The organism is Variovorax sp. AC103 (assembly GCF_979254005.1).
This window is the reverse complement of record NZ_CEEDFC010000004.1, coordinates 109203-165323: the sequence shown is the minus strand read 5'-3', so window position 1 is coordinate 165323 and position 56121 is coordinate 109203. Positions and strand designations below refer to the sequence as shown.

Below are 56121 nucleotides of genomic sequence, written 5' to 3'. Positions count from 1 at the left end.
CCGAAGCGCGGGTGCATCAGCTGGTTGGCCAGGTCGCCCGAGCTGCTGAACAGCAGCAGGCCTTCGGTGTTCAGGTCGAGCCGGCCGACCGACTGCCACTTGCCTTGCTGCAGGCGCGGCAGCTTGCGGAACACGGTCGGGCGGTTCTGCGGATCGTCGTGCGTCACCACTTCGCCCACAGGCTTGTGGTACGCGATGACGCGCGGCGGCGGGGGCGCGATGCGGAAGCGGATGGGCTTGCCGTTGATCTTGACCTGGTCGCCGAACTGGATGCGCTGGCCGATGTGCGCCGGCTCGTTGTTGACGGAAATGCGGCCCTGGAGAATCAGTTGCTCCATTTCGAGCCGCGAACCGAGGCCTGCCTGCGCCAGCACCTTGTGCAGCTTGGGCGAGTCGGCCTCGGGGAGCAGCACGCGCTTGAGCGGCGGCACTTCCGGGCTTTCCTCGTCGGCGTCGAACTGGCCGGAAATGACGTCGGCGAAGCGGATCGGCTCGGGCGGCAGCGCATGGCGCTGCTCGCGCTCCGCGGCGCGGCGGGCACGGTCGAGATCGTCCTCTTCCTCGTCGGGCTCTTCCTCGTCGTCTTCGTCCTCGTCGCTGCCGTCATTGCGGACGACCTGCGCTGGCTGGGTCGCTTGACCGGCCTGCTGCGCAGGCGCAGGCGCCGGCTTCCCGGCCTCTTCCGGCGCTGCATCGACGGGCGCCTCGACCCGGGCGGCAACGGCCACCACCGGATCGACACCCGCGGGGGCCTCTTCGACTACCACGGCGCCCTCTACGGCCACCGCTGGCGCATCGGACGCAGCCGCCGCGCCGTCCGCCACCTTCTTCTTGCGAGGCGCGCGCGGCTTCTTCGGCGCTTCAGCGTCCACGGGCGCAGCTTCAGGCGTCGCAGCTTGCGGCGCTACCGCTTCAACCGCCTCACCTGCGGCCTTCTTGGGCGCGGTCGCACGTTTCTTCTTTTTGACTTCGGGTTCGGCAGGCAGCATGGCCGCGTCGTCGGTGTCGGGTGTGCTCATGAGGTTTTTCCGGGGGAAGGAGCGGAGGGGCCGGCCTCGTCCGCAGACGAGGCATCGGGTTCTGGGGCCAGTGGCGCGGCTTGAGCGAACGCGGGTTCCGGCTCGGCCGTGGATTCGGCTTCGGGTTCTGTTTCTGGGACGGACAAGGCTTCGGGCGCCTCGGCGGATGCGGCATCCTCGGCCACCTGCGCCTGGGCGGCTTCGACCGCCTCGGCAATTCCAGCAATGTCCGCAATTTCCGCGTTTTCCGCGACTTCGACCACTTCCGGCGCCGCATCCATCGGCAAGCCCTGCTGGTCGCCCGAGGCCCGCTCGAGCGCGTCGACCAGGGCCGCCTGCTGGGCCGGCGTTTCGATCAACGGCAACTGGTCGAGCGAGGCCAAGCCCAGGTCGTCGAGAAACTGGCGCGTGGTGGCGTACAGGCCCGGCCGGCCCACGGTTTCACGGTGGCCGATGACCTCGACCCAGCCGCGGTCCTCGAGTTGCTTGAGGATCAGCGAATTGATCGTCACGCCGCGGATGTCTTCCATGTCGCCGCGTGTGGCGGGCTGGCGGTAGGCAATGATGGCCAGCGTCTCGAGGGCGGCGCGCGTGTAGCGCGGCGGCTTCTCGGGATGCAGGCGGTCGAGATGGTCGCGCATTTCGGGCCGGCTCTGAAAGCGCCAGCCGCTGCCCACGCTCACAAGCTCCAGGCCGCGCTGCGCCCAGTCTTCCTGCAGTTCAAGCAACAGCACCTTGATGGTGTCCACGCCCAGTGCGTCGTCGAACAGCACGCGCATGTCGCGCACCGGCAACGGCTGGCTCGAACAGATCAAGGCGGTTTCGAGAATGCGCTTGGCATCCGCCGTATTCATGGTTCGCGTTATCCGGGAAAAGGCGCCTCGGGGACGCTTGTTCAGAAGGATGAAAGGAGTTGGCGCTGCAGGCACACGGCAAATGCAGCGCAAGGCCGGCCTCGGGTGGCCGGCGAGGCCCTCGGGCCGTCAGGCGCGATTGTAATCCAGGCCCCAGGACTGCAAAGCCTGCGCCAGGTCCGGCGGCGGCGCCGACCGGAACTCGAGCGGCGCGTGAGTGACGGGGTGCACGAAGGCCAGCCTGAACGCATGCAGTGCCTGGCGGGTCAGTCCGGCGCCTGGCGCACCGCCGTAGAGCGCGTCGCCGACCAAAGGATGGCCGATCGACGCCATGTGCACACGGATCTGGTGGGTGCGGCCAGTTTCAAGGGTGCAGCGCACAGCGCAGGCTTCGGTGTTGCTATCGAGCCGCTCGATCAGCGTGCGCGCCGTCTTGCCCGAGTTCCGCTCGAGATCGACCACGGCCATGCGCAGCCGGTTGCGCGGATCGCGGCCGATGGGCGCGTCGACCTGCCGGGCCGCGGCGCCCGCCCACGGCTTGTGCCCGATCGCCAGGTACTGTCGCTTGACGTCGCGTGCGGCGATCAGCGCCACCATCGCGTCCATGGCGGCACGGGTACGCGCCACCACCATCAGTCCGCTGGTGTCGCGGTCGAGCCGGTGCACGATGCCGGCGCGCGGCAGGAGCACGGCCTTGGGGTCGAGCGCCAGCAACCCGTTGAGCAGCGTGCCGCTCCAATGGCCGGGCGCCGGGTGCACGACGAGGCCGGCGGGCTTGTCGATGATGCGCAGGTGCTCGTCCTCGTGCACGGTGACGATGTCCATCGCCTCGGGCCTGAACGCCTGGCTCTGGGGCGTCGGGCGCAGCTCGATGCGGCCGGCCTGCCCCGCTTTCACCGCCGCCGAGACTTTCCTGAGCGTGAGCCCCTGCACTTCCACAGCGCCGCCTTCGATCAGCTGCTGCAGGTAACTTCGGGAAAATTCAGGCACCAGCGCGGCGAGCGCGCGGTCGAGCCGCTGGCCGTGCTGGGCGGCGTCGATGACAAAAGGCCGCAGCTCGCTGGGCTCGATGGGGTCGGCGCCCTCGTCGAGTTCGGCCGCCTCCGCTGACTCGGGGGTATTGCTCAAAGGGTCGGCCGATATAATTGAGGGTAACTGTTTCACGAAAGCCGTATGTGATGTTTCGCGCCAAATTATCGGTCCCCACCTGGATCGCGCTCAGCGCGGCGGCTCTGCTGGCAGCTGGCTGCTCGTCGACCTCCGTCGACAAGACCGCCAACTGGAGCCCCAACCGCATCTATTCCGAAGCCAAGGAGGAAGCCGGCTCGGGTGCCTACGACAAGGCCGTGCCGCTCTACGAGAAGCTGGAAGGCCGCGCCGCCGGCACGCCGCTCGCGCAACAGGCCCAGCTCGAAAAGGCCTACGCCCAGTACAAGTCGGGTGAAAAGGCTGCCGCCATTTCGACCATCGACCGCTTCATGAAGTTGCACCCGGCGAGCCCGGCGCTCGACTACGCGCTGTACCTCAAGGGCGTGATCAACTTCAACGACGACCTGGGCATGTTCGCATTCCTGACGCGCCAGGATCTGTCCGAGCGCGACCAGAAGGCCGCCAAGGAATCGTTCGAGTCCTTCAAGGACCTCGCCACGCGCTTCCCCGATTCGCGCTATGCGCCCGACGCGCGCCAGCGCATGAACTACATCGTGAACTCGCTCGCGCAGTACGAGGTTCACGTGGCACGCTACTACTACTCGCGCGGCGCCTACCTGGCGGCCATCAACCGCGCGCAGATCGCGCTGGCCGACTACCGCGAAGTTCCGGCGCTCGAAGAAGCCCTGTTCATCATGGTCAAGTCGTACGACGCCCTCGGCATGAAGGACCTGCGCGACGACGCACAGCGCGTGCTGACCACCAACTACCCGCAAAGCACCTACCTTGCGAACGGGTTCAAGGGCAAGGACGACCCTTGGTGGAAGGTCTGGTAACAGCAAAGCGCGTACTGCGGCGCGCTCAGCTCACTTCTTGAGCGCGTCGATCGCGGCGTTGAAATCTGATTCGTTGTCCAGCCGCCGCATTGGCGGCAGCGCCGCCAGCAACCGGCGGCCGTAGCCCATTGCGACCAGGCGCGTGTCGCATATCGCCAGCACGCCGCTGTCGCTTTCACGCCGAATCAACCGCCCTGCCCCCTGCTTGAGCGCAACCGCCGCTTCGGGCAACGAATAGTCGGCGAACGAACTGCGGCCCTGCGCCTCGAGACGCTGCGACCGCGCCTCGACCAGCGGATCGTTCGGCGGCGGGAACGGCAGCTTGTCAATCACCACCAGCTGCAGCGCATCGCCCGGCGCATCGAAACCCTCCCAGAAAGAAGCCGACGCCACCAGCACGCAGCCTGCGCGCCCGGCACTCGCGCCTTCGCGGAAGCGATCCATCAGCACACGCTTGGGCAACTCGCCCTGCACCAGCACCTCGGGCCGCAGTGCGGCATCGAGCAGCTCGAACTGCTGCTTCATGGCGTCGCCGATGGTGCGCAAGGCGCGCAGCGTGGTGGTCAGCACCAGCGTGCGCCCGCCGAGTTCGGCGGCGCCGTGCGCGGCCAGTTGCGCGACCCGCTGGCTGTGCGAGGGGTCGTTGGGTTTCGGAAAGGCGCGTGGCACGTAGAGCGCAGCCTGCGAGGCGTAGTCGAAGGGGCTGTGCACGCGCAGCACCTGCGCGTCCTGCAGGCCGCAGGGCTCGGTGAACCAGCGCAAGGTGGGCTCGTCGCCCAATGTGGCGGAGGTGAAGACCCACGCGCGGCCGCCGTTTGCCTGGCCTGCCCCGCTTCCCTGCCCCGGTGTCTCGCCCGCCTCACGTTCACCGTAGGCATCGAGACCGTCGTCATCGTCACCCTCCGCATCGGCGTGGTCGTCGACGATCTTGAGCACCCGCTTGCGCATCGCCTCCGCGATGTCGAGCGGCGACTCGATCAGCCGCAACTGCGAGCCCACGTCGACCCAGCGCACCGAGTCGACTTCGCAAGGCAACGCAAAGCGCGCGGCTCGTTTGGCGAGCTGGCGGGTCCGCTCGTGCAGCCGCACGAAGTCGGGCGAAATCTCGCTGACGGTGGCGAGCCCTTCGGCCGCCGTTTCGAACGAATGCTGCAGGTCGTCGAGTGCGCGCTGCCATGCATCAGGATCAACCCCTTCCGGCGACGCTCCCAGCCAGCGCAGCTTGGCCCCGGGCCATTGCTTGCCGACCACCAGGCGCAACTCGCGCGCGGCGCGTTCGACGCCGGCGGCCAGCTGCTGCCAGTCGACCAGCCCGCGCGCGTGCTGCAGCCCCGCGCCGAGCATGTCGCGCGCGAAGTCGAGCGCCTGGCCGCTGCCGAGCTGCGCGCCGAGGAACTGCACGCCGGTTTCGTTGAGCTGGTGCGCCTCGTCGAACACCACCACGCTCACGGTCGGCAGCAGCTCCGCCATGCCTGTCTCGCGCACGGCGAGATCTGCAAAGAACAGGTGGTGGTTGATGACCACGATGTCCGCCGCCAGCGCCTCGCGCCGTGCCAGGTTGACGTGGCAGGGCTTGAACTGCGGGCACTGCGCGCCCAGGCAGTTCTCGCGCGTTGACGTGATCAGCGGAATGAGCGGCGAGCGCTCGTCCAGGCCCGGCAGCTCGGCCAGGTCGCCCGTGCGCGTGGCCTTGGACCATTGCTCGATCTTGGCCAGCGTGCGCAGGCTGCCGCGCTCCGGCAGCGATGCGTCGTGGCGCGCCATGTCCAGCCGGTGCAGGCACAAATAGCTGCCCCGCCCCTTGAGCAGCGCCGTGCGCACCGGCAGCCCGAAGGCCTCGACAAGGCGCGGCAGGTCCCGGCCGAACAGCTGGTCCTGCAGGGTCTTGGTGGCGGTGGAGAGCAGCACCCGCTCGCCGCTCAGCAAGGCCGGCACGAGGTACGAGAAGGTCTTGCCCACCCCCGTGCCCGCCTCGACCACCAGCACGCCGCCCTCTTCGATGGTGCGGGCCACGGCGATGGCCATCTCGGTCTGGCCCGAGCGTTCGCGGAACTGCTCGGCGGCACGCGACAGCACGCCGTCCTGCGCGAAGGCGTCGCGCACCTTGTCCTCGAGCGCGCCGGTCATGCGGGCTCTTTCGGGTCGAGCACGTTCTCCAGGCGCGTGATCTGGTCACGCAGCGCAAGCCGGCGTTTTTTCAGGCGCCGCAGCAACAGCTCGTCTTGCGGCGAGCTCTCGGACAACCGGTCGATGGAGGCGTCGAGATCGGCATGCTCGATGCGCAGCTCGATCAGTTGACGGGAAAGGGAGTGAAGATTGGAGTCCAACGGTGGGGCGCGCACACTGAATTTTCGTGGCGCATGTTCATTCGATAATACGTCCTGACACGAACCCCAGCGACGACAGAAACACGCGCTTCAGGCGCATATGCCTCATGACTCAAGGCTTTCGACTTGCCGCGGCCACCGGACTCCACAAGGGAGACCGGCCGTACCAACAAGACCAGGTGCTGGTGATGAGTCATCCGCGCGTGCCGGGCTGCGTGCTCGGCGTGGTGGCAGACGGCATGGGCGGGCGCAGCGGTGGCCGCAAGGCGTCCGACCAGGTGCTGATGACGGCACGCCAGCTTTTCACGCGCTACCAGCCCGGCCGCGACGACCCGCAGGCCGTGCTCAAGCAGATCCTGGAAGACTCGCACACCGTCATCAAGCTCACGGCCGTGTCCAGCGAACAGGAGCCGCACAGCACGCTGGCGGCCTTCCTCATGAACCCCAAGGGTGACTGCGCCTGGATCCATGCCGGCGATTCGCGCATCTACCACTTCCAGGACGGCGAGCTCATCCGGCGCACGCGCGACCATTCCTACGTGCAAGTGCTGATCGACCGTGGCCAGATCACCGAAGCCGAGGCCAACATCCATCCGCAGGGCAACATCCTGCTCGGGTGCCTGGGCATGACGACCACACCGCCGCCCGTCGATCCGTACTACCTCCCGAAACTGGCGCCCGGCGACCTGCTGATGGCGTGCAGCGACGGCCTCTGGCACTACTTCAGCCCCGAAGAGCTGGCGAGCGTGCTGTACGCGCATCCGCCGCGCGACGCGGTCGAGATCCTGGTGGGCGAGGCGCGGCGCCGGGCTCGCGGCACCGGCGACAACCTCTCGATCGCGGTGCTGAAACTCGAACCGCTTCCGGCAGCCGCCTGAGCGGCTGGCCGCTCGCCCGCCCCTGGAACTCAGGGTGCCGACGATGAAGCCGCGGGCGTCGGCAGCGGCGCACCGCGTGGCTTGCTACGGTCGGCGTTCTGGCGCTCGCGGCTGGCCCGATGCTCCTCGGCGCGTTTTTGCTTGTCCTGGTAGCGCTGCACGGCGGCTGGCGAATCGCTGCGGCGCTGGGCCGCCTTGGCCTGCTCGTCGGCATGGGCCTTCAGCTTGGACTCGAGCTGGCGTTCACGCTCCGCGCCCTCTGCCGCCGTCGCGGCCCGGCTGGTGGCGTGGTCGGCCGCGCGCTGCTCGCGGTCCTTCTGGTTCTGGGTCGACTGCTGCTGCTTCTCGGGCGTGTCCTGCGCGCGCTGCTGGCCGGCCTTCTGGTCGAGCTTCTGCAGTTCGGCCGCGCCGCTGCGCTGGCGCTGGATGTCGTTGATCGCGGTTTCCTGGCGCTTGATGTTGTCGGTTTCCTTGCGGCGCCGCTCACGGCTCTCGCGCAGGCAGTCTTCCACCGCGAACTTCTTGTAGCAGACCGCCCGCTCCTGCACGAAACGCCTCTCGATGGCCTCGCGCTCCGTCGACAGCCTGCTCTTCTCGGCCTCGAGGTCGGCGTTGCCCGCCGCGGCGTTGGACTGCGCCCACAGCGGCAGGCTGGCCAATGTCATGAGCAGGGCAAGGACGATTTTTTTCATGTGAGTCGGGTGTCGACGATGCGGCGTTCCAGGGCAAGAAACTCGCTCGACTGCATTTCAGTGAGCCGGGAGACCGTGCGCGGAAACTCGTGCGCGAGCGGCCCCTCGGTGTACAACGCCTCGGGCGGAACCTCTGCCGACATGATGAGCTTGCAACGCCGGTCGTACAAGACGTCGATCAGCCAGGTGAAGCGGCGTGCCTCGGAGGCCATGCGCACCGGCATGTGCGGCACGTCGGACAGCATCACCGTGTGGAACTGGCTGGCGATCTCCAGATAGTCGTTCTGCGAGCGCGGGCCACCGCACAGCGTCTTGAAATCGAACCACACCACGCCGCCCGCCTTGCGCCGCGCGCGGATCTCGCGCTGCTCGATGTGCAGGATCGGGCTCTCGTCGGCTGTCTCGGCCAGCTTGTCGAAGGCCTTGCGCATTTCCTTGTCGGCCGACGCATCGTTCGGCGTGAGGTACATACGCATCTGCTCGAGCGTGCGGCGCCGGTAGTCGGTGCCGTTGTCCACGCTCAGCACCTCGAGCTTCTCGTTCAGAAGCGCAATGGCGGGCAGGATGCGGTCGCGGTGCAACCCATCCGGATACAGGTCGTCGGGCTTGAAGTTCGAGGTGGTGACGAAACCCACGCCGTTCTCGAACAACGACACCAGCAGCCGATGAAGAATCATCGCGTCGGTGATGTCCGCCACATGGAACTCGTCGAAGCAGATCAGCTTGTAGCGCTTGGAAATGCGCAGGCCCAGTTCGTCCAGCGGATTGACCGTACCCTGCAGTTCGCGCAGTTCACGGTGCACTTCGCGCATGAACTCGTGAAAGTGCAGGCGCGTCTTGCGCCGCAGCGGCACGGCATTGAAGAAGAGGTCCATCAGGAAGCTCTTGCCCCGCCCGACGCCGCCGTACATGTAGACGCCGCGCGGAAGCTCCGGCCGGTTGATGAACTTCTTCAGCGCGTTCGAACGCTGGGCCTTGTACTCGGCCCATTCGTTGGCGCAGCGATCCAGCGCCTCCACGGCGCGCATCTGCGCGGGATCGCTCTGGAACCCGCGCGTGGCGAGCTCCGCCTCATAGGCCTGTTTGACGCTGGTCAAGAGAAACGGCAGATCAGAAGTTCAGCGTGCGCTTGTCCACGGCGAGTGCCGCTTCCTTCGTGGCTTCCGACAGCGACGGGTGCGCGTGGCAGATGCGTGCGATGTCTTCGGCGCTGGCCTTGAACTCCATGGCCACCACGGCTTCGGAGATCAGCTCGCTGACCTGCGGGCCCACCATGTGCACGCCCAGGATCTCGTCGGTCGTGGCGTCGGCCAGGAACTTCACCATGCCGGTCGTGTCGCCCAGCGCGCGTGCGCGACCGTTCGCCAGGAACGGGAAGGTGCCGGCCTTGTAGGCGCGGCCTTCGGCCTTGAGCTGCTGCTCGGTCTGGCCGACCCATGCGATTTCCGGGTGCGTGTAGATGACCCAGGGCACGGTGTTGAAGTTGACGTGCCCGTGCTGGCCGGCAATGCGCTCGGCCACGGCAACGCCCTCTTCCTCGGCCTTGTGCGCCAGCATCGGGCCGCGCACCACGTCGCCGATCGCCCAGACGTTCGGCAGGTTGGTCTTGCAGTCGCCGTCGACGTTGATGGCACCGCGCTCGTCGAGCGCGAGGCCCACGGCCTCGGGGTTCAAACCGATGGTGTTGGGCACGCGGCCGATCGACACGATCAGCTTGTCGACGTCCAGCACCTGGGCTTCGCCCTTGGCGTTGGTCCAGGCGATGGACACGCCCTTCTTGCCGGACTTGATCTCGCCGACCTTCACGCCGAGCTCGATCTTCAGGCCCTGCTTGTCGAAGGCCTTCTTGGCTTCCTTGGCGATCTGTTCGTCCACCGCGCCCAGGAAGGTCGGCAGCGCTTCGAGCACCGTGACTTCCGAGCCGAGCCGGCGCCACACCGAACCCATTTCGAGGCCGATGACGCCGGAGCCGATCAGCGCCAGCTTCTTGGGCACGCCGCCCATGCGCAGCGCGCCGTCGTTGGAGAGGATGTTTTCCTCGTCGAATGCAGCACCGGGCAGCGCGCGGGCATTGGAGCCCGTGGCCACGATGATGTGCTTGCCGACGATGGTTTCTTCAGCGGCGCCAGCCACCTTGATCTCGTAGCCGCCTTCGGCGGCCTTCACGAACGAGCCGCGGCCGTGGAAGGACGCGATCTTGTTCTTCTTGAACAGGTAGGTGATGCCGTCGTTGTTCTGCTTCACGACCTGGTCCTTGCGGGCCAGCATCTTGCCGATGTCGAGCGACAGGCCCGACACGTTGATGCCATGGTCCGCAAAGCCGTGGCCGGCGTGCTCGAAGTGCTCGGACGATTGCAGCAGCGCCTTCGAAGGGATGCACCCGACGTTGGTGCAGGTGCCGCCGAGCGCGGGGCCGCCCTTGGCGTTCTTCCACTCGTCGATGCAGGCCACGTTGAAGCCGAGTTGAGCGGCGCGGATGGCGGCGATGTAGCCGCCGGGGCCGCCGCCGATGACGATGACGTCGAATTGCTTGGTCATTCTTTTTCCAGTTTCTTGAGTTGGAACGCGCCCGCATGGAGGACGATGCCAAACACACCGGTTTGGGCAGTCAGCGTTTCGCGTTTCGGTCCTTCGGGGCCGAAGGTGATGGTGGTGCCGGGCGCGGTCTTGCAGACGAAGATGTGGCTCGCATCGAGGCACTCGATGCGACCGTCGCCATGCAGGTCCGCCCAGCCCCAGCCTTCGTATTCACGCGCCAGGAAGCGGCGCAACGTGGTGCTCTCGCGGGCGTTCGCAGGGTCCGCCAGGGTCCAGCGGACGAGATCCGACTGGTACTTCTTGACGAGCGAGGCGGGGTCGGCGTCGGGTGCGCGCTGGATGGTCACGTCGGACCCCTGCGCGCCCTCCTTGGCCGCCTGAGTGCCCTCGAGCCACTCGAGGCGGTAGGCGCCGGTCCAAGGGTCCTGCTGCGGCGCTGCGGCCGCGGCCCCGAGGGGGCCGAAGCTCAGCGCGCACATCAAGCCCAGGGCGGAACGACGCATCGCACGCTCAGATGTCGAACAGCAGGCGCGACGGGTCTTCCAGCGCTTCCTTCATGGCGACCAGGCCCAGCACGGCTTCGCGGCCGTCGATGATGCGGTGGTCGTAGCTCATGGCCAGGTAGTTCATCGGACGGATCACGATCTGGCCGTTTTCCACCACGGCACGGTCCTTGGTGGCGTGCACGCCCAGGATGGCCGACTGGGGCGGGTTGATGATCGGGGTCGAGAGCATCGAGCCGAAGGTGCCGCCGTTCGAGATGGAGAACGTGCCGCCGGTCATGTCTTCGATGCCCAGCTTGCCGTCTTGCGCCTTCTTGCCGAACTCGGCGATCTTCTTCTCGATGTCGGCAAAGCTCATCTGGTCGGCGTTGCGCAGGATGGGCACCACCAGGCCGCGCGGCGAACCGACGGCGATGCCGATGTCGAAGTAGCCGTGGTACAGGATGTCGTTGCCGTCGACCGAGGCGTTGATCACCGGGTACTTCTTCAGCGCGTGCACCGCGGCCTTCACGAAGAAGGACATGAAGCCCAGCTTCACGCCGTGTTCCTTGGTGAAGCTGTCCTGGAAGCGCTTGCGCAGGTCCATGACGGGCGCCATGTTCACTTCGTTGAACGTGGTGAGGATGGCGTTGGTCGACTGCGATTGCAGCAGGCGCTCGGCGATGCGGGCGCGCAGGCGGCTCATCGGCACGCGCTGTTCCGGGCGCTCGCCCAGGTCGGGCGCGCCGGTGGGTGCGCTCACCTGTTGCAGGGCGGGCTTGGCGGCCGGCGCGGGGATGGCGGCGGCAGCGGGCTTGGCACCCGAAGCGACCGCGCCGAGCACGTCGCCCTTGGTGACGCGGCCGTCCTTGCCGGTACCGGACACGTCACCGGTCTTCAGGTTGTTGTCGGCCAGCAGCTTGGCGGCGGCGGGCATGGCCACGTCGGCCTTCGAACCGCCGGTGGCGACAGCAGCGGCTGCGGCCGGTGCCGGTGCTGCGGCGGCCGGCGCGGCAGCGGCTGCCGGTGCGGCGGCCGATGCCTTGCCTTCGGTGTCGATGCGGGCAATCACCTGCTCGGCCACCACGGTGGCGCCATCGGGCTGCACGATTTCAGCGAGCACGCCGGCCGAGGGCGCGGGCACTTCCAGCACGACCTTGTCGGTCTCGATCTCGATCAGGATTTCATCGACGGCGATGGCATCGCCGGCCTTCTTCTTCCAGGTGAGCATGGTGGCTTCGGCCACGGATTCGGAAAGCTGGGGAACTTTGACTTCTACGATAGACATTTGGAGAGAGCTCCGTTTTGTTCTTGAGGGTGTTCGTGTGAAAGGGAACGGGTTTTACTTGGTCAGCACGAAGCCCTTGAGCTTGCCGAACGCGCCATCCACGAGCGCCTTCTGCTGTTCCTGGTGCAGGTGCGAGTAGCCCACCGCCGGCGATGCCGAGGCGGCACGGCCGGAGTAGCCGAGCTTCTGGCCGTCCTGCATGTTTTCGTGGATGTAGTGCTGCACGAAGAACCAGGCGCCCTGGTTCTGCGGCTCGTCCTGGCACCACACCACGTCCACGAGGTTGGGGTACTTCTTGATTTCCGCGGCAAACGCCTTGTGCGGGAACGGATAGAGCTGCTCGACGCGGATGATCGCCACGTCGTCGGTGCCCTGCTCCTCGCGCTTCTTGGCCAGGTCGTAGTAGACCTTGCCCGAGCAGGCGACCAGGCGCTTGACCTTCTCGGCCTTCAGGCCCTTGCTGTCCGGAATGACGGTCTGGAAGCTGCCCTTGGTGAACTCGGCCAGCGGCGAGGTCGCGTCCTTGTTGCGCAGCAGCGACTTGGGCGTGAGGATGACCAAAGGCTTCCTCAGGTTGCGCACCATCTGGCGACGCAGCACGTGGAAGATCTGGCTGGCGGTGGTGGGCTGCACCACTTGCATGTTGGTGTCCGCGCTCAGCTGCATGAAGCGCTCCAGGCGCGCCGAGCTGTGCTCGGGGCCCTGGCCTTCGTAGCCGTGCGGCAGCATCATGGTCAGGCCGTTGACGCGGCCCCACTTCACTTCGCCCGAGGCGATGAACTGGTCGATCACCACCTGCGCGCCGTTCACGAAGTCGCCGAACTGGGCTTCCCAGATCACGAGGGTGTTCGGGTCGTTCGAGGCGTAGCCGTATTCGAACGCGAGCACGGCTTCTTCCGACAGGATCGAGTCGATCACGACGAACGGGGCCTGGTTGTCGGCCACGTTCTGCAGCGGCGTGTAGGTGCCGGTGTCGAACTTCTCGCGGTTCTGGTCGTGCAGCACGGCGTGGCGGTGCGTGAACGTGCCGCGGCCCGAGTCTTCGCCCGACAGGCGAACCGGGTAGCCGCTGGCCACCAGCGAGGCGAAGGCCATGTGCTCGCCCATGCCCCAGTCGACGTTGACGTCGCCGCGGCCCATGGCGGCGCGGTCGTCCAGCACCTTCTTCACGAGCGGATGCACCGTGAAGCCTTGCGGCACGGTGGTGATCTTCTCGGCCAGGCGCTTCCACTCGGAGGACGGAATGGCGGTGTCGCCGGCGTCGGTCCACTTCTTGTTGAGGTACGGGCTCCAGTCGACGGCGTACTTGCTCTTGAAGTTGGTGAGCACGGGGTCGACCGTGTTCTTGCCTTCGTCGAAGGCGGCGCGCTGCGCCTTGACCATGTCGTCGCCGAGCGTGTCGCCCAGGCCCTGTGCAGCCAGCTTGTCGGCGTACAGCTTGCGCGTGCCGGGGTGCTGGGCAATCTTCTTGTACATGAGCGGCTGGGTCAGCGAAGGCGTGTCCTGCTCGTTGTGGCCCAGCTTGCGGAAGCAGATGATGTCCACGACCACGTCCTTCTGGAACTCCATGCGGAAATCCAGGGCGAGCTGCGTGGCAAGCACCACGGCTTCGGGGTCGTCGCCGTTCACGTGCAGCACCGGTGCGTCGACCATCTTGACGATGTCGGTGCAATACAGCGTCGAGCGGCTGTCGCGCGGGTCGCTGGTGGTGAAGCCGATCTGGTTGTTGATGACGATGTGCACCGTGCCGCCGGTGGAGTAGCCACGGGTCTCGGCCAGCGCCAGCGTTTCCATCACGACGCCCTGGCCTGCGAAGGCCGCGTCGCCGTGCACGATCACGGGCAGCACCTGCTTGCCCAGCGGGTCGCCGCGGCGGTCCATGCGGGCACGCACCGAGCCTTCGACCACGGGGTTGACGATCTCAAGGTGCGAGGGGTTGAACGCGAGGCTCAGGTGCACCGGGCCGCCGGGGGTCGTCACGTCCGAGCTGAAGCCCTGGTGGTACTTGACGTCGCCGCTGGGCAGTTCTTCGGGGGCGGTGTGGTCGAACTCCGCGAACAGGTCGGCCGGCATCTTGCCGAGCGAGTTGACCAGCACGTTCAGCCGGCCGCGGTGGGCCATGCCGATCACGATTTCCTGCACGCCCTTGACGCCGGCCTGGTTGATCAGCTCGTCCATCGAGACGATGAAGCTTTCGCCGCCTTCGAGCGAGAAGCGCTTCTGGCCGACGTACTTGGTGTGCAGGAAGCGCTCGAGGCCTTCGGCCGCGGTCAGGCGGCTGAGCACGTGCTTCTTCTGCTCGGCGCTGAGCTTCGGGTTCGTGCGGGCGCTTTCGAGGCGCTGTTGCCACCAGCGCTTGTGCGTGTGGTCGGTGGTGTACATGTACTCGGCACCCATCGTGCCGCAGTACGTTTCGCGCAATGCGTTCAGCAAGTCGCGCAGGGACATGGTGTCCTTGCCGAAGAAGGTGTTGCTCGTGTTGAACACCGTCTCGAGGTCGGCGTCGGTGAAGCCGTAGAACGAGGGTTCGAGTTCCGGAATGGACGGACGCTCGGCGCGCTTGAGCGGGTCGAGGTCGGCCCAGCGGGCGCCGACGTTGCGGTAGGCGGCAATCAGCTGCTGGACGGCGGTGCGCTTGCGGCCGAGCTCGGAGTCGGCGCCGCTGGCCACCACGACCTTGGTCGTGCCCTGCTTCGCGCGCTCGGCGAAGGCATTGATGACCGGCAGGTGCGGAACGTCGCGGGAGTTGCTGCCATCGGCGGCGGGAACGTGCTGCAGGGCGTCGAAATAGGAACGCCAGTTGTCGGGCACGCTGCCGGGGTTGGCGAGGTAGTTTTCGTACATCTCTTCGACATAGGGCGCATTGCCGCCGAAGAGGTAGGTGTTGCCTTGATAGGCGCTGTACGCCGAGGGCGTAGAGGAGGAATCGCTCATGATCCGCTGACCTTCGCTTCCCTGAAGGAAGCACTAGCTGGTTAAGAAACCTTCCGCGACACGGCTGAACCGATTGGCGGATGCGACTGTGGCTGGGGAAGGGCCTGAGTACCTTGGCATTGTGCCACGTCAACCATATGACGCCCCGCAGGGGGCCTGCAAGCCCCTTGCGGGCTAACTCAGGGAGAAGAAAGTAACTCTTTGATCTGCTGCAGCGTCGCGGGGTCGTCGATGGTGGTCAGGTCGCCGGGGTCGCGCTGCTCGCACACGGCCTGGATGGCGCGGCGCAGCAGCTTGCCGCTGCGGGTCTTGGGCAGGCCGGTGACGAAGCGCACGCGCGCCGGCCGCGCCAGAGCGCCGAGCTGGTCGGCCACCCGTTTCATGATCTCGCCTTCGAGCTTGAGCGCAGCCTGCGCATCGGTCACCGCCAGGCCGTCCTTGGGGACGACGAAGGCCATCGCCACCTGTCCCTTCAGCGCATCGGCCACCCCGACCACCGCCACCTCGGCCACGTTGGCATGGCCCGAGACGCTCTCCTCGATCTCGCGCGTGCCCAGGCGATGGCCCGCCACGTTGATCACGTCGTCGGTGCGGCCCAGGATGTAGAAATAGCCGTCCGCATCGCGAATTCCCCAGTCGAAGGTCGAATAGACCATCTTGCCGGGCACGCTCTTCCAGTAGGTATTGATGAAGCGCGCGTCGTCCTTCCACACCGTCTGCATGAAGCCGGGCGGCGTCGGGCCTTCGACCACGACCACGCCCTTCTCGTTGGCGCCGGTCAGCTCCTCGCCGGTCGACTCGTGCAGGATCTTGATGCGGTAGCCGTACATCGGCACGCCCGGGCTGCCGAACTTGCTGGCCTTGGGCTCGACGCCGTTGGCGATGGTGATCATCGGCCAGCCCGATTCGGTCTGCCAGTAGTTGTCGATGATCGGAACGCCCAGGCCCTCGCTGATCCAGCGCGCGGTGGGCTCGTCGAGCGGCTCTCCTGCCAGGAACAGCGCGCGCAGGCTCGACAGGTCGTACTTCTTCAGCAGCCCCGGATCTTGTTTCTTGAGCACGCGCACCGCCGTGGGCGCGCTGAACATCACCGTCACCTTGTATTTCTCGACCATGCGCCACCAGATGCCGCCGTCCGGCTGCCGGTCGATGCCCTGCGTGGGCAGGCCCTCGTACATGATCGTCGCCATGCCCGCGATCAGCGGGCCGTAGACGATGTAGCTGTGGCCCACGACCCAGCCGATGTCGCTGGTCGAGAAATAGGTTTCGCCGGGCCGGCCGTCGAAGATGTGCCTCATGCTCGCGGCCAGCGCCACGGCGTAGCCACCCACGTCGCGCTGCACGCCCTTGGGCTTGCCGGTGGTGCCGCTGGTGTAGATGGTGTAGCTGATGTCGGTCGACGCCAGCCAGGCGCAAGGCACCTCGGCATTCAAGTGTTTTTGCCGCATCACGCTCGCCAGATGGTCACGTCCTGCTACCAGACTCATAGCAGCCAGGCCGCGGTCGGCGAGCAGCACCGCCGAGGGCTTGTGCGTGGACAGCCGGATCGCCTCGTCGAGCAGCGGCTTGTACGCAATGACCTTGCCGCCGCGCGAGCCCGCGTCGGCGCTCACGATCACCTTGGGTTCGGCGTCTTCGATGCGCGTGGCCAGCGAGCCGCTGGCGAAACCGCCGAACACCACGCAATGCACCGCGCCGATGCGCGCGCAGGCCAGCATGGCGAAGGCGGCCTCGGGAATCATCGGCATGTAGATGAGCACGCGGTCGCCCTTGCCCACGCCCAGCTCGATGAGGCTGGCCGCGGTGCGCTGCACCTCGGCGTGCAGTTCGGTGAAGCTGTAGCTCTTCTCGACCCCCGTCTCGGTCGAAACGAAGATCAGCGCGGGCTGGTCGCCCCGCGTCGACAGATGCCGGTCGACCGCGTTGTGGCACAGGTTGGTCTTGCCGCCCACGAACCAGCGCGCGAACGGCGGGTTGCTGGCGTCGAGGATCTGTTGCGCGGGCGCATGCCAGTCGATCAGCTTCGCCTGCTCGGCCCAGAAGGCCTCGGGCGCGTCGACGGACTGTCGATGGAATTCTTCGTAGCGGCTCATCGGGACTTGTCTCCTGTTGTTCGTTCTGCCTTGGCATGCACCGCCAAAACTGAATTCATAATTATGGAGACCGATCTTGCAGCAAGCTGACGGCCGGAACAACCGGGTTCCGCCTCCTGCCACGCCGCCTTCGGCTCAGCGGATGAGCGCCTGCAGCTCATGGAATGCCGGGTGTTCGGCGGTGCGCAGCCATTCGAAACCGACCATCTCGGTGGTCACCAGCTCGGCACCGGCACCGGCCAGCCGGTCGAAAGCGGCGTCGCGGTTGCGCTCGGTGCGCGAGCTGCAGGCGTCGGTGACGACCCAGACATCGAACTCGTCTTCCAGCAGGTCGAGCGCGGTCTGCAGCAGGCAGACATGGGCTTCGCAACCGGCGATCACGATGGTGTTGCGCTCTTCGGCCGCGGCCTGCGGCTTCTGCAGATGCTTGGGCAGGCTGCGGGCATTGCCCTGCGGCGCAGCCTTGGCCGGCGCGCGCAGCCATTCGCCGAGCCCCTCTTCCACGCCGCTGAAATGCATCTTGGCCAGCGTTTTCCTGCACAGCGCGCGGATGTCCGGCAGGTTCTCGCCCAGCTTGGACGGGTTCTGCTCGGTGCCCCACACCGGCACCTCGACCAGTTGCGCCAGCTTGCCGAGGCGCACCGCATTCTTCGCAACGGCCTCGTTCTCGAAGACAGCAGGCATCAGCCGCGCCTGGTAGTCGATCAGCACGAGTTGGGATTGCGAAGCGTCGAGCAGCATGAACAGGTTCTTTCTTGGGGGAATTCGGATGGGGCTAAACCGTACCACCGAAAACACCGCCTGCGCCCGCCGCGCCGCCGATGCGCTCGACGAGTTGCGCCACATAGGTCTTGAACAGCGCGTCGGCCGACTGCCTGAACATGCGGATGCGGCCCGTGTGCTGCATCAGCAGCAGGCCGACACCGTGCGCGAACAGCGAGGTGTTTTCCTGCAAGGCGACGTCGGCCGCCAGCCCCATCGCCCGCAGCGCGTCTTCGCAGGGGCGCAGCGCCTGATGCAGATGGTCGTTCAGTTCGTGGTCGAGTTCGCTGGTCAGCCCGCGCGGCCGCATGCCCTGCACCAGGTAGAAGCCGAGGTCGAGCTCGCGCGGGTTCGCCGCGTAGAAGTCGAACCAGGCCTGGGCCTGGGCGGCGAGCGTCAGGTCGGGGCGGCCCTCGGCCTGCGGCGCGTCGGCCACGGCGGTTTGCAGCCGCTGGATGGATTCGTCGAGCAGGGCCGCGTAGATCGCTTCCTTGCTGTCGAAATACGAGTAGATCGCGCCCGGCGTGTAGCCGGCCTTGCGGGCAATTTCGCGCACGCTCGCGCCTTCGATGCCGGCGTCCAGGAACACGGCGCGGGCGGCGTCGAGCACGAGCGCGCGGCGGACGTCGGTGAGCGCCTGTCGGCGCTGGAGCTTGGCTTGCATCGGCGGGACTATAGCCCCGTGACCCAGCGCCCCACGGTTTTTTTGAGCATTGATCGAAAAATTGAACAGTGTTCAAATTCGTGACCAGAACACGAACCTCGGAGACAACACGATGAATGCCCCGCTTCCCGCCGCCGCCCTCATGTCCGGCGCCGACTACCGCGAATCGCTGCGCCGCTACCGCCCCACGGTGTTCGTGGACGGCCGCCGCGTCGACTGCGTGGCCGACGAGCCCGCATTCCAGCCCGGCATCAATGCCATCGCCCTTACCTACGACCACGCGCTCAAGCCGCAGTACGAGACGCTGATGACCGCCGTGCAGCACACCAGCGGCAAGCGGGTCAACCGGCTGTCCCACATCAACACCAGCTCGGGCGACCTGCTCAACAAGCTCGAGGCCGTGCGGCTGGTCTGCCAGGAAACCGGCTGCGCCCAGCGCTACCTGACGCACGATGCGCTCAACGCCATCGCGCAGGTGTCGGCGCGCATCGACGACGCGCGCGGCAGCACCGAGCACACCGCGCGCTTCCATGAGTACCTGCACCGCGTGCAGGACCAGGACCTGACGCTGGGCGTGGCCATGACCGACGCCAAGGGCGACCGCAGCCGCCGGCCGCACGAGCAGGCCAACGTCGACAGCTACCTGCACGTGGTCGAGCGCAACGCGCGCGGCATCGTGATCTCGGGCACCAAGGCCATCGTGACCGGCGCGCCCTATGTGCACGAACTGCTGGTCATGCCCTGCCGCAACATGGGCCGCGAAGACGCCGATTTCGCCGTGTGCTGCGCCGTGCCGCTCGATGCACCGGGCCTCACGATCGTGGCGCGGCCGGCCGGGCGGCCCGGAGAGAAGCTCGAGCACGGCGACGCCCTCTTCAGCCGCAAATACGGCCAGAGCACGGGCGTGTGCATGTTCGACCGGGTGTTCGTGCCGTGGGACCAGGTGTTCTATGCGGGTGAATGGGAGCATTCGGGCCACCTGACCTACAGCTACGCCACCCATCACCGCCATAGCTGCATCGGCGCCCGCGCGGGTTTCGGCGACCTGCTGATCGGCGCCGGTGCGCTGATGTGCGAGGCCAATGGCTTCGACCCGGGCAAGGAGAGCCACCTGCGCGAGCAGATGGTCGAGCTCATCACCATCACCGAGAGCTTCTTCGCCTGCGGCGTGGCGGCCAGCGTGTACGGCAAGGCCGACGAACACTGCGAGGTGTTCATGCCCGACCCGGTGTTCAGCAACATCGGCAAGCTGCTGCTGGCCACCAGGATCTACGACATGCACCGCATCGCGCACTACGTGAGCGGCGGCCTGATCGTCACCCTGCCCGGCCCGGACGAAGACCACAACCCCGAGACGGCCGCCCGCCTGTCCGACGTGCTGCGCGCCAACCCCGCCATTCCGTACGAACAGCGCATCGAGACCGCCCGCTTCATCGAAGACCTCACGGCCGGCTACCAGGGCGGCTGGTACAGCGTGATCAGCCTGCACGGCGGCGGCTCGCCGGCGGCCATGAAGCAGGAGATCTGGCGCAACTATCCCGTCGGCTCGAAGGTGGAACTGGTCGAACGCATCCTCGAGCGCGGCATCGCCGCCGACGGCTCGCCCGCCGCCGCGCCGCACGACCCGGGCCGCGCCATCACCCGCAACCGCCAGCCGGGCAAGTGCTGCGACACGGGCTGCACGACACCGGGGCAACCGGTCATGGTCGACCTGCCAATATCGTTGCGCACCTAGACTGCGCGCATGAAGTTCTTTTCAAAGCGGTTGTGCCTGGCGGCACTGGGCCTGGGCGCGGCGCTCCTGGTCGCGGCGTGCGGCGGCATGCGCGAGGCCACCGTGCCGCTGGCGACCTCGCTCGACAAGAGCAGCTGCACGCGCAATGCCGACACGCTGCTGGTGATGCTCCCCGGCCTGTACTCGGCACCCGACGAGTTCGAGCGCGAAGGCTTCGTGCGCGCCGTGCGCGACAACCGCATCGCCGCGGACGTGATGCTGGTCGATGCGCACATCGGCTACTACAACAACAAGACCATCCTCGATCGCCTGAACGCGGACGTGGTCGCACCGGCACGCAGCCAGGGCTATAGGCACATCTGGTTCGTCGGCATTTCGCTGGGCGGCTTCGGCGGCCTGCTCTATGCGCAGACGCACCCCGGCGAACTGGCCGGCCTGGTGACGCTTGCGCCGTACCTGGGGGAACGCGCGCTGGTCACGGACATCGCCAACGCAGGCGGCCTTGCGAAGTGGAACGGCCCGCTGGTCGACGCGTCGGCCGCCAACCCGCGCACACCGAGCGAAACCCAGCTGTGGCAATGGCTGCGCGGCTACGCGGGCTACACGCGGACCGCAGGCGCGCGCCCGCCGCTCTATCTGGGCTACGGCGAGGACGACCGCTTCGTCTTCAGCCACCGCCTGCTGGCCGCGGCCTTGCCGCCGGAGCGCGTCTTCACCACCGAAGGCGGCCATGACTGGCCGCAGTGGACGCGCCTGTGGCAGCGCATGCTGCCGACCTTGCCGCTGCCGGGCTGCCCCGGTTGAAGCGCAGACGGCTGCGGCTCAGTTCGGCTTCAGGCGCAGCAGCTTGCCGTCGGCTTCGTCGGTGAGCACATAGAGCAGCCCGTCCGGGCCCTGCTTGACGTCGCGAATGCGGGCCCGGCCGTCGGCCAGCAGCTTGTGCTCGGCCACCACCTTGCCGTCCTTGAGTTCGATGCGGTCGAGGTAGCCGAACTTGAGCGAGCCGACGAACAGGTTGTCCTTCCAGGCGGCGCCGTAGCGGTTGCTGGTCAGGAACGCCATGCCGGACGGTGCAATCGACGGCACCCAGTAGTGCAGCGGCTGCTCCATGCCGTCCCTGGCCGTGATGCCGTCGCCGATCTTGCCGCCGCCGTAGTTCTCGCCATAGGTGATCACCGGCCAGCCGTGGTTGCGCCCAGCCTGCGGCATGTTGATTTCGTCGCCGCCCTGCGGGCCGTGCTCCGTCATCCAGAAGCGGCCATCGGGTGCGAGCGTGGCGCCCTGCCCGTTGCGGTGGCCGTAGCTCCAGATCTCGGGCAGCGCACCCGCCTTGCCGACGAAGGGGTTGTCCTTGGGCACCGTGCCGTCCTTGGCGATGCGCACGACCTTGCCCAGGTGGTTGTCGAGCTTCTGCGCGTCTTCCTTGCGGCTGAAGCGGTCGCCCAGCGTGAGGAACAGCGTGCCGTCGCGCGCCTCGACGATGCGGCAGCCGAAGTGCGCGCTGCTCGCCACCTTGGGTTGCTGGCTGAAGATGACTTTCAGCGCTTCGAGCTTGGTGCCGTCGGCCGAGAGGTCGGCGCGTGCCAGCGCGGTGCTGTTGGCCGCGCCGCTGGCAGCCGGCTCGGAGAAGCAGAAGTACAGCGTGCGGTTCTTCTCGAAACCGGAGTCGGCCAGCACGTCGAGCAAGCCGCCCTGCCCACTGGCGGCGATGCGCGGCAGGCCGGCGACGGGCGCGCCCACCTTGCCATCCGCCGCGATCAGGCGCAGGCGGCCCGGTTTCTCGGTGACCATGAAGCGGCCACCCGGCAAAAAGGTGACGCCCCACGGGTTTTCCAGACCCGACGCAACGGTTTCCGGCACCGGCTGCGCCAAGGCGATGCTGCAGAAACCGGTTCCCAGGAGCACCGCCAAGGCGCCTGAAGGGCGAAAAAACGGCCGGATTCGAAAGTTCATGGTTTTTCCTGGGAGTTGATGCGATCTTGACGAAAGATAGCCACTCGATCCAGGCAAAACTCGAATCCACCTGCTGCAAGAAAGCCCACTGGCGGTCAACCACTTATGGTCAATAAACGTTCGTCGTTACATCTTTTCTTGGGCCGCAGCGAAAAATTCAATGTAAATCAATGACTTACATAACTCTTCACTCATTCTTTTTAAATTGACATAACCGCGCGTCATCAATATCCTACGCGCCATGCGTTTTTTCGTCCTACCCGCGTCTCTCCTCTTTGCCGTCGCTGTCCATGCAGCCCCTCAACAGGATAAAACCGACGACGAGCTGGCACGAATGCTGGCCGACAAGGGCCTGATCGGGCAGCTCAAGCAGGTTCGCCAGACGGTCACGGAGCGCACCTCCGACCTGGTCGTCACGGCCATCGGTTTCCTCGGCGTTCCGTACCGCCGCGGTGGCAACACCGCCGAATCGGGCTTCGACTGCAGCGGCTTCGTTCGCGCCATGTACAACCAGACGGTCGGCCACATGCTCCCCCGCCGCGCCGAAGAGCAAGCCGCCGCCACCGAGAAGATCGACGCCAGCCAGCTCAAGCCCGGCGACCTCGTGTTCTTCAACACCATGCGTCGCGCCTTCAGCCATGTCGGCATCTACGTCGGCGAAGGCAAGTTCATTCACTCCCCCCGCTCCGGCGCCCAGGTTCGTGTGGAAGACATGAACGGCAGCTACTGGCAACGCCGCTTCGACGGCGCCCGCCGCGTGCTCGGCGGACCGGCAGACGAAGTGAAGGCCGCAGCCCTGGCCCGCACCGGCGACTGAGCCCTCCGGATCCGCCGGATCCCGGACGAAAAAAATCCCGCCGCAGCGGGATTTTTTTATGGGCGCCCGGTCAGCGCCCCCAAAGGAAATCAGCTCTTCTTCGCCGGCGGCAGGTCCGTGCAGGTGCCGTGCGCCACTTCCGCCGCCATGCCGATGCTTTCGCCCAGCGTCGGATGCGGGTGGATGGTCTTGCCGATGTCGATCTCGTCCGCGCCCATCTCGATGGCCAGCGCGATCTCGCCGATCATGTCGCCCGCATGCGTGCCGACAATGCCGCCGCCCAGGATACGGTGCGTCTCCGCATCGAACAGCAGCTTGGTGAAGCCCTCGTCGCGCCCGTTGGCGATGGCACGGCCCGACGCCGTCCACGGGAAGTGGCCCTTCTTGACCTTGATGCCTTCGGCCTTGGCCTGGTCTTCCGTGAGGCCCACCCACGCCACCTCGGGGTCGGTGTAGGCCACGCTGGGGATCACGCGGGCGTTGAATGCGGCGCTGGACAGCTCCTTGTCGCCCTTCTGTTCACCGGCAATCACCTCCGCCGCCACGTGGGCCTCGTGCACCGCCTTGTGCGCCAGCATGGGCTGGCCCACGATGTCGCCGATGGCGAAGATGTGCGGCACGTTGGTGCGCATCTGGATGTCGACCGGAATGAAGCCGCGGTCGCTCACCGTCACGCCGGCCTTCTCGGCGCCGATCTTCTTGCCGTTGGGGCTCCGGCCCACGGCCTGCAGCACCAGGTCGTACACCTGGGGTTCCTTGGGCGCGTTCTCGCCTTCGAAGGTGACCTTGATGCCCTCCTTCGTGGCCTCGGCGCCCACCGTCTTGGTCTTCAACATGATGTTGTCGAAGCGCGGCGCGTTCATCTTCTGCCAGACCTTCACCAGGTCGCGGTCGGCGCCCTGCATCAGGCCGTCGAGCATCTCGACCACGTCCAGGCGCGCGCCCAGCGTGGAATACACCGTGCCCATTTCGAGACCGATGATGCCGCCGCCCAGGATCAGCATGCGCTTGGGGTCGGTGCCCATCTCCAGCGCGCCGGTCGAGTCGACCACGCGCGGGTCTTTCGGCATGAAGGGCAGGCTCACGGCCTGCGAACCGGCCGCGATGATGGCGTTGCGGAACTTCACCGTCTGCTTCTTGCCGGTCGTGTCCCAGCTGGTGCCGGTGCTTTCCTCGACTTCGAGGTGGTACGGATCGATGAAGTTGCCCACGCCGCGCAGCACCGTCACCTTGCGCATCTTGGCCATGGCCGTGAGGCCGCCGGTGAGCTTGCCCACCACCTTGTTCTTGTGGCCGAGCAGCTTGGCGCGATCGACCGTGGGCGCGGCGAAGCTCACGCCGAGGTCGGCGAAATGCTTCACCTCGTCCATGACGGAGGCCACGTGCAACAGCGCCTTCGACGGGATGCAGCCGACGTTCAGGCACACGCCGCCCAGGGTGGCGTAACGCTCGATCAGCACGACCTTCAGGCCCAGGTCGGCCGCGCGGAAGGCGGCCGAGTAGCCGCCGGGGCCGGCACCGATCACGACCACGTCGCACTCGACATCGACCTTGCCGCCGTAGGTGGAAGCCACGGGTGCGGCGGACGGTGCCGGTGCGGGCGCAGCAGCCTTGGGCGCGGGCGCTGCTGCGGCCGGTGCAGGCGCGGGGGCAGCGGACGCGGGCGCGGCTGCCCCGGCACCGTTCACTTCCAGCGTCAGCACGACCGAGCCTTGCTTGACCTTGTCGCCCACCTTCACCGCAATGGCCTTCACCACGCCGGCGGCGGAGGACGGAATTTCCATCGAGGCCTTGTCCGATTCGACCGTGATCAGCGACTGCTCGGCCTTGACCGTGTCGCCCACATTGACCAGCACCTCGATCACCGCGACTTCGTCGAAGTCGCCGATGTCGGGTACCTTGATTTGTTGTTCGCTCATTTGGACACTTTCAGTTTGAGTGTGAGAACGTCGACCGGTGGGGCCGAATTGCGATCGAATTCGCAGGCGGCGGCAATGCCTGCCTCCGCCACGTCGCGCGACGAGCGCGACTTGATGTCATAGGCCGCGTGCATGGCGCCGAGCGCAAAGCTGCGTCCCGAGCCGATGGCCCAGAACTGCTTGAACTCGAACACCTCGCGGTAGCTGTAGATGCCGTAGATGCCGCTCTGGTTGGCCATCAGCATCGTGAACTGGCTCGACTCGTAGGGCTCGTGCTCGTCCTCCTTGGTCTGCATGAAGAACGAATCTTTCAGCACCGCATGCAAGCGCGTGAAGGTGCGAAAGATCTCGTGCTTGCTGCCGAACAGCAACTGCTCGCGCGGTTGCGCGGCCAGCGCATGCTGCAGCACCAGGAAGTGCGCGGCGGCGCCGGCCACGGCGAACAGGCTATGGCCCGCCGCGTCCTCGACGGTGAAGATCTTCTGGTTCGCCTCGGCGCGGTGCGAGAGCCGCGTGTCGCCGAAGGTCACCAGAGAATCGGCTGCCATCGTGACCTGGCCGCCTTTGCGGACGGCCACTACGGTGGTCATAGGAGGATTCGACGGTAGTCCGCGAGGACCTGGCCCAGGTAGGCGTTGAAACGCGCAGCCAGGGCGCCGTCGATCACGCGGTGGTCGTACGACAGCGACATCGGCAGCGTGAGGCGCGGCACGAACTGTTTACCGTCCCACACCGGCTTCATCTGGCCCTTGGAGAGGCCGAGGATGGCCACTTCGGGGGCGTTGATGATGGGCGTGAAGTGCGTGCCGCCGATGCCGCCGAGCGAGCTGATCGAGAAGCAGCCGCCCTGCATGTCGCCCGAGCCGAGCTTGCCGTCGCGCGCCTTCTTGGCGAGTTCGCCCATCTCCTGGCTGATCTGCAGGATGCCCTTCTTGTCGGCATCCTTCAGCACCGGCACCACGAGGCCGTTGGGCGTGTCGGCCGCGAAGCCGATGTTGTAGTACTGCTTGTAGACGAGCTGGTCGCCGTCCAGGCTGGTGTTGAACTCGGGGAATTTCTTCAGCGCCGAAACCACCGCCTTGATGACGAAGGCGAGCATCGTGACCTTCACGCCCGACTTCTCGTTCTCCTTGTTGGTGGAGACGCGGAAGGCCTCGAGCTCGGTGATGTCGGCTTCGTCGTTGTTGGTGACGTGCGGAATCATCACCCAGTTGCGGTGCAGGTTCGCTCCGCTGAGCTTCTTGATGCGCGACAGGTCCTTGCGCTCGACCGTGCCGAACTTCGTGAAGTCGACCTTGGGCCAGGGAATGAGGCCCAGCGCGGCGCCATCGCCGCCACCACCGGCCGATGCCTTGGCGGCGGAAGCCTTGGTGCTGGCCTGGCCGCTCATCACGGCCTTGGTGAAGCTCTGGACGTCGTCCTGCGTGATGCGGCCCTTCGGGCCGGAACCCTTGACCTCGTCGAGCGGCACGCCGAGTTCGCGGGCGAACTTGCGCACCGACGGCGAGGCATGCGGCAGCTTGCCGCTGGGCGTCGTGGTCGGGTCGTGCGATGCGGCAGCAGCAACCGGGCTCGCGGCGGGTGCCGGCGAAGCGGCGGCAGGTGCGGGGGCACTGGCCGTTGCGGCAGCCGGTGCGGCCGCCGCAGCCTGTGCGGGCGCGGGTGCGGCGGCGCTGGCTGCACCTTCGAGCACGGCAATCAGGTCGCCGATGTTGACGGTGTCGCCCACCTTGACCTTGAGCTCCTTGAGCACACCGGCGCCCGATGACGGGATTTCCATCGAGGCCTTGTCCGATTCCACCGTGATGAGCGACTGCTCGGCCTTGACCGTGTCGCCGACCTTCACGAGCAGTTCGACGACCGCGACGTCCTTGAAGTCGCCGATGTCGGGCACCTTGATCTCGATCGGGCCCGAGGCAGCAGGCGCCGCGGCCGGCGCAGGTGCAGCTGCGGCCGGTGCGGGCGCGGCGGCTGCAGGAGCCGCTGCAGGGGCCGGTGCGGCAGCGGGCGCTGCAGCAGCTCCCGCCTCTTCAGCCTCGAGCACCAGCACCACCGAGCCCTGCTTGACCTTGCCGCCGACCTCGACCTTGATTTCCTTGACGACACCGGCCGTCGACGAGGGAATCTCCATCGAGGCCTTGTCCGATTCCACCGTGATGAGCGACTGCTCGGCCTTGACCGTGTCACCCACCTTCACGAGCACCTCGATCACCGCGACTTCATCGAAATCGCCGATGTCCGGCACCTTTACTTCCACTGCTGCCATATCGTTGTCTCCCGCCGTAAGGCGCCGTTCGTTCGTTGGTTGTTGATGTTCAAGCGTAGAGCGGGTTGACCTTGTCGACATTGATGCCGTACTTCTTGATCGCTTCCACCACCTTGGCCACCGGCACGGTGCCGTCTTCGCTCAGCGCCTTGAGCGCGGCCACCACGATGTAGTGGCGGTTGATCTCGAAGTGCTCGCGCAGCTTGTTGCGGAAGTCGCTGCGGCCGAAGCCGTCGGTGCCCAGCACCTTGTAGGTACGGCCCTTCGGGATGAACGGACGGATCTGCTCGGCGTAGGCCTTCATGTAGTCGGTCGATGCCACCACCGGGCCGCTCGAAGCTGCGAGTTGTTCTGCCACGAAAGGCACGCGCGGCGTCTGGTCGGGGTGCAGCAGGTTCCAGCGGTCGGCGTCCTGGCCGTCGCGCGTGAGCTCGTTGAAGCTCGGGCAGCTCCACACCGAAGCCGACACGCCCCACTCCTTCTCGAGCAGCTCCTGCGCAGCGAAGCTTTCGCGCAGGATGGTGCCGCTGCCCAGCAGTTGCACGGTCGGCGCCTTGGCCTTCAGTGCGGGGCCCTGCTTGGCCAGGTACATGCCCTTGATGATCTGCTCTTCGGTGCCGGGCTGCAGGCCGGGCATCGGGTAGTTCTCGTTGAGCAGCGTGATGTAGTAGTAGACGTTGTCCTGCTTCTCGACCATGCGCTTCAGGCCATGGTGCAGGATGACGCCCACTTCGTGCGCGAAGGTCGGGTCGTAGCTCACGCAGTTCGGGATGGTGTTGGCCAGGATGTGGCTGTGACCGTCTTCGTGCTGCAGGCCTTCGCCGTTGAGCGTGGTGCGCCCCGAGGTGCCGCCCAGCAGGAAACCGCGGGCCTGCATGTCGCCGGCCGCCCAGGCGAGGTCGCCGATGCGCTGGAAGCCGAACATCGAGTAGTACACGTAGAACGGCACCATGATGCGGTTGTTTGTGCTGTACGAGGTGGCCGCCGCGATCCAGCTCGACATGCCGCCGGCTTCGTTGATGCCTTCCTGCAGGATCTGGCCGGCCTTGTCTTCCTTGTAGTACATGACCTGGTCCTTGTCGACCGGGGTGTACTGCTGGCCGTGCGGGTTGTAGATGCCGATCTGGCGGAACAACCCTTCCATGCCGAAGGTGCGGGCTTCATCCACCAGGATAGGCACCACGCGCGGGCCCAGGGCCTTGTCGCGCAGCAGTTGCGTCAGGAAGCGCACGTAGGCCTGCGTGGTCGAGATTTCGCGGCCCTCGGCCGTGGGCTCCATCACCGACTTGAAGATGTCCAGCGACGGCACCGTGAACGCCTCGTCGGCCTTGGTGCGGCGGTGCGGCAGGTAGCCGCCGAGGGCCTTGCGGCGCTCGTGCAGGTACTTCATTTCCGGCGTGTCGTCGGCCGGCTTGTAGAACGGCAGCTCGGCGATCTTGCTGTCCGGAATCGGGATGTTGAAGCGGTCGCGAAAGGCCATGATGTCCTCGTCGCTGAGCTTCTTGGTCTGGTGGACGTTGTTCTTGCCCTCGCCGATCTTGCCCATACCGAAGCCCTTGACGGTCTTCACGAGCAGCACCGTGGGCTGGCCCTTGTGGTTGTGGGCGGCGTGGAAGGCGGCATACACCTTCTGCGAATCGTGGCCGCCGCGCTGCAGGCTCCACACCTCGTCGTCGGTCATGTGCTCGACCATCTTCAGCGTGCGCGGATCGCGGCCGAAGAAGTTCTTGCGCACGTAGGCACCGTCGTTGGCCTTGAACGACTGGTAGTCGCCGTCGTTGCACTCCATCATGATCTTGCGCAGCGCGCCGTCATGGTCCTTTGCGAGCAGCGCGTCCCAGCCCTTGCCCCAGATCAGCTTGATGACGTTCCAGTTGGCGCCGCGGAATTCGCCTTCGAGTTCCTGGATGATCTTGCCGTTGCCGCGCACCGGGCCGTCCAGGCGCTGCAGGTTGCAGTTGATGACGAAGACCAGGTTGTCGAGGTTCTCGCGCGCCGCCAGGCCGATGGCGCCCAGCGATTCGACTTCGTCCATTTCACCGTCGCCGCAGAACACCCAGACCTTGCGGTTCTCGGTGTTGGCGATGCCGCGCGCGTGCAGGTACTTGAGAAAGCGCGCCTGGTAGATGGCCATGAGCGGGCCCAGGCCCATCGACACCGTGGGGAACTGCCAGAACTCCGGCATCAGCTTGGGATGCGGGTAGCTCGACAGGCCCTTGCCGTCCACTTCCTGGCGGAAGTTGAGCAGTTGCTCTTCGGAAAGACGGCCCTCGAGATAGGCGCGGGCGTAGATGCCGGGCGACACGTGGCCCTGGATGTACAGCAGGTCGCCGCCGTGGTTCTCGCTCTCGGCATGCCAGAAATGGTTGAAGCCGGCGCCGAACATGCTCGCCAGCGATGCAAAGGAGCCGATGTGGCCGCCCAGGTCGCCGCCTTCGGCTGGGTGGTGGCGGTTGGCCTTGACCACCATCGCCATGGCGTTCCAGCGCATGTAGGCGCGCAGGCGCTGTTCGATCTCGAGGTTGCCGGGGCTGCGGGCTTCCAGGCCGGGCTCGATGGTGTTCACGTAGCCGGTGTTCGCGGAGAACGGCAGGTCGACGCTGTTCTGCCGGGCATGTTCGAGCAGCTGCTCGAGAAGGAAGTGGGCCCGCTCGGGGCCTTCGCTCTGGATGACGGAGGACAGTGCATCCATCCATTCACGGGTCTCCTGGGCGTCCGCGTCGTTCGCGGCCGAGCCGAACAGGTTCTCTGGATTTGCCGACATGCTTGTCTCTCCTTTTAGGGCTGTGGCGGTAATTTAGTGCGCTATGCGAGCAGCGCGGCGGAGTTTCTCATAGAAACATCGAGATTTCAAATAGTGCGTATTGATTTCTTAATGTGATATTTCGACGATTTACAGCCGCCAGAAGGCAACCATACGGGAGCCCATGGCACCGCCGCTTTCCCCATCGTTTCCGAGGGGGCTTCACCTAAACTCGGCCCATGCCTTTTTCCTCTCCGCTGGCGGTTGCCCGCAGTGCCGTGAACGCGTCGCCCCTGTCCTGGTGGCGCAAGTGGTGGCGCCGGCAGACGCCGGTGCTGCAGGACGCCGTCGCCATGCTGGCGCCGATGGCGGCCGTGCTTCTTTTTCTGGCCGCCATCGTCTCGGCCTTCTGGTACCTGCGCACCGAGGAGGTCGAGCGCGAGCAGGAGTCGGTGCGCCGCGACGTCGAATATGCGCAGCAGCGCATGCGCCTGCGCCTGCTGGAACGCCAGGAGCAACTGATGCGCATCGCGCGCGATGCCTCCAACCGCGAGATCGACCCCATCGAGTTCACCAGCCGGGCCGAGTCGCTGGTCAGCCAGTTCCCCGAACTGCAGACCATCACCTGGATCGACGACCGACGCCGCTTCAAGGCGGGCTATGCAGCGCCCAGCGTTCACCCGGCGCAGCAGCACCTGATCGGCGACGTGCTGCGCCCCGGCGACATCGAGAGCAACTACGCGCTGGCGCGCGAGCTGCGCCAGCCGGTGTATTCGCAGCCCGTGGCCGGCGGCGAGCCGGCGGCCATGCTGCAACTGCACATTCCCCTTTTCGACCAAGGCCTGTTCGCGGGCGTGGTGCTCGGCGAGTTCTCGGTCGACGGCCTGCTGCGCTACGGCATGCCGTCCGAAGTGCAGGCGCGCTACGCGGTGTCGCTGCTCGACGCCAAGGGCCATGTGATCGCCGGCAACACCGCCAACCTGAAGAACAGCGGCACCCGCCTGCTGCCCTGGACCGAGCGCACCAACGAGTACGAAGTGCCGGTGTCGCCAGTGGGCAATGCACTCGTGCTGCGCGCCCAGGCCTACCGCACCTCGCAGGGCGTGGTGGGCAACGGCCTGTTCTGGCTGGTGTGCGCGCTCAGCGTGCTCACGAGCTGGATGCTGATCGGCACCTGGCGCCACACGCGCCGCCGCCTGCAGGCCCAGCAACGGCTGGTGGCAGAGACCAACTTCCGCCGCGCGATGGAAAACTCCATGCTCACCGGCATGCGCGTGCTCGACCTGCAAGGCCGCATCACCTATGTGAACGCCGCTTTCTGCGCCATGACGGGCTGGAGCGAGGAAGAACTGGTCGGCCAGTCGCCGCCCTTCCCCTACTGGCTCGAATCCGACCGCGAAGTGATGAACGAGCGGCTGGAAGAAGAACTGCACGGCCGCGCCCTGCCCGGCGGCTTCCAGGTGCGCGTGAAGCGCAAGAACGGCAGCGTGTTCAACGCGCGGCTCTATGTGTCGCCGCTGATCGACGCGCGCGGCCACCAGACCGGCTGGATGACGTCGATGACCGACATCACCGAGCCCACGCGCATCCGCGAGCAACTGTCGGCCTCGTACGAACGCTTCACCACCGTGCTCGAGGCGCTGGACGCGGCCGTGTCGGTGGCGCCCATCGGCAGCGAGGAACTGTTGTTCGCCAACAAGCTGTACCGCCTGTGGTTCGGCTCGGACACCGTGGGCCACCTCGGCATGGTCGCGCAGGCGGGCGTGCCGGCCTCGAACGCGCACGACGAGGGCCTGGACGACGTCGACCCCTACGCGGGCCTTCCCATCGACACGCTCACCGCCGCGCAGGCCGCGAACAACGAGATCTTCGTGCCGCACCTGGGCAAGTGGCTCGAAGTGCGCTCGCGCTACCTGACCTGGGTCGACGGCCGGCTGGCACAGCTCGTCATCGCCACCGACATCACGCCGCGCCGCGACGCCGAGGAACAGGCGGCCGCGCAGGCCGACAAGGCCCAGTCGGCGAGCCGCCTCATCACGATGGGCGAAATGGCGTCCAGCGTGGCGCACGAGCTCAACCAGCCGCTGACCGCCATCACCAACTACTGCAACGGGATGATGTCGCGCATCAAGGGGCAGACGATCGACACCGAGGCGCTGCTGGCCGCGCTCGAGAAGACGTCGAAGCAGGCGCAGCGCGCGGGGCAGATCATCCAGCGCATCCGCTCGTTCGTGAAGCGCAGCGAGCCCAACCGCACGCCGGCCGACGTGGCCACCATGGTGAGCGAGGCGGTCGAACTCGCCGGCATCGAGCTGCGGCGGCGCAACGTGCGCCTGAACCACTACGTGGCCGCGCGCCTGCCGGTGGTGCGGGTCGACCCGATCCTCATCGAACAGGTGATGGTCAACCTGCTGAAGAACGCGGCCGAATCCATCGACATTGCCGATCGGCCGCTGGCGCGCCGCAGCGTCGAGCTGCGGGTGCTGCCCAAGGTCATCGAGGGCCACAACGCCATCGAGTTCTCGGTGCAGGACACCGGCAAGGGCCTGGCGCCGGAAGTGATGGACCGGCTTTACGAGGCCTTCTTCTCCACCAAACCCGAAGGCATGGGCATCGGGCTGAACCTCTGCCGCACCATCGTCGAGTCGCACCGCGGCCGGATGCAGGCGGAGAACATCTACAATGGTCCGGATGTGATCGGATGCCGTTTTTCCTTCTGGATTCCGGTGTTGGACGCTATCAGTTCCGTAGCTAGCGACGAGACAAAGGTACCTGCATGAGTTTGATTCCGAAGAAGGGCACGGTCTATGTTGTCGACGACGACGAAGCCGTACGCGATTCGCTGCAATGGCTGCTCGAAGGCAAGGACTACAGAGTCCGCTGTTTCGATTCCGCCGAATCCTTTCTCTCCCGATACGACCCGCGCGAAGTCGCCTGTCTGATCGTCGACATCCGCATGGCCGGCATGACCGGCCTCGAACTGCAGGATCGACTGATCGAGCGGCGCTCCCCGTTGCCCATCGTGGTCATCACCGGGCACGGCGACGTGCCGATGGCGGTCGACAGCATGAAGAAGGGCGCAATGGATTTCATCCAGAAGCCCTTCAACGACGAGGAACTCGTCACGCTGGTCGAGCGCATGCTCGAACATGCGCGCGGCGCCTTCACGCAGCACCAGCAGTCGGCCAGCCGCGACGCGCTGCTGTCCAAGCTCACCGGACGCGAGGCCCAGGTGCTCGAACGCATCGTCGCCGGCCGGCTGAACAAGCAGATCGCCGACGACTTGGGCATCAGCATCAAGACGGTCGAGGCGCACCGCGCCAACATCATGGAAAAGCTCAACGCCAACACCGTGGCCGATCTGCTCAAGATCGCCCTCGGACAGGCGGCACCAGCGGCCAAGGCCTAGCGGCTATCTCTTCGATAGCAATGAATGTCCACCACGCCTGCGCAAGCGGGCGTTTTTACTTGGAAAATCAGAACCGATGACTGCCCAACTGATCGACGGCAACGCCCTCGCCAAAACCATTCGCGCCGAAGTCGCCGGCCGCACCGCCGCGCTCAAGGCCCGAGGCGTGAACCCGGCTCTGTCCATCATCCTCGTGGGCGAAGACCCGGCCAGCCAGGTCTACACGAAGCACAAGGTCAACGACAGCGCCCAGACCGGCCTGCAGGCCACGCTCGAAACCTACCCCGCCGACCTGAGCGAAGCCGACCTGCTGGCGCGCATCCGCACGCTCAACGACGACCCGAAGGTGCACGGCATCCTGGTCCAGTTGCCCTTGCCCAAGCACATGGACAGCCAGAAGGTCATCGAGACGATTTCGCCCGCCAAGGACGTCGACGGCTTCCACGTCGCCAGCGCCGGCGCGCTGATGACCGGCGCCCCCGGTTTCTGGCCCTGCACGCCGCACGGCTGCATGAAGATGCTCGAATCCATCGGCTACGACCTGCGCGGCAAGCACGCCGTGGTCATCGGCCGCAGCAACATCGTCGGCAAGCCGATGGCCATGATGCTGCTCGCCAAGAGCGCCACCGTGACCATCTGCCACAGCGCCACGCAAGACCTGGGCGCCATCACGCGCCAGGCCGACGTGATCGTCGCCGCGGTGGGCAAGCTCAACCTGCTGACCGCCGACATGGTCAAGCCCGGCGCGGTGGTCATCGACGTGGGCATGAACCGCAAGGAAGACGGCAAGCTGGCCGGCGACGTCGATTTCGACGGCGTGAAGGAAGTGGCCGGCTGGATCACGCCCGTGCCGGGCGGCGTCGGCCCCATGACGCGCGCCATGCTGCTCGCCAACACCCTTGAAGCGGCCGAACGCGCCGCCAAGTAACTTTCATGGCCATGACGAACAACCCCCTCCTCGACTTCAACGATCTCCCGCTGTTCGACCGCATCCGGCCCGAGCATGTCGCTCCCGCCGTCGACGTTCTGCTGGCCGATGCCGAAACCGCGCTGCAGGCCGTGACGGCGCCCGAATTCCCGGCCGACTGGAATGCCATCTCGAAGCTGCTCGACGTGGCCTCCGAACGCTTCAGCCGCGCCTGGGGCGCCGTGGGCCACCTGAACGCCGTGGCCGACACGCCCGAGCTTCGCGCCGCCTACAACGAGGCCATGCCGCGCGTCACCGCCTTCTGGACGCGCCTGGGTTCGGACGAGCGGCTGTACGCCAAGTACAAGGCCATCGACGTTTCCACGCTCAACGCCGAGCAGCGCCAGGCGCATCGAAACGCGGTGCGCAACTTCGTGCTGGGCGGCGCCGAACTGCAGGGCGAGGCCAAGAAGCGCTTTGCCGACATCCAGGAGCGCCAGGCCGAGCTGAGCCAGAAGTTCAGCGAAAACGCCCTCGACGCGACCGATGCCTTTGCGTACTACGCGGCGTTCGGTGAACTCGAAGGCGTGCCCGAAGACGTGGTGAGCGCCGCGCGCTCGGCCGCCGAAGCCGATGGCAAGGATGGCTACAAGCTCACGCTCAAGATGCCGTGCTACCTGCCCGTGATGCAGTTCGCCAAGAGCAGCGCGCTGCGCGAAAAGCTCTACCGTGCGTACGTCACGCGTGCCAGCGAATTCGGCGACGCCGCCTTCGACAACACGGCGCTGATCACCGAGATCCTCGCGCTGCGCGAAGAAGAAGCGAAGCTGCTGGGCTACAACAATTTCGGCGAGCTGTCTGTCGTGCCGAAGATGGCCGAATCGCCCGAGCAGGTCGTGAAGTTCCTGCGCGACCTGGCCGTCAAGGCCAAGCCCTACGGCGAACGCGACCTGGCCGACCTGCGCGTCTTCGCGTCGGAGCAACTGAGCATCACCGACCCGCAGCCCTGGGACTGGAGCTACATCGGCGAGAAGCTCAAGGAAGCGCGATACGCTTTCAGCGAACAGGAGGTCAAGCAGTACTTCCCCGCGCCGAAGGTGATGGCGGGCCTGTTCAAGATCGTCGAGACGCTGTTCGAAGTGTCGATCCGCCGCGACAGCGCGCCGACCTGGCACCCGAGCGTCGAGTTCTATCGCATCGAACGCGCCGGGCAGAAAGTGGGCCAGTTCTACCTCGACCCCTCGGCCCGCGCCGCCAAGCGCGGCGGTGCCTGGATGGACGACGTTCGCGCCCGCTGGCTGCGCCCCGACACTGGCGTGCTGCAGACGCCCGTCGCGCAACTGGTGTGCAACTTCGCCAGCGGTGTCGACGGCAAGCCGCCGCTGCTCACGCACGACGACGTGACCACCCTCTTCCACGAGTTCGGCCACGGCCTGCACCACATGCTCACCCAGGTGAACGAGCGCGACGTCTCGGGCATCAGCGGCGTCGAGTGGGACGCGGTCGAGCTGCCGAGCCAGTTCATGGAAAACTTCTGCTGGGAATGGGATGTGCTCAAGCACATGACCGCCCATGTCGACTCCGGCGAGCCGCTGCCGCGCGCGCTGTTCGACAAGATGACGGCGGCCAAGAATTTCCAGAGCGGGCTGCAGACGCTGCGCCAGATCGAGTTCTCGCTGTTCGACATGCTGCTGCACACCGAGTACCACGCCTCGGCGGCCAAGACAGGCGACGTGATGGCGCTGCTGGGCGCGGTGCGCAGCGAAGTGGCCGTGATGCCTTCGCCCCCCTTCAGCCGCACGCCGAACACGTTCAGCCACATCTTCTCGGGCGGCTACGCGGCCGGCTACTACAGCTACAAATGGGCCGAGGTGCTGAGCGCCGACGCCTACGCGGCCTTCGAGGAAACCGTGGGCGCCGATGGCGAACCGAACATCGAGACCGGCCGCAAGTACCGCCAGGCCATCCTGGAGGCCGGCGGCAGCCGCAGCGCGATGGACTCGTTCAAGGCCTTCCGCGGCCGTGAGCCGCAGCTTGATGCGCTGCTGCGACACCAGGGCATGGCACAGGCCCAGCCCGCTTGATGCGGCGCTGAAGCTTGCGATACTCGGGCGATGCACACGATCCCTTACAAATTCTCACTGCATCGCCTGGGCGCGCGGACGGTAGGCGTCTGCCTCCTGCTCGTTGCCGCCGGCGCCACGGCGCAGTCGGTCTACCGCCAGGTCGACAAGAACGGCAAGGTCACTTTTTCGGACCGTGCCCCGACCGCGAGCACCGAGCCCGCCTCGGGACCGCAAGGCGCCGTGGGCACACCGGCCGGCGCGGGCCTGCCCTACGAGCTTCGCCAGGTGGCGCAGCGCTATCCGGTCGTCCTGTACACGAGCGACGAATGCGCTCCCTGCGGCGCGGCGCGCTCGATGCTCGTCACGCGCGGCATTCCCTTCGATGAACGCACCGTCAAGAGCAACGAGGATATCGAGGCGCTGCAGCGTCTGAGCAGCCAGAGCTCGCTGCCGCTGCTCACGATCGGATCGCAGCAACTCAAGGGCTATGGCGACGCCGAGTGGTCGCAGTACCTCGACGCAGCCGGCTACCCGAAGAGCAACAGCCTGCCTGCGGGCTACCGCAACGGACTGGCACGCCCGCTGGTCGCCCAACAGGCGACACCGGCGCCGCGTGCCGCCGCCGCACCTTCAGCACAACCCGCGCTGCCGCCCGCATCCAGCGAACCTGGCCCGAGCAACCCGGCCGGCATCAAGTTCTGAGCCTGGCCGCTGACGGCCCCGCCCGGGCGTCGGTTCAGGCGAATTCCAGGGTCTTCACGCCCGCCGAGGTGCCCAGCAGGCAGACATCGGCCTTCTGGTGCGCGAAGACGCCGACCGTCACCACGCCGGGCCACTGGCTCACTTCGGACTCGAAGGCCAGCGGCGCGGTGATCCGCAAACCCGTCACGTCGACGATGTGCTGCCCGTTGTCGGTGACCAGCGGCAGCCCGTCCTTCTCGCGCACCTGGGCGATGCCGCCCATGGCGGCGAACTGCCGCATCACGCGGCGCACAGCCATCGGGATCACTTCGACCGGCAACGGAAAGGCGCCCAGTGTCTCGACCAGCTTGGACGCATCGGCAATGCAGATGAACTTGCGCGACTGGGCAGCCACGACCTTCTCGCGCGTGAGCGCCGCCCCGCCGCCCTTCACCATGAAACCGCGGTGATCGATTTCGTCGGCTCCATCGATATAGACGGCCAGTTCTTCCACCTCGTTGCTGTCGAACACCGGAATGCCCAGCGCACGCAGGCGCTCGGTCGAGGCCACCGAGCTGGAAACGGCGCCCTTGATCTCGTCCTTGATGGTGGCCAGCGCGTCGATGAACTTGTTCACCGTGGAGCCGGTGCCGACGCCAACGATCTCGCCCTTGACCACATAGGCCAGCGCGGCGCGGCCGACCTGGGCCTTGAGTTCGTCCTGAGAAAGCGGGTTTGAAGGGGTTGCGGGGGCGGGTGCGGTCATCGCGGAGAATCCTTGGCTCATAGAAGTCCAGAATTATCCGATGCCCCTGCTGATGCCCTCCTCGCTTTACGGCCTCGCCCGCCCTTTCCTGTTCGGCTTCGACCCCGAGCATGCCCATGAAATCACGCTGGACGGGCTGGCGCGCACGCAGAACACGCCGCTGGCCTGCGCCTACTCGGCACCGCGCGTGAACGACCCCATCGAGCTCGCCGGGCTGACATTTCCGAACCGCGTGGGCCTGGCGGCCGGGCTCGACAAGAACGCCCGCTGCATCGATGCCTTTGCCGCCATGGGTTTCGGCTTTGTCGAAGTCGGCACCGTCACCCCGAAGGGCCAGCCAGGCAACCCCAAGCCACGCATGTTCCGGCTGCCGCAGCGCGACGCCCTCATCAACCGCCTGGGCTTCAACAACGACGGGCTCGACGCTTTCCTGGCCAATGTGCAGAAGGCGCGCTTTCGCAAGGGCGGCGGCAACAAGGCGCCGATGCTGCTGGGCCTCAACATCGGCAAGAACGCCGCCACGCCGATCGAGCGCGCGGTGGACGACTACCTCGCCTGCCTCGACGGCGTGTACCCGCACGCCGACTACGTGGCGATCAATATCTCGAGCCCGAACACCGCCAACCTGCGCTCACTGCAGAGCGACGAAGCGCTCGATGCGCTGCTCGGCGCGGTGGCCGAACGGCGCGAGGTGCTGGCCGCGCGGCACGACAAACGCGCGCCGCTGTTCGTGAAGATCGCGCCCGATCTGGACGAAGCCCAGGTGGCCGTGATTGCCGCCACGCTGAAGCGCCACGGCATGGACGGCGTGATTGCCACCAACACCACGCTGGCGCGCGATGCGGTGAAGGGCCTGCCGCATGCCGAGGAAGCGGGCGGCCTTTCGGGTGCGCCAGTGCGTGAATCGAGCAACCGCGTGATTTCGCAGCTTCGCGCGGCGCTGGGCGCGGGCTTTCCGATCATCGGGGTGGGCGGCATCCTGAGTGCGGCCGACGCCAGGGCCAAAATCGCCGCGGGTGCGGACGTGGTGCAGATCTACACCGGACTGATCTATCGCGGCCCGGGGCTGGTCCGCGAAGCCGCCCAAGCGCTGCTGCGCGATCGCAGCAAGGCCTGAGCTTTCGGCTTTTTCTTTTCGCTCAGCGCATGCGCCACAGCACGGGCGCAATGAACGCGGCCCAGCGCAACAGCCGCTTCGGCCGGATCACCACGACAGCGGCCGCGGCGACAACACCCGCGGCCACTGGGTGTGCGCGAGCGATGCGCAATGCTGCGGCACCGGCTGATTCATTCGACGGCGGCACTTCGCGCTCGCTCGCACCGCCTGCACCCTCCGCGGCGGCCGGCTGGGTTTCTCGCCCACCCTGCAAGGTCGCGATGCGCTGGCGCTGGCGCTCCATGCGCGCGAGCAGTTCTTCGCGCGTCGCAGGCCGTGCGGGACGCGGCGACTCTTCGTCCTGATCCGGGTCCTTGCCAAGGCCGAACTGGTCCTGGACCCAAGCCCAGTCGCGTTCGAACTCATGCCGCGCCGGCACGAAGCTGTTGGACGCGTTGCGCAGCGTCAGCAGCAGGCCGACAGCCGCTGCCAGCCACAGCACCACCCACACACCCGCGACCGACCAGGCGGCCGTGATGCGGTATGGGGTTTCCCAAAAATGAACGACCACCGCCACGGACAGCAAGGCCACCGTGACCGTGGTCAGCCCCAGCACGGCAACCACGAGGAGAAGCATCAGCTTGAGGCGCTGCTTCTCGTCCTCCCAGGCCATGCGCAGCAGTTGCACCCGGTCTTCGGCAGCCAGGGCGCCCTCGGCCGCGGCGATGCGCAACCGACGAATCCGGGCGTTCAGCCCGAACAGGGACAGCAGCCTCATGGGCTGGCTCCGGTCATCCCCGGCCGAAGGCTTCGGTGCGAGTTCAGGTCAGCGGCGGCCAAGCAACAGACCCACCAGCACGCCGACGGCCAGTGCGGCACCGGCGATCTGCCACGGTTCGTCGTGGGCGTAGGCGTTGGCGGAGTTGGCCGCTTCGCGGGCCTTCTTGGCGGCGAGCTTGCTCTTCTCTGCGGCGAGTTCGCGTGCGATGGCCAGCTTGGTGTCGATGCGCTGGCGCAGCGCCTTGATGTGGGGAACCGAATCCAGGTCCTTGCTTGCCAGCACGCCGCGCACGTCGCTTGCAATGTCTTCGGCTGCTGCTTCAAGATTTTGGGATGCACTCATTGGAATCTTTCCTCCGTGATGACACCGGCACCGCGCCGGCGGCTTCACGCCAGCAAATGGCGTGCTGTCATGTTACAGGCACAAAAGACCCTCGTGCGCGGCGGGCGCGCAGACTTTGACGCGCGTCGCGTCACGCATCCGCCAGCAGGCCGACGACATGGCGACCGATGGCCAGGCTGCTCGTGAGCCCGGGCGATTCGATGCCGAACAGATTGACCAGGCCCGGCACACCGTGCGATGCAGGCCCATCGATCACGAAGTCGGCGGCCGGCTCGCCCGGCCCGGAAATCTTGGGCCGCATGCCCGCATAGCCCGGGATCAAGGCACCGTCGGGCAGTGCGGGCCAGTACTTGCGTACCTCTGCGTAGAAGCCCTCGCCGCGGGCCGGGTCCACGACCAGGTCGTCAGCCGATTCGACCCACTGCACGTCGGGTCCGAACTTCGCCTGGTTTCCAAGGTCGAGCGTCAAATGCACGCCCAAGCCACCCGGTTCGGGTACCGGATACACCAGGCGGCTGAACGGCGCGCGCCCCGAGAGCGTGAAATAGTTGCCCTTGGCGAAATACGCCTTCGGCACCGAAGAAAGAGGCAGTCCTTCGAAACGCCGGGCCAGTGCCGGAGCCCCCAACCCGGCAGCGTTGACGACGCTGCGGCAACGCAGCGCCGTGCCGTCCTGCGCGACCAGGACGATGCCACTGTCGCTGCATTCGGCATGCAGCACCGGCGATTTCAGCGCCAGCATGCCGCCGGCGTTCTCGAGATCCCCGAGCAGGCTCAGCATCAAGGCGTGGCTGTCGACGATGCCGGTACTCGGAGAATGAAGCGCCGCCACGCAATGCAATTGCGGCTCCAACTGGATCGCCTGCTGCGCGGTCATCAGCTCGAGGTCGTCGACACCATTGGCGGCGGCTTTGGTTCGAATCGCATCGAGCTGAGCCGCCTGCTCCAGTGATGTGGCCACGATGAACTTGCCGCAGCGCCGGTGTGGCACGCCACGCTGCGCCGCATAGGCATAGAGCAGTTCCTTGCCTTCGACGCAAAGCCTGGCCTTCAGCGAGCCCTGCGGGTAATAGATGCCTGCATGAATGACCTCGCTGTTGCGCGAACTGGTTCCCGTGCCGATGGCACCTTCGGATTCCAGCACCAGCACCTCGCGGCCGGCTAGCGCCAGCGCGCGACCGACGGCCAAGCCCACAACCCCACCGCCGATGACGGCGCAATCAATTTCGTCCATCGAGCGAGCTTAGCGCGGCTCGCACGCCGCGCGCACTCACAACACGCTGGGCGGCGGCTCGGGATCGGTGGTTTCGTCGGGCGGCGTGCTCGGTCCTTGATCGGGCTCTACAGGCAGGTCCGGCGTGAGCGGAGTCGGAAGGTCGGGATGGGTGGCCATGGTGTTGCTCCTTTGGCCCAGGTTGTAGGCCTGTGCCGCGGGAGCTGCGCCAGCCCTTCGCTGCACTTGCCGTCGGCGGGAGCCGACAGGTCAGCCATTGACGCCGCGAAGCAGAAATGTCGCGCAAGGCAGGAACGAACGGACAACAAAAAAGCGACCTGGAAATCCAGGTCGCTTTTTCTGATTTGGTGGGCGGTGGAGGTTTCGAACCTCCGACCCCAGCAGTGTGAATGCTGTGCTCTACCCCTGAGCTAACCGCCCTGAGACACTGCTTTTGAGTTCAGTGTCTTGAACACGTATCGCGTTGTGCGAAGCCTCAGATTATGCCACAGCTTTTTCGCTGTTCTGGCGAAACAGTGTTCGGCCACCGCTCGATTTGTCGAGCTGAGACAACACGGCCTCGTGCGCGGCGAGTTCCTGCTCGCCCGCCGCGATCACCGGCAGCGCGAACTGGCTCAGGTCGATGGCCACCACAGTGGTGCCCAGCGCCGGCTCGTTCGAGGCCACGTCGATCAGCAGCGCGTCCTGCCCGCGCGTGAGGTTGATGTAGACGTCGGCCAGCAACTGCGCATCGAGCTTCGCGCCGTGGAAGGTGCGGTTCGAACGGTCGACACCGAAGCGGTCGCACAGCGCGTCGAGCGAATTGCGTTTGCCCGGGTACACCAGCTTGGCCATGGCCAGCGTGTCGGTCACTTCGCTGACGAAGGTGCGCAACGGCGGCAGGCCGGCGCGCTCGAACTCCTTGTTGAGGAAGCCGACGTCGAAGGCCGCGTTGTGAATGATCAGCTCGGCGCCGCGCAGGTACTCGATGATGTCGTTGCCCAGCGTGGCGAACTTCGGTTTGTCGCGCAGGAAGTCGGTGGTCAGGCCGTGCACCTTGAGCGCGTCTTCATGGCTCTCGCGCTCGGGGTTGAAGTAGATGTGCAGGTCGTTGCCGGTGAGCTTGCGGTTGAACAGCTCCACGCAGCCGAGCTCGATGATGCGGTCGCCATTCTCCGCGGAGAGGCCGGTGGTTTCCGTATCGAGAACGATCAGTCTGGACATCAGTGGTTTTCCTTGGCGTGGTTGATCGAGTACTTCGGAATCTCGATGGTCACATTCTCCTGCGCCAGGATCGATTGGCAACTCAGGCGCGACTGCGGCTCCAGGCCCCAGGCGCGGTCGAGCAGGTCTTCTTCACCCTCCTCGGCTTCGTTGAGCGAATTGAAGCCCTGGCGCACGATGACGTGGCAGGTCGTGCAGGCGCAGCTCATCTCGCAGGCGTGCTCGAGGTTGATGTGGTTGTCGAGCAGCGCCTCGCAGATCGAGGTGCCGGCGGGCGCGGTGATTTCGGCGCCCTGCGGGCAGTACTCGGGATGCGGGTAGATCTTGATCGTGGGCATGTTGTTGTTCTACAGGGATTCGACCTTGCGGCCCGAAAGCGCGCGCGCAATGCCCGCGTTCATGCGCTGGGCGGCAAAGGCCTCGGTGTCGTCGGCCAGTTTCTTGGTGGCGGCCTCGATGGCAGCCGCCTCGTTGCTCGCCTTGGCGGCTTCGCGCAACCGCGCCATCGACGCGTCGATGACGGCGCGTTCCTCGGCGCCAAGCAGGTCGCCATCGGCGTCGAGCGCGCTCTGCGTGGCCAGCAGCATGCGGTCGGCATCGACGCGCGACTCGACGAGCGCGCGGGCCTGCATGTCTTGCTGCGCAGTGGAGAAGCTCTCCTGCAGCATGGTTGCGATCTGGTCGTCCGACAGGCCGTACGACGGCTTGACCGTCACGCTGGCCTCGACGCCGCTGCCCTGCTCCTTCGCACTCACGCTCAGCAGGCCGTCGGCGTCGACGGTGAAGGTCACGCGGATGCGCGCCGCGCCGGCCGCCATCGGCGGGATGCCGCGCAGCGTGAAGCGCGCGAGGCTGCGGCAATCGGACACCAGGTCGCGCTCGCCCTGCACAACGTGCAACGCCAGCGCGGTCTGGCCGTCCTTGTAGGTCGTGAAGTCCTGCGCCATGGCCGTGGGAATGGTCTGGTTGCGCGGCACGATGCGCTCGACGAGCCCCCCCATGGTCTCGATGCCGAGCGACAACGGAATCACGTCCAGCAGCAGCAACTCGCCTGCGCCGTCGTTGCCGGCCAGCTGGTTGGCCTGGATGGCGGCGCCGAGGGCCACGACTTCGTCGGGGTTCAGGTTGACCAGCGGCTCGCGGCCGAAGAACCCGGCAACGGCCGCGCGGACCTGCGGCATGCGGGTGGAGCCGCCGACGAGCACGATGCCTTGCAGGTCGTCGGGCTTGAGCCTGGCATCGCGCAGCGCCTTGCGAACGGCAGCGATGGTGCGGTCGGTGAGCGGCTTCGTGGCCGCGTCGAACTGCTCGCGGGCCAGATCGAACGTGACCGTTTCGCCCGCGACGCTCGCGCTGAATGCGGTCGATGCCGATTCGGTCAGTGCCTCCTTGGCGGCGCGCGCAGCCACCAGCAAGGCGGCCTTGTCGGTGTCGCTGCCGGCTTGCAGGCCGGTTTGCTCGAGCACAAAACCGGCCAGCGCGTGGTCGTAGTCGTCGCCGCCCAGGGCCGAATCGCCACCCGTGGCAATCACTTCGAACACGCCCTGCGTCAGTCGCAGGATCGAAATGTCGAAGGTGCCGCCGCCCAGGTCGTAGACCGCGTAGACGCCCTCGCTCGCGTTATCGAGGCCGTACGCGATGGCGGCGGCCGTGGGCTCGCTGATCAGGCGCAGCACGTTGAGGCCGGCAAGCTGCGCAGCGTCCTTGGTGGCCTGGCGCTGGCCTTCGTCGAAGTACGCCGGCACGGTGATGACCGCGCCGTAGAGTTCATCGTCGAAGGTGTCTTCGGCGCGGAAGCGCAAGGTCGCAAGAATCTCGGCGCTGATCTCGACGGGCGACTTCTCGCCCGCCAGGGTCTGCACCGTCACCATGCCGCCGTCGTTGCTGCCGATGCGGAACGACATGGCCTCGCGGTTGGCGATGTCGGCCAGGCCTCGGCCCATGAGCCGTTTCACCGAGGTGATGGTGTTGGCCGGGTCATGCGCGCGCGCGGCGAGCGCGTCGAAACCGATCTGGCGGCGGTCGCCCTCGAGGTAGCGCACGGCCGAAGGCAGCAGCACGCGGCCCTGGTCGTCGGGCAGGCACTCGGCCACGCCATTGCGCACGGAAGCCACCAGCGAATGCGTGGTGCCGAGGTCGATGCCCACGGCAATGCGGCGCTGGTGCGGGTCGGGCGCCTGGCCGGGTTCGGAAATCTGAAGAAGAGCCATAAGGGCCTATTGTCCCAACTGATCGAATTTGGCTTCGACGTCCTGTCCGAAGCGCTCAATGAACATGAGGGCTCTCACCTGCTGGGCGGCGGCGGGGTAGTCGCCCTTCTCGTCGATGAGCCAGTCGAGCGAAGACAGCGCGCGTGCTCGGCCCGCATCGACCTCGGCCTGCAGCTTCTCGAGCGCGGCGGTGTCCTCGACCTCGTCGAGCGCTTCGCGCCATTCCATCTGCTGCATCAGAAACTCCGGCGGCATCGCCGTGTTGTTCTCGGCGTTCAGCGGCGCGTCGTGCAGCTCGCAGATGTAGCTGGCGCGGCGCACCGGGTCCTTGAGCCGCTGGTAGGCCTCGTTGATGCGCACCGACCACTGCATGGCCACGCGCTGCGCCGCAGCGCCCTGTGCGGCGAAGCGGTCCGGGTGGGCTTCGCGCTGCAGCTCTTTCCAGCGTGCGTCGAGCGCCGCGCGGTCCTGCGCAAACGTCGCCGGGACGGCGAACAGTTGAAAGTCGGTGTCGTTCAGGTTCATGGCAAGAAAAAACCGCCAGCACATGACATGGTGGCGGCTGTGGTCGCGGTCAGCGACGGTGCATCAGATGCGAAAACTCTCGCCGCATCCGCAACGGTCGCGTTCGTTCGGGTTGATGAACTTGAAGCCTTCGTTCAGGCCTTCACGCACGAAGTCGAGCTGCGTGCCGTCGATGTAGGCCAGGCTCTTCGGGTCGACCAGCACCTTCACGCCGTGGTCTTCGAACACCACGTCTTCGGGGGTGAACTCGTCCACGTACTCGAGCTTGTAGGCCAGGCCCGAGCAGCCGGTGGTCTTCACGCCCAGCCGCACGCCCACGCCCCTGCCCCGTTTACCGAGGTAGCGGGTGACGTGTCGCGCAGCGGCTTCGGTCAGCGTGACGGCCATGTCAGTGAACGGCTTCCGCAGCAGCTTCGGTCTTGACGCCGTGCTTGGCCTTGTAGTCGCTCACCGCCGCCTTGATCGCGTCTTCGGCCAGGATGGAGCAGTGGATCTTCACGGGCGGCAGCGCCAGTTCTTCGGCGATCTGCGCGTTCTTCAGCGCAGCCGCTTCGTCGAGCGTCTTGCCCTTGACCCATTCGGTCACGAGCGACGACGAGGCAATGGCCGAGCCGCAGCCGTAGGTCTTGAAACGGGCATCTTCGATCACGCCGGTTTCGGGGTTGACCTTGATCTGCAGCTTCATCACGTCGCCGCAGGCCGGGGCGCCGACCATGCCGGTGCCTACCGAGTCGTCGCCCTTTTCGAAGGAGCCGACGTTGCGTGGATTTTCGTAATGGTCGATGACCTTGGAAGAATATGCCATGGTGTACCTCTCAAACTTTGTTCAATCGTGGAGCCTTGGGCTGGCCTGGGTCAGTGGGCCGACCACTGGATCGTGCTGATGTCGACGCCGTCCTTGAACATCTCCCACAGGGGGCTCAGCTCGCGCAGCTTCGCGACGTTGTGCTTGATGGTCGAGATCGCGTAGTCGATTTCTTCTTCGGTCGTGAAACGGCCGATGGTCATGCGCAGGCTGCTGTGGGCCAGTTCGTCGCTGCGGCCCAGGGCGCGCAGCACGTAGCTGGGTTCCAGGCTGGCCGAAGTGCAGGCCGAACCCGACGACACCGCCAGGCCCTTGATGCCCATGATCAGCGACTCGCCTTCGACATAGTTGAAGCTCATGTTCAGGTTGTGCGGCACACGACGCTCGAGGTCGCCGTTGATGAACACCTGTTCGACGTCCTTCAGGCCGTCGAGCAGGCGCTGCTGCAGGCGGCGCGCTCGGGCGATGTCGTCCTTCATTTCGAGCTTGGCGATGCGAAACGCCTCGCCCATGCCGACGATCTGATGCGTAGGCAGCGTGCCCGAACGCATGCCGCGCTCATGGCCACCGCCATGCATTTGCGCTTCAAGGCGAATGCGCGGCTTGCGACGCACATACAGCGCGCCGATGCCCTTGGGGCCGTAGGTCTTGTGCGAGGCGAGGCTCATCAGGTCGATAGGCAGTGCGGTGATGTCGATCTCGACCTTGCCGGTGGCCTGGGCCGAATCGACGTGGAAGATCACACCCTTCTCACGGCAGACGTTGCCCAGCGCGACCACGTCTTGAATGACGCCGATTTCGTTGTTCACGAACAGCACGCTGGCCAGGATGGTGTCGGGGCGGATCGCGGCCTTGAATTTCTCCAGGTCGACGAGACCGTTTTCCTCGACGTCGAGGTAGGTCACTTCGAAGCCCTGGCGCTCGAGTTCGCGCATGGTGTCGAGCACGGCCTTGTGCTCGGTCTTCAGGGTAATCAGGTGCTTGCCCTTGCCCTTGTAGAACTGGGCCGCGCCCTTGAGCGCGAGATTGATCGACTCGGTGGCACCCGACGTCCAGACGATCTCGCGCGGATCCGCGTTGATCAGCTCAGCCACCTGGCCGCGCGCCTTCTCGACCGCTTCTTCAGCCTCCCAGCCCCAGGCGTGGCTGCGAGATGCGGGATTGCCGAAGTGTTCGCGCAGCCACGGAATCATGGCGTCGACCACACGGGGGTCCACGGGCGTGGTGGCGCCGTAATCGAGATAGATCGGGAAATGAGGAGTTACGTCCATGGCTGGCTCGTGCTGGCGTGGGGGTTGTTTTTTGATCTGGCGGCTCTTGGCGGCGCCCGCAGGCGCTGCCGACACTCAGGACTTGGCGAAGACGTTGCCGAGGGCGAACACCGAATTCGGCGCATTCACGCGAATCGGCTTGACCACCGGCTGGGCCGAGATCGCACGCTTGACGACCGGCTTGTTCTCGATCTGCACGCCCTTGGCGATCTGGTCGTCCACCAGCTTCTGCAACGTGACGGAATCAAGGAACTCGACCATGCGCTGGTTCAGCGAGGCCCAGAGTTCGTGCGTCATGCAGCGGCCGGCTTCGCCGAGGCAGTTTTCCTTGCCGCCGCACTGGGTGGCATCGATGGGTTCATCGACGGAGACAATGATGTCGGCCACGGTGATGTCTGCCGCCTTGCGGCCGAGGCTGTAACCGCCGCCGGGGCCACGGGTCGACTCGACCAGCTCGTGACGGCGCAGCTTGCCGAACAGCTGCTCGAGGTACGACAGCGAAATTTGCTGCCTTTGGCTGATTGCAGCCAGCGTGACCGGACCGGTGTTCTGACGCAGTGCCAGATCGATCATTGCTGTGACCGCAAAACGGCCTTTGGTAGTGAGACGCATCGCAAGCTCCTTCAAGTGCTTACCGTTGAAATGACACCGCAGTCCCGGACCGCGGTGACTTCGTCTCCGCCCTGCCCGACCCCAGACACTGGTGAACCAGCCGGTAGGAGTCGGTCCTTCATCGCGAAGTTCTTTTTATGTTGTTGACTGTTTCGGTCAAGTATAACAAAAACCCCGAACTCTGCTCGGGTAAACCCCAGCGCGGTTCGCTTGAAGAATGCGAACCTCCGAACCAGGGCCAGCTGGACACCAGACCTACTGCGGCAAAACCGCGATGTTGTCGCCGCCGGACGCCCCGAACGCCCGCTCCCGCAGCAGCGCCAACTGGTCGCGCACCCGGGCGGCCTTCTCGAATTCGAGGTTCCGGGCGTGCTCCAGCATCTGCTTTTCGAGCCGCTTGATTTCCCGGGCGATGTCCTTCTCGCTCATGTCCTCGACCTTGGCGCGCTCCAGGTCGAGCTTGGCCATTTCCTTGCCGGTCTTCTCGCTGTAGACACCGTCGATCAGGTCGCGCACCTGCTTGACGATGCTGCGCGGCGTGATGCCGTTAGCCTCGTTGTGGGCAACCTGCCGCGCACGCCGGCGCTCGGTTTCGCCAATGGCCAACTTCATCGAATCGGTCATCCGGTCGGCGTAGAGAATGGCCTTGCCGCTCAGGTTGCGCGCTGCCCGGCCGATCGTCTGGATCAGCGAGCGCTCGGAACGCAGGAAGCCTTCCTTGTCGGCGTCGAGAATCGCGACCAGCGACACCTCTGGAATGTCCAGTCCTTCGCGCAGCAGGTTGATGCCCACGAGCACGTCGAAGGTGCCGAGGCGCAGGTCGCGCAGAATTTCGACCCGCTCCACGGTGTCGATGTCGCTGTGCAGGTAGCGCACCTTCACCCCGTTGTCGCCCAGGTAGTCGGTCAGTTGCTCGGCCATGCGCTTGGTGAGCGTGGTGATGAGCACACGTTCGTTCTTGTCCACGCGGATGCGGATCTCGCCCAGCACATCGTCCACCTGATGCGTTGCGGGACGCACCTCGACCTCGGGGTCGATCAGCCCGGTGGGCCGCACCAGCTGTTCGACCACGTTGCCCGCATGGTCCTTCTCGTACTGCGCCGGCGTGGCCGACACGAAGATGCACTGGCGCATGCGCGTCTCGAACTCTTCCAGCTTGAGCGGCCGGTTGTCCAGGGCGCTCGGCAGGCGAAAGCCGTATTCGACCAGCGTGGTCTTGCGGGCCCGGTCGCCGTTGTACATGCCGCCGAGCTGCCCGATCATCTGGTGGCTCTCGTCGAGGAACATCAGCGCGTCCTTCGGCATGTAGTCCGTCAGCGTGGCGGGCGGCTGGCCCGGCGCGGCGCCCGACAGGTGGCGGGTGTAGTTCTCGATGCCCTTGCAATGGCCGATCTCGGCGAGCATCTCGAGGTCGAAACGCGTGCGCTGCTCCAGCCGCTGCGCCTCGACCAGCTTGCCCGCGCCCACCAGTTCCTTGAGCCGGCCGGCCAGCTCGATCTTGATGGTTTCCACCGCCGCCAGCACCTTGTCGCGCGGCGTCACGTAGTGGCTCGACGGGTACACCGTGAAGCGCGGCACCTTCTGCCGGATGCGCCCGGTCAACGGGTCGAACAGCTGCAGCGATTCGATCTCGTCGTCGAACAGCTCGAAGCGGATCGCCAGTTCGCTGTGCTCTGCCGGAAACACGTCGATGGTGTCGCCCCGCACGCGAAAGGTGCCGCGCGCAAAATCCTGCTCGTTGCGCGTGTATTGCATGCGGATGAGCCGCGAGATCAGGTCGCGCTGGCCGACCTTGTCGCCCACGCGGGCAATCAGCCGCATCTCCATGTAGTCCTCGGGCGTGCCGATGCCGTAGATGGCGCTCACCGTGGCCACGATCACCGTGTCGCGGCGCTCCAGCACGCTCTTGGTGGCAGACAGCCGCATCTGCTCGATGTGCTCGTTGATCGAGGAGTCCTTCTCGATGAACAGGTCCCGCTGCGGCACGTAGGCCTCTGGCTGGTAGTAGTCGTAGTAGCTCACGAAGTACTCGACCGCGTTCTTCGGGAAGAACTCGCGGAACTCGCTGTAGAGCTGGGCCGCCAGGGTCTTGTTGGGCGCAAAGATGATGGCCGGGCGGCCCAGTTGCGCGATCACGTTGGCCATGGTGAAGGTCTTGCCCGAGCCGGTCACGCCCAGCAGGGTCTGGAACACCTCGCCGTCGTTCACGCCCGCCACCAGCCCCTCGATGGCCTTGGGCTGGTCCCCGGCCGGCGGATAAGGCTGGAAAAGCTCGAACGGAGAGCCGGGGTAGCGGACGAATTCGCCCTGTTTTGCGGGCCCGATCGGGTCCAGCTTCTTCAGGTCTGCTATGGCTTCGTTGTTCTCTGGCATGGCTGTTCCCGACAGGTGGCGATCACGCCGGTAAAATTCAAGGCAACCGGAAAGCGTAGCGCAAACCCGGTTGCCAGCGAAGCTTTCATCCCAAAGGACCTTTCCATGTCTATGTTCACCGCGGTCGAAATGGCACCGCGCGACCCGATCCTCGGCCTCAACGAGCAGTTTGCCGCCGACACCAACCCCTCCAAGGTCAATCTCGGCGTCGGCGTCTATTACGACGACAACGGCAAGCTGCCCCTGCTGCAGTGCGTGCAGGCGGCCGAGCAGAACATGATGAAAGCGCCCACGGCGCGTGGTTATCTGCCCATCGACGGCATCGTCGCGTACGACAACGCCGTGAAGGCATTGGTCTTCGGCGCCGACAGCGAACCCGTCACGTCGGGCCGCGTGGCCACCATCCAGGCCATCGGCGGAACCGGCGGCCTGAAGGTCGGCGCCGACTTCCTGAAGAAGCTCAACCCCAACGCCAAGGTCCTGATCAGCGACCCGAGCTGGGAGAACCACCGCGCGCTGTTCACCAACGCCGGCTTCGAGGTCGAAAGCTACCCCTACTACGACGCCGCCAAGCGCGGCATCGACTTCGACGGCATGCTGGCCGCCCTGAACGCGGCGCCCGCCGGCACGGTCGTCGTGCTGCACGCCTGCTGCCACAACCCGACCGGCTACGACATCACGTCCGCGCAGTGGGACCAGGTCGTCGCCGCCGTCAAGGCCAAGAACCTCGTGCCCTTCCTCGACATGGCCTACCAGGGCTTCGGCTACGGCCTGACCGAAGACGGCGCGGCCGTCGGCAAGTTCGTCGATGCCGGACTGACCTTCTTCGTGTCGACCTCGTTCTCCAAGAGCTTCAGCCTGTACGGCGAGCGCGTCGGCGCCCTGTCGGTGCTGTGCGAGAACAAGGAAGAAGCTGGCCGCGTGCTGTCGCAGCTGAAGATCGCCATTCGCACCAACTACAGCAACCCACCGATCCACGGCGGCGCCGTGGTGGCCGCGGTGCTCGGCACCCCCGAACTGCGCGCCCTGTGGGAAAAGGAGCTCGGCGAGATGCGCGTGCGCATCAAGGCCATGCGCCAGAAGCTGGTCGACGGCCTGAAGGCCGCCGGCGTGAAGGAAGACATGAGCTTCATCACCACGCAGATCGGCATGTTCAGCTACTCGGGCCTGAGCAAGGACCAGATGGTGCGCCTGCGCAATGAATTCGGCGTGTACGGCACCGACACCGGCCGCATGTGCGTGGCCGCGCTGAACAGCAAGAACATCGAGCACGTCTGCGCCTCGATCGCCAAAGTCATCTAAGTGACAGCAAAGTGTGAGGGAATCGCCTTCGCGACGATTCCTTCACATTCCGTGGAAAAAGCACCCCGGCCTTGGCGTCCGTGTAGGGGTTAGGCCTCCTGCACCGCAGCGAAGGCACTGATATATTGCACTGCAACATTCCACTCCAACACCAGCGATGCTCTATCAACTCTACGAAGCCCAGCGTTCCCTGATGGAGCCCTTCTCGGACTTCGCCCAGGCAGCCTCCAAACTCTACGGCCCCGGCGCCGTGTGGGGCCAGATGCCCATGGCGCAGCGCATGGCCGCAGGCTACGACCTGCTCTATCGCCTCGGCAAGGACTACGAGAAGCCCGAATTCAACATCAAGTCGGTGAAGGTCGGCGGCGAAGATGTCGTCATCCAGGAAGCCATCGCACTCGACAAACCCTTCTGCGAGCTGCGCCGGTTCAAGCGCTTCACCGACGAGCCGCACATCCTCAAGACGCTCAAGAGCCAGCCCGTGGTGCTGATCGTGGCGCCCCTGTCGGGCCACTACGCCACGCTGCTGCGCGACACTGTGCGCACCATGCTGCAGGACCACAAGGTCTACATCACCGACTGGAAGAACGCGCGGCTGGTGCCGATGTCGGAAGGCGAGTTCCACCTCGACGACTACATCAACTACGTGCAGGAGTTCATCCGCCTGCTGCAGGCCGAGTACGGCAACTGCCACGTGGTGAGCGTGTGCCAGCCGACCGTGCCGGTTCTGGCGGCCGTGTCGCTCATGGCGAGCCGCGGCGAAGCGCTGCCGCTCACCATGACCATGATGGGCGGCCCCATCGACGCGCGCAAGTCGCCCACGGCGGTGAACAACCTCGCGATGAACAAGAGCTTCGAGTGGTTCGAGAACAACGTGATCTACCCCGTGCCGCAAGGCTTCCCGGGTGCGGGGCGCCGCGTGTACCCAGGCTTTTTGCAGCACACCGGCTTCGTGGCGATGAACCCTGACCGCCACGCCACCAGCCACTACGACTACTTCAAGGACCTCATCAAGGGCGACGACGCCAGCGTCGAGGCCCACCGCAAGTTCTACGACGAGTACAACGCCGTGCTCGACATGGACGCCGACTACTACCTCGACACCATCCGCACCGTGTTCCAGGAGTTCGACCTGGTCAACGGCACATGGGACGTCAAGAACCCCGAAGGCCAGGTGGAGCGCGTGCGCCCGCAGGACATCCGCGGCGCCGCCCTGCTCACCGTCGAAGGCGAACTCGACGACATCTCCGGCTCCGGCCAGACCGAGGCCGCGCACAGCCTGTGCACCGGCATCTCGGACAGCAAGCGCGAGCACTACGAAGTCAAGGGCGCGGGCCACTACGGCATCTTCAGCGGCCGCCGCTGGCGCGACCTGGTCTACCCGAAGGTGGTGAAGTTCATCGCAGCCAACGACGAGCCGCAGAGCCGCGCGGGCAACCGCGGCGAGATTGCCGCCGAAGACACCGTGAAGCCAACTCGCAAGACCACCGCCGTCGCCGCCAAGAAGGCGCCGGCAAGAAAGGCTGCGACCGTGGCCGCGCCCGCTGTGCCCGCAGCGGCCAGGAAGACCGCCGCGCGCAAGAAGGCCGGCGCCAGCGCCGCGCGCTGAAGCGCGCCTGCCAAGTTCCAGTGAACGGACTCGCCGCACGCATCAACGACGCACTGCCCCAGACGCAGTGCACCCGGTGCGGCTACCCGGACTGCGCCGGCTACGCGCAGGCCGTGGCAAACGAGGAGGCGGGCATCAACCAATGTCCGCCGGGCGGCGCGGAAGGTATCGCGCGCCTGGCGCTCATCACCGGGCGCCCCCCGCTACCGCTCGATCCCCAGTTCGGTACCAAAGGCCCGCGCGCCATGGCCGTCATAGACGAGGCCTGGTGCATCGGCTGCACCTTGTGCCTGGACGCCTGCCCGACCGACGCCATTGTCGGCATCAACAAGCGCATGCACACGGTGATCGAGGCGCACTGCACCGGTTGCGAGCTGTGCATTCCGGTGTGCCCCGTCGACTGCATCTCGCTCGAGGTCGAAACGCCCGGCCGCACCGGCTGGCAGGCCTGGTCTGCCGAGCAGGCCGCCAGCGCGCGGCGCCGCTACGAAGTGCACGGCAAGCACCGCAACACCGACGCCCGCCTGGCTGAAACGGCGCCCCAGCCCGAAACCCCGCAGGACGCCGGCGCACGCAAGCGCGCCATCGTCGAAGCCGCGCTGGCGCGGGCACGTGCCGCTTCACAGCAACGCACCCAGGCTACGAAGCCATGACCCTCGACACCCTGCTCATCTACGCCGTCGCATCGCTCGCGCTGGCCCTGATTCCGGGACCGACGATGCTGCTGGCGCTGTCCAACGGCATCGAGGGCGGCATGCGCCGCGCAAGTTGGGGCATTGCGGGCGCATCGCTCGGCAGCATCACATTGATCGCGGTCGTCGCGCTCGGGCTGGGGTCGCTGCTGGCGGCTTCGGAATGGCTCTTCAACGCGATACGCGTCGCCGGCGTGGCCTACCTCGTGTGGCTGGGAGTCAAGCTCTGGCGCAGCGAGGCGACCGATCTCGGCGCCGCGCTGGCCAAGTCGCCGCTCGAAGTTCGCCCGCACGGCGGCATCGCGCTGCTGCGCAGCCTGGCCGTGGCGCTGTCGAACCCGAAGACCGTGCTGTTCTTCGCGGCCTTCCTGCCGCAGTTCTTCGACATCGCGAAGCCGCAAGGTCCGCAGTACCTGCTGCTGGGCGCTGTGTTCGTCGCGCTCGACACCTGCGTGATGCTGGCCTACGCCGGCGCCGGCACGCAGGTCGTGCGCTTTCTTTCGCAGCGCGGCGTGAAGGCCATGAACCGCGGCTGCGCAGCCGGCATGTGGCTGCTGGCCGCTACCCTTGCCGTGTGGCGCCGCCCCGGCGCTTGAAGAGCAAAAGCAGCACCCCCGCCAGCACCACGCCCACGGCGTACCACTCGAAGCGCGTGACCGTTTCGCCGGCGATCCACACGCCCAGCAGCATCGCGATCACCGGATTCACGAAGGTGTAGCTCGACGCCAGCGCGGCCGGTGCCCTCGCCAACAGCACCATGTAGGCATTGAAGGCAATCAGCGAGCCGAACACCACGAGGTAGAACCACGCGGCCACCGCCTCGGCGTGCAAGGGCCAATTCAGCGTTTCACCGGACACCGCGGCCAGCCCCATCAGCACCACGCCACCACACAGCATCTCGCTCGCGAAACCCATCGCGCCGGGCGCCAGCGGCAGGCCGCGCTGACTCAGCACGCTGCCGAGCGACCAGCAGCAGCAGGCGATGCAGATCGCCAGCAAGCCTTCGGGCGAAGACCGGAAGCCGCTGCCCTGCGTCAGCATCAGCACGCCGACAAGCCCGAGCGCAATGCCCGCTGCCTCCAGCCGCGACGGCTTCACACCCCAGATCAGGTTGAGCAGCGCAATGAGCAGCGGAATCACCGCGATGAACGCGACGACCAGCCCAGAGCCGATCGACACCTCGGCACTGGCCGTGCCGCCCATGCCGCCGCCCAGCATCAACGCCCCGACGATGAAGGCATTGCGCCATTGCACCGGCGACGGCCACGGCGCCCCGCGCCAGCGCATCCACACGATGAGCAGCACGCCCGCGCAGAGGAAGCGCGAGCCCATCTGCAGGAACGGCGGAAAGCTCACGAGCGCGTACTTGATCGCGAGGTAGGTCGAGCCCCAGACCACCCAGGTGGCGGCAAGGCACAGCCACAGCAGCAGCGGCAATCCGGAGCGCCCGGCAGACGTGGGCTTGGCTGGAGAAGCGAGGGTGGCCATGGCCGAGGGAAGTCTCTTGTTGGTATGTGAAGGCAGCCATGGTATGAAAGCCAACCTCCGGCATCCATGCGACTTTCATGGTTCTGCCCTCTTCCAACCGTTGATTTGAAGGAGTTGCATGGACTTCACCTTGACCCCCACGCTGGATGCGCATGACACCCGCATCCTGGCCGAACTGCAGAACGATGCGCGCCTGACCATGGCCGAACTCGGCCGCCGCGTGCACCTGAGCCAGCCCGCCGTGACCGAACGCGTGAAGAAACTGGAGGCCGCTGGCGTCATCAGCGGCTACCGCGCCACCGTGAACCTGGGCAAGCTGGGCTACGGCATCCGCGCCATCATCCGCGTGGGCCGCGCCGACTACGCACGCGTGGTCGAACTGGTGCAGCAGACGCCCGAATGCGTCAATGCCTACAACGTGACCGGAGAAGACAGCTGGATCCTCGAGATCGCTGTGATCGACGTGAGCCACCTCGATGCGGTGGTCACCAAGTTCTGCATCCTCACGGAGACGGCGACCTCGATCATCCTGAACCCGGCGCGCGAGCACCAGGCGATGCTGCCGCCCCGGCGTTCCGACGTGAAGCCGCCGATCAAGAAAGTGCTCAACGCGTAGCTGCGAACGCGCTGAAAGCCGCCACCACTTCCGGCGGCGCCTGCACCATCTCGATCAGCACGCCCTCGCCCGCAATCGGAAACTCGTCGTTCGCCTTCGGGTGCAAAAAGCAGATGTCGAAGCCGGCCGCGCCCTTGCGGATGCCGCCGGGCGCAAAACGCACGCCCTGCGCCGTGAGCCATTC

The 56121-nt window shown here is 66.2% G+C and carries 51 protein-coding genes and 1 tRNA gene (2 of these 52 running past the window's edge); 16 read left to right on the top strand and 36 right to left on the bottom strand.

What is annotated here, in order from left to right:
* The 3 genes from AC0IYU_RS07400 to AC0IYU_RS07390 form a co-directional block, all read right to left on the bottom strand.
* Positions 1-1019, bottom strand: the 5' portion of a protein-coding gene (locus tag AC0IYU_RS07400; protein WP_472114709.1) for a pseudouridine synthase. The gene continues 865 nt to the left of window position 1, outside the view; the window shows 1019 of its 1884 coding nt (coding positions 1-1019); it begins with the start codon at positions 1017-1019; the stop codon falls past the left edge of the window.
* The gene (scpB, locus tag AC0IYU_RS07395; RefSeq protein ID WP_472114706.1) at positions 1016-1873 is read right to left on the bottom strand and encodes an SMC-Scp complex subunit ScpB; all 858 of its coding nucleotides are present in this window, start codon (positions 1871-1873) and stop codon (positions 1016-1018) included. Before scpB ends, AC0IYU_RS07400 begins: the two co-directional genes overlap by 4 nt.
* A 129-nt stretch (positions 1874-2002) precedes the next feature.
* Positions 2003-3001, bottom strand: coding sequence for an RluA family pseudouridine synthase (locus AC0IYU_RS07390; RefSeq protein WP_472114704.1), 999 nt, complete (start codon positions 2999-3001; stop codon positions 2003-2005).
* 50 nt (positions 3002-3051) lie between these two features.
* On the opposite strand from AC0IYU_RS07390, the gene AC0IYU_RS07385 reads away from it, so the two are divergent.
* Complete coding sequence (locus tag AC0IYU_RS07385) at positions 3052-3858, top strand: outer membrane protein assembly factor BamD (RefSeq protein WP_472114701.1); 807 nt, start codon at positions 3052-3054, stop codon at positions 3856-3858.
* 30 nt (positions 3859-3888) lie between these two features.
* Here AC0IYU_RS07385 and AC0IYU_RS07380 read toward each other — a convergent pair whose 3' ends face one another.
* Together AC0IYU_RS07380 and AC0IYU_RS07375 are read right to left on the bottom strand one after the other, a co-directional pair.
* A complete protein-coding gene (locus AC0IYU_RS07380; RefSeq protein ID WP_472114698.1) occupies positions 3889-5985 on the bottom strand; it encodes an ATP-dependent DNA helicase in 2097 nt (698 codons plus the stop codon).
* Positions 5982-6185 (bottom strand): YdcH family protein, encoded by a 204-nt coding sequence (locus tag AC0IYU_RS07375; protein ID WP_472114696.1) that lies wholly within the window; start codon positions 6183-6185, stop codon positions 5982-5984. The genes AC0IYU_RS07380 and AC0IYU_RS07375 overlap by 4 nt, the downstream gene beginning before the upstream one ends.
* Positions 6186-6292: 107 nt before the next feature.
* Between AC0IYU_RS07375 and AC0IYU_RS07370 the strand changes: the two genes are divergently transcribed.
* Complete coding sequence (locus tag AC0IYU_RS07370) at positions 6293-7063, top strand: PP2C family protein-serine/threonine phosphatase (protein ID WP_472114693.1); 771 nt, start codon at positions 6293-6295, stop codon at positions 7061-7063.
* Positions 7064-7092: 29 nt separating this feature from the next.
* On the opposite strand, the gene AC0IYU_RS07365 is transcribed toward AC0IYU_RS07370, so the two are convergent.
* The 9 genes from AC0IYU_RS07365 to AC0IYU_RS07325 form a co-directional block, all read right to left on the bottom strand.
* Positions 7093-7755, bottom strand: a complete 663-nt coding sequence (locus AC0IYU_RS07365) for a hypothetical protein (RefSeq protein ID WP_472114690.1) — start codon at positions 7753-7755, stop codon at positions 7093-7095.
* Entirely contained in the window at positions 7752-8852 is a 1101-nt protein-coding gene (zapE, locus tag AC0IYU_RS07360; protein WP_472114688.1) for a cell division protein ZapE, read from the bottom strand. Before zapE ends, AC0IYU_RS07365 begins: the two co-directional genes overlap by 4 nt.
* Before the next feature lie 13 nt (positions 8853-8865).
* Positions 8866-10293, bottom strand: a complete 1428-nt coding sequence (lpdA, locus tag AC0IYU_RS07355) for a dihydrolipoyl dehydrogenase (protein WP_472114686.1) — start codon at positions 10291-10293, stop codon at positions 8866-8868.
* Complete coding sequence (locus AC0IYU_RS07350) at positions 10290-10796, bottom strand: hypothetical protein (RefSeq protein ID WP_472114683.1); 507 nt, start codon at positions 10794-10796, stop codon at positions 10290-10292. The genes lpdA (AC0IYU_RS07355) and AC0IYU_RS07350 overlap by 4 nt, the downstream gene beginning before the upstream one ends.
* Before the next feature lie 7 nt (positions 10797-10803).
* Complete coding sequence (odhB, locus tag AC0IYU_RS07345) at positions 10804-12063, bottom strand: 2-oxoglutarate dehydrogenase complex dihydrolipoyllysine-residue succinyltransferase (protein ID WP_435438597.1); 1260 nt, start codon at positions 12061-12063, stop codon at positions 10804-10806.
* Positions 12064-12117: 54 nt separating this feature from the next.
* Entirely contained in the window at positions 12118-14997 is a 2880-nt protein-coding gene (locus AC0IYU_RS07340) for a 2-oxoglutarate dehydrogenase E1 component (RefSeq protein WP_472114680.1), read from the bottom strand.
* A gap of 179 nt (positions 14998-15176) precedes the next feature.
* A complete protein-coding gene (locus tag AC0IYU_RS07335) occupies positions 15177-17213 on the bottom strand; it encodes a propionate--CoA ligase (RefSeq protein WP_472114677.1) in 2037 nt (678 codons plus the stop codon).
* Between the two features lie 12 nt (positions 17214-17225).
* Entirely contained in the window at positions 17226-17831 is a 606-nt protein-coding gene (locus AC0IYU_RS07330; protein ID WP_435484036.1) for an isochorismatase family protein, read from the bottom strand.
* A 34-nt stretch (positions 17832-17865) separates the two neighbouring features.
* On the bottom strand, positions 17866-18516 hold the full coding sequence (locus AC0IYU_RS07325; RefSeq protein WP_472114674.1) for a TetR/AcrR family transcriptional regulator: 651 nt from the start codon (positions 18514-18516) through the stop codon (positions 17866-17868).
* Positions 18517-18628: 112 nt separating this feature from the next.
* Between AC0IYU_RS07325 and AC0IYU_RS07320 the strand changes: the two genes are divergently transcribed.
* Positions 18629-20251, top strand: coding sequence for a 4-hydroxyphenylacetate 3-hydroxylase family protein (locus AC0IYU_RS07320; RefSeq protein ID WP_472114671.1), 1623 nt, complete (start codon positions 18629-18631; stop codon positions 20249-20251).
* A 9-nt stretch (positions 20252-20260) separates the two neighbouring features.
* Complete coding sequence (locus AC0IYU_RS07315) at positions 20261-21055, top strand: alpha/beta fold hydrolase (protein WP_472114669.1); 795 nt, start codon at positions 20261-20263, stop codon at positions 21053-21055.
* An 18-nt stretch (positions 21056-21073) separates the two neighbouring features.
* Here the strand turns inward: AC0IYU_RS07315 and AC0IYU_RS07310 are convergent, their stop codons facing one another.
* Complete coding sequence (locus AC0IYU_RS07310) at positions 21074-22204, bottom strand: PQQ-dependent sugar dehydrogenase (RefSeq protein WP_472114666.1); 1131 nt, start codon at positions 22202-22204, stop codon at positions 21074-21076.
* A gap of 241 nt (positions 22205-22445) precedes the next feature.
* Here AC0IYU_RS07310 and AC0IYU_RS07305 point away from each other — a divergent pair, with 241 nt between their 5' ends.
* Positions 22446-23021, top strand: a complete 576-nt coding sequence (locus AC0IYU_RS07305; RefSeq protein ID WP_435438589.1) for a C40 family peptidase — start codon at positions 22446-22448, stop codon at positions 23019-23021.
* A gap of 89 nt (positions 23022-23110) precedes the next feature.
* Here the strand turns inward: AC0IYU_RS07305 and lpdA (AC0IYU_RS07300) are convergent, their stop codons facing one another.
* The 4 genes from lpdA (AC0IYU_RS07300) to aceE are packed head-to-tail and all read right to left on the bottom strand — an operon-like array spanning position 23111 to position 29970.
* Positions 23111-24940 (bottom strand): dihydrolipoyl dehydrogenase, encoded by a 1830-nt coding sequence (lpdA, locus tag AC0IYU_RS07300; protein WP_472114664.1) that lies wholly within the window; start codon positions 24938-24940, stop codon positions 23111-23113.
* Positions 24937-25530: an MFS transporter gene (locus AC0IYU_RS07295; RefSeq protein WP_472114661.1), complete on the bottom strand. Its 594-nt coding sequence runs from the start codon at positions 25528-25530 to the stop codon at positions 24937-24939. Before AC0IYU_RS07295 ends, lpdA (AC0IYU_RS07300) begins: the two co-directional genes overlap by 4 nt.
* Positions 25527-27206 carry a dihydrolipoyllysine-residue acetyltransferase gene (aceF, locus tag AC0IYU_RS07290; protein ID WP_472114659.1) on the bottom strand — a complete coding sequence of 560 codons (1680 nt, stop codon included), beginning with the start codon at positions 27204-27206 and terminating at the stop codon, positions 25527-25529. The genes AC0IYU_RS07295 and aceF overlap by 4 nt, the downstream gene beginning before the upstream one ends.
* A 49-nt stretch (positions 27207-27255) precedes the next feature.
* A complete protein-coding gene (gene aceE, locus AC0IYU_RS07285; protein WP_472114656.1) occupies positions 27256-29970 on the bottom strand; it encodes a pyruvate dehydrogenase (acetyl-transferring), homodimeric type in 2715 nt (904 codons plus the stop codon).
* Positions 29971-30188: 218 nt separating this feature from the next.
* On the opposite strand from aceE, the gene AC0IYU_RS07280 reads away from it, so the two are divergent.
* From AC0IYU_RS07280 to AC0IYU_RS07260, 5 genes are all read left to right on the top strand, one after another.
* Positions 30189-32729, top strand: a complete 2541-nt coding sequence (locus tag AC0IYU_RS07280; protein ID WP_435438584.1) for a PAS domain-containing sensor histidine kinase — start codon at positions 30189-30191, stop codon at positions 32727-32729.
* The gene (locus AC0IYU_RS07275) at positions 32726-33358 is read left to right on the top strand and encodes a response regulator transcription factor (protein ID WP_012747279.1); all 633 of its coding nucleotides are present in this window, start codon (positions 32726-32728) and stop codon (positions 33356-33358) included. Before AC0IYU_RS07280 ends, AC0IYU_RS07275 begins: the two co-directional genes overlap by 4 nt.
* Positions 33359-33434: 76 nt before the next feature.
* Positions 33435-34286, top strand: a complete 852-nt coding sequence (gene folD / locus AC0IYU_RS07270) for a bifunctional methylenetetrahydrofolate dehydrogenase/methenyltetrahydrofolate cyclohydrolase FolD (RefSeq protein WP_435438583.1) — start codon at positions 33435-33437, stop codon at positions 34284-34286.
* Between the two features lie 5 nt (positions 34287-34291).
* On the top strand, positions 34292-36349 hold the full coding sequence (locus tag AC0IYU_RS07265; RefSeq protein WP_472114653.1) for a M3 family metallopeptidase: 2058 nt from the start codon (positions 34292-34294) through the stop codon (positions 36347-36349).
* A gap of 30 nt (positions 36350-36379) precedes the next feature.
* Positions 36380-37033, top strand: coding sequence for a glutaredoxin family protein (locus AC0IYU_RS07260; protein ID WP_472114650.1), 654 nt, complete (start codon positions 36380-36382; stop codon positions 37031-37033).
* Positions 37034-37067: 34 nt separating this feature from the next.
* On the opposite strand, the gene rpiA is transcribed toward AC0IYU_RS07260, so the two are convergent.
* The gene (gene rpiA, locus AC0IYU_RS07255; RefSeq protein ID WP_435484047.1) at positions 37068-37778 is read right to left on the bottom strand and encodes a ribose-5-phosphate isomerase RpiA; all 711 of its coding nucleotides are present in this window, start codon (positions 37776-37778) and stop codon (positions 37068-37070) included.
* A 40-nt stretch (positions 37779-37818) separates the two neighbouring features.
* On the opposite strand from rpiA, the gene AC0IYU_RS07250 reads away from it, so the two are divergent.
* Complete coding sequence (locus tag AC0IYU_RS07250; RefSeq protein ID WP_472114646.1) at positions 37819-38895, top strand: quinone-dependent dihydroorotate dehydrogenase; 1077 nt, start codon at positions 37819-37821, stop codon at positions 38893-38895.
* A gap of 22 nt (positions 38896-38917) precedes the next feature.
* Here the strand turns inward: AC0IYU_RS07250 and AC0IYU_RS07245 are convergent, their stop codons facing one another.
* The 14 genes from AC0IYU_RS07245 to uvrB all read right to left on the bottom strand — a co-directional run bounded on the left by AC0IYU_RS07245 (position 38918) and on the right by uvrB (position 50230).
* Positions 38918-39652 (bottom strand): phage holin family protein, encoded by a 735-nt coding sequence (locus AC0IYU_RS07245; protein ID WP_472114644.1) that lies wholly within the window; start codon positions 39650-39652, stop codon positions 38918-38920.
* A gap of 48 nt (positions 39653-39700) precedes the next feature.
* The gene (locus AC0IYU_RS07240; protein WP_007828200.1) at positions 39701-39997 is read right to left on the bottom strand and encodes a glycine zipper domain-containing protein; all 297 of its coding nucleotides are present in this window, start codon (positions 39995-39997) and stop codon (positions 39701-39703) included.
* A gap of 130 nt (positions 39998-40127) precedes the next feature.
* Entirely contained in the window at positions 40128-41231 is a 1104-nt protein-coding gene (locus tag AC0IYU_RS07235; protein WP_472114642.1) for an NAD(P)/FAD-dependent oxidoreductase, read from the bottom strand.
* A gap of 36 nt (positions 41232-41267) precedes the next feature.
* On the bottom strand, positions 41268-41390 hold the full coding sequence (locus AC0IYU_RS07230; RefSeq protein ID WP_435438576.1) for a stereocilin: 123 nt from the start codon (positions 41388-41390) through the stop codon (positions 41268-41270).
* Between the two features lie 186 nt (positions 41391-41576).
* Positions 41577-41651, bottom strand: a tRNA-Val gene (locus AC0IYU_RS07225).
* Positions 41652-41711: 60 nt separating this feature from the next.
* Entirely contained in the window at positions 41712-42434 is a 723-nt protein-coding gene (dnaQ, locus tag AC0IYU_RS07220; RefSeq protein WP_435438575.1) for a DNA polymerase III subunit epsilon, read from the bottom strand.
* The gene (fdx, locus tag AC0IYU_RS07215; RefSeq protein WP_435438574.1) at positions 42434-42772 is read right to left on the bottom strand and encodes an ISC system 2Fe-2S type ferredoxin; all 339 of its coding nucleotides are present in this window, start codon (positions 42770-42772) and stop codon (positions 42434-42436) included. The genes dnaQ and fdx overlap by 1 nt, the downstream gene beginning before the upstream one ends.
* Before the next feature lie 9 nt (positions 42773-42781).
* Positions 42782-44644 carry a Fe-S protein assembly chaperone HscA gene (hscA, locus tag AC0IYU_RS07210; RefSeq protein WP_472114639.1) on the bottom strand — a complete coding sequence of 621 codons (1863 nt, stop codon included), beginning with the start codon at positions 44642-44644 and terminating at the stop codon, positions 42782-42784.
* 6 nt (positions 44645-44650) lie between these two features.
* Complete coding sequence (gene hscB, locus AC0IYU_RS07205) at positions 44651-45169, bottom strand: Fe-S protein assembly co-chaperone HscB (RefSeq protein ID WP_472114636.1); 519 nt, start codon at positions 45167-45169, stop codon at positions 44651-44653.
* Between the two features lie 63 nt (positions 45170-45232).
* On the bottom strand, positions 45233-45556 hold the full coding sequence (gene iscA / locus AC0IYU_RS07200; protein WP_472114633.1) for an iron-sulfur cluster assembly protein IscA: 324 nt from the start codon (positions 45554-45556) through the stop codon (positions 45233-45235).
* 1 nt (position 45557) lies between these two features.
* Complete coding sequence (gene iscU / locus AC0IYU_RS07195) at positions 45558-45974, bottom strand: Fe-S cluster assembly scaffold IscU (protein ID WP_116907255.1); 417 nt, start codon at positions 45972-45974, stop codon at positions 45558-45560.
* 50 nt (positions 45975-46024) lie between these two features.
* A complete protein-coding gene (locus AC0IYU_RS07190; protein WP_472114630.1) occupies positions 46025-47245 on the bottom strand; it encodes an IscS subfamily cysteine desulfurase in 1221 nt (406 codons plus the stop codon).
* 75 nt (positions 47246-47320) lie between these two features.
* Entirely contained in the window at positions 47321-47857 is a 537-nt protein-coding gene (iscR, locus tag AC0IYU_RS07185) for a Fe-S cluster assembly transcriptional regulator IscR (RefSeq protein WP_093237517.1), read from the bottom strand.
* 255 nt (positions 47858-48112) lie between these two features.
* Positions 48113-50230, bottom strand: a complete 2118-nt coding sequence (gene uvrB, locus AC0IYU_RS07180; protein WP_472114627.1) for an excinuclease ABC subunit UvrB — start codon at positions 50228-50230, stop codon at positions 48113-48115.
* 105 nt (positions 50231-50335) lie between these two features.
* Between uvrB and AC0IYU_RS07175 the strand changes: the two genes are divergently transcribed.
* From AC0IYU_RS07175 to AC0IYU_RS07160, 4 genes are all read left to right on the top strand, one after another.
* Positions 50336-51532, top strand: coding sequence for an amino acid aminotransferase (locus AC0IYU_RS07175; protein ID WP_435484056.1), 1197 nt, complete (start codon positions 50336-50338; stop codon positions 51530-51532).
* Positions 51533-51689: 157 nt separating this feature from the next.
* Positions 51690-53141, top strand: coding sequence for a polyhydroxyalkanoate depolymerase (locus tag AC0IYU_RS07170; protein WP_472114624.1), 1452 nt, complete (start codon positions 51690-51692; stop codon positions 53139-53141).
* A 20-nt stretch (positions 53142-53161) separates the two neighbouring features.
* A complete protein-coding gene (locus tag AC0IYU_RS07165; RefSeq protein ID WP_472114621.1) occupies positions 53162-53794 on the top strand; it encodes an RnfABCDGE type electron transport complex subunit B in 633 nt (210 codons plus the stop codon).
* The gene (locus tag AC0IYU_RS07160) at positions 53791-54429 is read left to right on the top strand and encodes a LysE family translocator (RefSeq protein WP_472114618.1); all 639 of its coding nucleotides are present in this window, start codon (positions 53791-53793) and stop codon (positions 54427-54429) included. The genes AC0IYU_RS07165 and AC0IYU_RS07160 overlap by 4 nt, the downstream gene beginning before the upstream one ends.
* Here the strand turns inward: AC0IYU_RS07160 and yedA are convergent.
* Entirely contained in the window at positions 54395-55321 is a 927-nt protein-coding gene (gene yedA / locus AC0IYU_RS07155) for a drug/metabolite exporter YedA (protein ID WP_472114616.1), read from the bottom strand. The two genes, AC0IYU_RS07160 and yedA, sit on opposite strands and share 35 nt — an antisense overlap.
* 118 nt (positions 55322-55439) lie before the next feature.
* Between yedA and AC0IYU_RS07150 the strand changes: the two genes are divergently transcribed.
* A complete protein-coding gene (locus AC0IYU_RS07150; RefSeq protein WP_435496139.1) occupies positions 55440-55937 on the top strand; it encodes an Lrp/AsnC family transcriptional regulator in 498 nt (165 codons plus the stop codon).
* Here AC0IYU_RS07150 and AC0IYU_RS07145 read toward each other — a convergent pair.
* Positions 55927-56121, bottom strand: the end of a protein-coding gene (locus AC0IYU_RS07145) for a VOC family protein (RefSeq protein WP_472114613.1). The gene runs 294 nt beyond the window's last position; the window shows 195 of its 489 coding nt (coding positions 295-489); the start codon falls outside the window, past its right edge; it ends in the stop codon at positions 55927-55929. The genes AC0IYU_RS07150 and AC0IYU_RS07145 overlap by 11 nt on opposite strands.

Bases quoted from the DNA above. Each gene is read 5' to 3' on its own strand.
- scpB (WP_472114706.1), bottom strand. From the start codon at position 1,873: ATGAATACGGCGGATGCCAAGCGCATTCTCGAAACCGCCTTGATCTGT.
- AC0IYU_RS07385 (WP_472114701.1), top strand. From the start codon at position 3,052: ATGTTTCGCGCCAAATTATCGGTCCCCACCTGGATCGCGCTCAGCGCG.
- AC0IYU_RS07380 (WP_472114698.1), bottom strand. From the start codon at position 5,985: ATGACCGGCGCGCTCGAGGACAAGGTGCGCGACGCCTTCGCGCAGGAC.
- AC0IYU_RS07370 (WP_472114693.1), top strand. From the start codon at position 6,293: ATGACTCAAGGCTTTCGACTTGCCGCGGCCACCGGACTCCACAAGGGA.
- AC0IYU_RS07365 (WP_472114690.1), bottom strand. From the start codon at position 7,755: ATGAAAAAAATCGTCCTTGCCCTGCTCATGACATTGGCCAGCCTGCCG.
- lpdA (WP_472114686.1), bottom strand. From the start codon at position 10,293: ATGACCAAGCAATTCGACGTCATCGTCATCGGCGGCGGCCCCGGCGGC.
- AC0IYU_RS07350 (WP_472114683.1), bottom strand. From the start codon at position 10,796: ATGCGTCGTTCCGCCCTGGGCTTGATGTGCGCGCTGAGCTTCGGCCCC.
- odhB (WP_435438597.1), bottom strand. From the start codon at position 12,063: ATGTCTATCGTAGAAGTCAAAGTTCCCCAGCTTTCCGAATCCGTGGCC.
- AC0IYU_RS07340 (WP_472114680.1), bottom strand. From the start codon at position 14,997: ATGAGCGATTCCTCCTCTACGCCCTCGGCGTACAGCGCCTATCAAGGC.
- AC0IYU_RS07330 (WP_435484036.1), bottom strand. From the start codon at position 17,831: ATGCTGCTCGACGCTTCGCAATCCCAACTCGTGCTGATCGACTACCAG.
- AC0IYU_RS07325 (WP_472114674.1), bottom strand. From the start codon at position 18,516: ATGCAAGCCAAGCTCCAGCGCCGACAGGCGCTCACCGACGTCCGCCGC.
- AC0IYU_RS07320 (WP_472114671.1), top strand. From the start codon at position 18,629: ATGAATGCCCCGCTTCCCGCCGCCGCCCTCATGTCCGGCGCCGACTAC.
- AC0IYU_RS07315 (WP_472114669.1), top strand. From the start codon at position 20,261: ATGAAGTTCTTTTCAAAGCGGTTGTGCCTGGCGGCACTGGGCCTGGGC.
- AC0IYU_RS07310 (WP_472114666.1), bottom strand. From the start codon at position 22,204: ATGAACTTTCGAATCCGGCCGTTTTTTCGCCCTTCAGGCGCCTTGGCG.
- AC0IYU_RS07305 (WP_435438589.1), top strand. From the start codon at position 22,446: ATGCGTTTTTTCGTCCTACCCGCGTCTCTCCTCTTTGCCGTCGCTGTC.
- lpdA (WP_472114664.1), bottom strand. From the start codon at position 24,940: ATGAGCGAACAACAAATCAAGGTACCCGACATCGGCGACTTCGACGAA.
- AC0IYU_RS07295 (WP_472114661.1), bottom strand. From the start codon at position 25,530: ATGACCACCGTAGTGGCCGTCCGCAAAGGCGGCCAGGTCACGATGGCA.
- aceF (WP_472114659.1), bottom strand. From the start codon at position 27,206: ATGGCAGCAGTGGAAGTAAAGGTGCCGGACATCGGCGATTTCGATGAA.
- aceE (WP_472114656.1), bottom strand. From the start codon at position 29,970: ATGTCGGCAAATCCAGAGAACCTGTTCGGCTCGGCCGCGAACGACGCG.
- AC0IYU_RS07280 (WP_435438584.1), top strand. From the start codon at position 30,189: ATGCCTTTTTCCTCTCCGCTGGCGGTTGCCCGCAGTGCCGTGAACGCG.
- AC0IYU_RS07275 (WP_012747279.1), top strand. From the start codon at position 32,726: ATGAGTTTGATTCCGAAGAAGGGCACGGTCTATGTTGTCGACGACGAC.
- folD (WP_435438583.1), top strand. From the start codon at position 33,435: ATGACTGCCCAACTGATCGACGGCAACGCCCTCGCCAAAACCATTCGC.
- AC0IYU_RS07265 (WP_472114653.1), top strand. From the start codon at position 34,292: ATGGCCATGACGAACAACCCCCTCCTCGACTTCAACGATCTCCCGCTG.
- AC0IYU_RS07260 (WP_472114650.1), top strand. From the start codon at position 36,380: ATGCACACGATCCCTTACAAATTCTCACTGCATCGCCTGGGCGCGCGG.
- rpiA (WP_435484047.1), bottom strand. From the start codon at position 37,778: ATGACCGCACCCGCCCCCGCAACCCCTTCAAACCCGCTTTCTCAGGAC.
- AC0IYU_RS07250 (WP_472114646.1), top strand. From the start codon at position 37,819: ATGCCCCTGCTGATGCCCTCCTCGCTTTACGGCCTCGCCCGCCCTTTC.
- AC0IYU_RS07245 (WP_472114644.1), bottom strand. From the start codon at position 39,652: ATGAGGCTGCTGTCCCTGTTCGGGCTGAACGCCCGGATTCGTCGGTTG.
- AC0IYU_RS07240 (WP_007828200.1), bottom strand. From the start codon at position 39,997: ATGAGTGCATCCCAAAATCTTGAAGCAGCAGCCGAAGACATTGCAAGC.
- AC0IYU_RS07235 (WP_472114642.1), bottom strand. From the start codon at position 41,231: ATGGACGAAATTGATTGCGCCGTCATCGGCGGTGGGGTTGTGGGCTTG.
- AC0IYU_RS07230 (WP_435438576.1), bottom strand. From the start codon at position 41,390: ATGGCCACCCATCCCGACCTTCCGACTCCGCTCACGCCGGACCTGCCT.
- dnaQ (WP_435438575.1), bottom strand. From the start codon at position 42,434: ATGTCCAGACTGATCGTTCTCGATACGGAAACCACCGGCCTCTCCGCG.
- fdx (WP_435438574.1), bottom strand. From the start codon at position 42,772: ATGCCCACGATCAAGATCTACCCGCATCCCGAGTACTGCCCGCAGGGC.
- hscA (WP_472114639.1), bottom strand. From the start codon at position 44,644: ATGGCTCTTCTTCAGATTTCCGAACCCGGCCAGGCGCCCGACCCGCAC.
- hscB (WP_472114636.1), bottom strand. From the start codon at position 45,169: ATGAACCTGAACGACACCGACTTTCAACTGTTCGCCGTCCCGGCGACG.
- iscA (WP_472114633.1), bottom strand. From the start codon at position 45,556: ATGGCCGTCACGCTGACCGAAGCCGCTGCGCGACACGTCACCCGCTAC.
- iscU (WP_116907255.1), bottom strand. From the start codon at position 45,974: ATGGCATATTCTTCCAAGGTCATCGACCATTACGAAAATCCACGCAAC.
- AC0IYU_RS07190 (WP_472114630.1), bottom strand. From the start codon at position 47,245: ATGGACGTAACTCCTCATTTCCCGATCTATCTCGATTACGGCGCCACC.
- iscR (WP_093237517.1), bottom strand. From the start codon at position 47,857: ATGCGTCTCACTACCAAAGGCCGTTTTGCGGTCACAGCAATGATCGAT.
- uvrB (WP_472114627.1), bottom strand. From the start codon at position 50,230: ATGCCAGAGAACAACGAAGCCATAGCAGACCTGAAGAAGCTGGACCCG.
- AC0IYU_RS07175 (WP_435484056.1), top strand. From the start codon at position 50,336: ATGTCTATGTTCACCGCGGTCGAAATGGCACCGCGCGACCCGATCCTC.
- AC0IYU_RS07170 (WP_472114624.1), top strand. From the start codon at position 51,690: ATGCTCTATCAACTCTACGAAGCCCAGCGTTCCCTGATGGAGCCCTTC.
- AC0IYU_RS07160 (WP_472114618.1), top strand. From the start codon at position 53,791: ATGACCCTCGACACCCTGCTCATCTACGCCGTCGCATCGCTCGCGCTG.
- yedA (WP_472114616.1), bottom strand. From the start codon at position 55,321: ATGGCCACCCTCGCTTCTCCAGCCAAGCCCACGTCTGCCGGGCGCTCC.
- AC0IYU_RS07150 (WP_435496139.1), top strand. From the start codon at position 55,440: ATGGACTTCACCTTGACCCCCACGCTGGATGCGCATGACACCCGCATC.